A 56,903-nucleotide genomic window follows, 5' to 3' on the forward strand; every position below is an offset into this window, starting at 1 on the left:
AGCAAGGGCACGATCGAGCAGGTCGGCACCCCCGACGAGATCTACGACCATCCGGTCTCGCCCTTCGTCTTCGGCTTCATCGGCCAGTCGAACTGCCTCTCGGTCACGCTCTCGAACGGCGAGATCTGGTTCGAGGACCGGCCGATCGGACTCAGGGCCCCGGCCGAGCCGGACGGTCCGGCCAACCTGCACTTCCGCCCGCATGACATCGAGCTGATCGACGGCTGCGGCGGCTGTCTCGCCGGCCTCGTCGCCGYCAGCCGTCGTGTCGCCGGCACCCGCCATCTCGAACTCGACCTCGGCCGCAATCATCCGCATGTCGAGATCGAACTCTCCCCCGAACGCGCCGCTGCCGGCGACCACAGCCGCATCGCCTTCAGACCCACAAAGTGGAAACTCTTCAGGGATAAGAGGCAGGAGACGGCAGAGGCAAAGACGGAACAGCAAGAGGCCGAGGAATCCGGAGAAACGGAAGCCTTCGAACTCGCGCGCACGGGCACCTGATCTCATCGACCTGTCACAGGCTGGCGAAGGGCGCTTGAGCCTCGCCCGCCGATTTCGATTTGCTTCGAGATGCGCTAAGCAGGGACGCCCGCTGCCGACCAAGGCCGCGGAAACGGGAGATGCGCATGACGATCGTCGACGACCTGAAACAAGCCCTCGGCGATATCGTGCTCACCGGAGCCGAGATCGGCGAACGCCATCGCAGCGACGCCAGCCTGACCGGCCGCGAACTGCCGAAGGCTGTGATCCGGCCGACAAGCAGCGAAGAGATCGCCACAACCCTCCGGCTCTGCAACGGGACCAACCAGAGCATCGTCGTTCAGGGCGGGCTGACCGGACTTGCCGGCGGCGCCAATGCCGGCAGTGACGCAGTGGTGATTTCGCTCGAACGGTTCACCGGCGTAGAAGAGATCGACCCGCAAGCCGGGACCATGACGGTGCGCGCCGGTACGCCGCTCGAAGTGGCGCAACGCGCCGCCGAAGACGCCGGTTTCCTGCTGCCGATCGATCTTGGCGCCCGCGGCACCTGCCAGATCGGCGGCAATCTCGCCACCAATGCCGGCGGTATCCGCGTGCTGCGCTATGGCGTGACGCGCGACAATGTGCTCGGCCTCGAAGTCGCGCTCGCCGATGGGACCGTGATCTCGTCGCTCAACAAGATGATCAAGAACAACACCGGCTACGATCTCAGGCAGTATTTCATCGGTTCCGAGGGAACACTTGGGGTGATTACCCGCGCGGTCCTGCGTCTGCGGCCGCTGCCGGCCGGCCGACTGACGGCGCTCTGCGCGCTGGACAGCTACGACAATGTGGTTGCCTTCCTGACGCGATGCCAGCGCCGCCTGCCAGGGCTCTCGGCCTTCGAGGCCATGTGGCAGAACTACTTCCGCTTCAACGCCGAGGCGGACAAACAGAAGCTTTTTGATGACGTTCCGCCCTTCGCCGTCATCGTCGAGCAGGACCGGCTGGGGGATGACAGCGAGCGCGATGCATTCGAAGCCTTTCTCGGAGAGGCGCTCGAAGACAGCATCATCTTCGATGCGCTGATTGCCCAGTCGGAGAAAGAAAGCCGCGCCTTCTGGAGCGTTCGCGAGGGCCACGCGATGGACCAGCTACTGCCAGCCCTGGTCAACCTCGACATCAGCCTGCCGATCGGCGAGATCGGCCGCTTCGCCGAAGAATGCGGCGAGGCTCTTTCCGCCCGTTTCCCGGCCGCCCATGTCTCCTTCTTCGGCCATGTCGCCGACAGCAATCTGCACATCGCCTTCTCGGAACCCGACAGCGACGCGGAAACGCCGCATGTCGTCGACGAAATCGTCTATGAGATCGTGCGGCGCTACAAAGGTTCGATTTCGGCCGAACACGGCATCGGCACGCTGAAGCGGGATTTCCTCGACCATTCGCGCAGCCCCGCCGAGCTTGAGCTGATGCGCCGGATCAAGCAGGCGCTCGACCCGAACGGCATCCTCAATCCGGGCAAGGTGATCTGAGCCAGCGAGGGAAAGCTGTGACACAGTTTTCTATCGCTGGAATGAGGTTTCAAAGCCAGGAAGCCGGCGTCTTCGGCAGGCGCCCATCCGGGTCGATCACCTTCAACTCTGCCCCCTCGCCGTCGTTCCAGCGCCAGAGCGCGACGCAGGTACCGCCGGGCGACATGAAGGACGGATAGATTAGCCCGTCGAAGCCGCGCGCGCCGAGCTCCACCTGCAGCCGATGTGTCTCCGGCACCAGATCGCGATCGAGCACATCGCGCCATTCGCATCGATGGATCTCTTCGGTGAGCCCAAGATCGGACAGCGTATCCGCCGCCGTCAGATCAGCAAGGCGCGCATAGCGCAGTTCAAGCTGGGCGATCAGCGCCGGGTGCTGGACGAAACCCTGATTGTATTCGGCCCAGGCGGTCGAGAGTTCGCGGGCAGCGTAGATCGCGGGTATTCCAACAGGATTCCAGCGCCCGCCGAAGCGCGCGGCGCCCTCACCGGAGAGCGGCGCATGCGCCCAGCGCGGGACATAGGCGCGCCAGAGGCGCACCGGCTCGCTTCCCGCCATCAGGCGTAGACACCGGAACGTACGGCTTCGAGGTAGGCGAGCACCTTGTCGGCCTTGCCTTCGCCGACGAGGTCATAGGCGGTTTTGCCGGCCCAGCCGGGGATCGGCTGGTGCTTGAACCAGATGACGGCGCGGCTGTCGTCTCCTGCCATTTCACCGGCCATCGCGAGGATGCGCACGACGACGCTCAAAGCCGCATCGACCTTGCGGACACTCGACTTCGCCGTCAGCGTGTTGCGGGCGACACCGATCAGCCTCGCCAGTTCGGCAAGCGTGACGCCGAGGCGATCGGCGACCAGCCGGGCGGAGAGAAAGGACGATTGGCTCTCGCCGTAGTCGGCGGCGGAGACATTGAAACCGACGGCAGCCATGGCACGATCCGAGCTTGCTTTGATCATCATGCGATCAAAATAAGCTCAAATAGCGCCCAGTTCAAGGAAGCCTATTGCCGCCAGGAAGGCTCACGCTTGTCGAAGAAGGCGCCGACACCCTCACGAGCCTCGTCGGACTCCCAGCAATCGGCAAGCTGCTCGATCGTCGCGGCAATGGTTTGTTCGGTGATCGGGGCGCCGAGTGAACGCGCAAGCCGCTTGGCCCGGCCGGTGGCTTCCGGCGCGACCGCGAGATAGGGCTCGATCTCCGCTTCGACCGCTGCGTCCAGCGCGTCGGCCGCGACAACGGTCGTGGCGAGCCCCAGGGAGCGTGCCTCCTCCGCACTGAACAGCCGAGCGGACATGAACAGTGGCCGCGCCTTGCCCTCGCCGATACGGGCGACGACATAGGGGCTGATGGTGGCCGGGATCAGGCCGAGACGCGTCTCGGTCAGACCGAACTTGGCGCCGGCCGCGGCAACCGCCGCGTCGCAGATGCTCATAAGGCCGACACCGCCACCGAAGGCATTGCCATGCAGGCGACCGACCACCGGCTTGGCGATCTCGTTCAGCGCCTTGAACATCAAGGCCAGCCGCGTCGCCTCGGCAATGCGGGTCGCCCGATCCGCGTCGAACTGTTCGCGCATCCAGCCAAGATCGCCACCGGCGCAGAAGCTGCGGCCTTCGCCCTCCAGGATAACCGCGCGGACCGAGCGATCGACCGAAAGCAGGTGCGCCGCCTCAGTCAACTCTCTGATCATCCGCGCCGAAAGCGCATTGTGCTTCTGCGGAAGTGCCAAGGTCAGTCGCGCGACGCCGCGTGCGTCGGTGGCAATCCGGATCGTTTCGAAGGTCATGATCGTGTCCTCAAGGTCCGCGCGAAAGCGGCCGCCTGATCGAGCTTCGCCGCGTCGAGGCCGGTCGAAAAGCCCTTGGCCGTTACGAAGGCGTTGACCGCGAGCGTATCGACGTTGCCGGCAGCACCCGGCGCATAGGGGCAGCCGCCGAGACCGCCTGCCGACGCATCGAAGACCCTGAGTCCGCGATCGAGCGCAACGGCAATGTTGTCGAGCGCGCGGCCGGATGTATCGTGAAAATGCCCAGCGAGCCTATCGGCCGGGATGATGTCGAGCACCGCAGCCAGCATCGCGTCTACCGCCTCCGGTGTACCGCGGCCGATCGTATCGCCAAGGCTGATCTCGTAGCAGCCGAGTTCATCAAGCAGGCCGGCGACATGGGTGGCGCTGGCCGGCCCGATCGCACCCTCATAGGGGCATTCGACGACGCAACTGACATAGCCGCGGAGCGGAAGTCCCTTCTCTCGGCACACCTCTGCAACCGGCCGGAAGCGCTCGATGCTTTCGGCAATCGAACAATTGATGTTCTTCTGCGAGAAGGTCTCGGAAGCGGAAGCGAAAATCGCGACCTCGTCGGCACCCGCGTCAAGTGCCGCCTCAAGCCCGCGCATGTTGGGCGTCAGCACCGCGTAACGTGTACCGGAGCGCCTTTGAATGCCGGCCATCACCTCGGCGGCGTCGGCCATCTGCGGCACCCATTTCGGACTGACGAAGCTCGTCACCTCGATCCGCTGGTAGCCGCAGTCGGACAGAATGTCGACCAGGCGGATCTTGTCGGCGGTTGGGACGAGCCCGCTTTCGTTCTGCAGCCCGTCGCGCGGCGCCATCTCGACGATCGTCACATACCCAGGCGACGCTCCGCTCATTCCGCGCCCTCCGGCCGGAGCATCACCAGAACGGCGCCAGCAGTCACCTGCTCGCCTTCGCTGACCAAGACGCTCTCGACGACGCCGGCGCGCGAGGCCGACAGTGTGAGCTCCATCTTCATCGCCTCCATGACGGCGAGCGCCTGTCCCTTTTCGACCGCGTCACCGGGGCGGACCCGGATGAGCTTGACGATGCCGGGCATCGGCGCCGACACCTCGTCATCGGCCACCTCGCTGGAATGACCGGCCCCTAGCGCATCGGGCAGACGCAGGACATAGCTCTCACCGTTGAGGAACAGGGTGATCTGCTCGCCTTCGCGCAGGAAGCGGAACTCATGCTGCGCACCCGAGATTTCCGCACGGGCCCCATCGGCGAAGCGGTCGAGGATCACCACGGGCAGTGCCGCGGTTCCTGTGTGAACCGCGAACTGGTCGCGACCGCGAGCGGCGAGCGTCACTGTCGATCGCCCGCCCGTGTGCTCGATCGTGACGTTCCGGCTGGCATCGCTCCAGATCTGCCAGTGGCCGAGCGAAGACCACGGATCGGGAGATCCATCGGGCAGCAGCGCTCCGGTAGAGACGATCGCCGCCAGTGCCAGTGCCGCATCGCTCGGCGCCATCGTTGCCGTGAGATGATCGATCGAACGGTCGATCAGGCCGGTATCGGGATGTCCGGCGCGGAAATCCGGTTCCGCAGCAAGGCGCGCCAGAAAATCGAGATTTGTGATGGTGCCACCGATGCGGCACGCCCTCAGCGCATTTTCAAGTTTCGCAAGCGCGGCCGAACGGTTCGGGCCGTGAACGATCAGCTTGGCGATCAGCGGATCATAGAAAGGCGTGATCCGGTCGCCCTGCCGTACACCGGCGTCGACACGTACGCCATCCTCCGGGAAGCTCATCGTCGTCAGCCGCCCCGTCGCCGGAAGGAAGCCGCGAGATGGGTCTTCCGCATAGATGCGGGCTTCGAACGACCAGCCGTCGATGCCGATCTCGCTCTGACGTTTGGGCAGCGCTTCGCCGGCCGCCGCCCGCAGCTGCCATTCGACGAGATCTATGCCGGTGATCGCCTCGGTCACCGGATGCTCGACCTGAAGCCGGGTGTTCATTTCCATGAAATAGAACTGATCCGGCCAAAGCCCGTTCGTCACGTCGGCGATGAATTCGACGGTGCCGGCGCCGACATAGCCGATCGCTTGGGCAGCCCGAACCGCTGCATCGCCCATGGCTTGCCGCACTTCCGCGGTCATGCCGGGGGCCGGCGCTTCCTCGATCACTTTCTGGTGGCGGCGTTGCAGCGAGCAGTCACGCTCGAAAAGGTGCAGAATATTACCGTGCCGGTCGCCGAAGACCTGCACCTCGATATGCCGCGGCTTCGTCAGATATTTCTCGATCAGCACCGAGCCGTCGCCGAAGGCGGCCTCCGCCTCGCGCCGCGCCGCTTCGAGTGCGGCCAAAAACTCGGGAGCGCTGTCGACGCGCCGCATGCCCTTGCCGCCGCCGCCGGCACGCGCCTTGATCAGCACCGGATAGCCGACAGTCGCCGCCTCTTCCGCAAGGAATTCGGCTTCCTGCCGCTCGCCGTGGTAACCGGGGACCACCGGCACGCCGGACAGTTCCATCAGTGCCTTGGCTGCATCCTTCAAACCCATCGCACGGATCGCGCGCGCCGAAGGCCCGACGAAGGTGATGCCCGCCGCTTCGACAGCTTCGGCGAAATCCGCATTCTCCGAGAGAAAGCCATAGCCTGGATGGATCGCATCGGCGCCGACCGAGCGCGCGGCGGCGATGATGCGTTCGGCCGAAAGATAACTTTCGAGCGCCGGCGGCGGACCGATGCGGATCGCCTCATCGGCGAGCGCCACATGCAGTGCTCCCACATCGGCGTCGGAGTAAACCGCGACCGTGCGAATGCCGAGGCGCTTGGCGGTGCGCATCACCCGGCAGGCGATCTCACCGCGATTGGCAATCAGGAGTTTGGAAAACATCGGCATCCCCAGGCCCTATTGCGCTGCGATCACATCGATTTCGAGCAGCCAGCCGGCATCGAAAATCCCGGCGATCGCTACCGTCATGGCGGGCGCGAGTGCACCCAGATATTCCTGCCGGGCCGCGCGGTTGGCCATCGCGTGCTGCCGGTCGGCAAGCAGGACCGTCACCTTGACGATATCCGCCTTGCTCATGCCCGCTGCGCGCAATTGCGCATCGATATTCGACCAGACCTGACGCGCCTGCGCCTCGAACCCTTCCGGCAGGACGTCTTCGGCGCTGAGCGGCACCTGACCGCTGACGAACAAAAGGCGCTGGAAATCTTCGAGCCGTACGGCCTGCGAATAGCCTCCGCGCGGTTGCGGCGCATCGCCGGCATTGATGTTTTCGCGTTTCATCCGGATCTCCCTACATCCTGAAGAGGCCGAAGCGCGTGTCTTCGATCGGCGCGTTGAGCGCTGCCGAAAGCGACAGGCCGAGCACATCGCGGGTCTTGCGCGGATCGACGACGCCATCGTCCCAAAGTCTTGCCGAGGCATAGAGCGGGTGGCTCTGGCGCTCGAAGAGATCGAGGATCGGCTGGCGAAAACGCGCCTCCTCCTCGTCGCTCCAGGGCGTGCCCGCCCGCTTCAGCGCCTCGCTGCGCACCGTCGTCAACACGCCGGCCGCCTGTTCGCCGCCCATGACGGAGATGCGGCTGTTCGGCCAGGTCCACAGGAAGCGCGGCGAGAAGGCGCGGCCGCACATGCCGTAATTGCCGGCGCCAAAGGAACCGCCGACGAGCATCGTCACCTTCGGCACCCGCGCCGTCGCCACCGCGGTCACCAGCTTTGCACCGTGCTTGGCGATGCCCTCGGTCTCGTATTTCCGCCCGACCATGAAGCCGGTGATATTCTGCAGGAACACGAGCGGGATCTTGCGCTGGGCGCAGAGTTCTACGAAATGCGCGCCCTTCAGTGCCGATTCCGAGAATAGCACGCCATTGTTGGCGATGATGCCGACCGGGATGCCGTGGACATGGGCAAAGCCGCAGACGAGCGTCGTACCATAACGCGCCTTGAATTCGTCGAAGCGAGAACCGTCGACGACGCGGGCGATGACCTCGCGGATATCGTAGGGCGTGCGCAGGTCGGCGGGCACGATGCCGGCGATCTCTTGCGGATCGTAGAGCGGCGGCTCGGGCGTCGCCAGTTCGACCGACAGCGGCTTCCGGCGATTGAGCGCGGCAACGGCGCGGCGGGCGAGCGCCAGCGCATGGGCGTCGTCCCGCGCCAGGTGATCGGCTACGCCGGAAAGGCGGGTATGCACGTCGGCGCCACCGAGATCTTCGGCGGAGACCACCTCGCCGGTCGCGGCACGCACGAGCGGCGGTCCAGCCAGGAAGATCGTGCCCTGCCCCTCGACGATGATCGTCTCGTCCGACATGGCAGGCACATAGGCTCCGCCAGCCGTGCACGAGCCCATGACAACGGCGATCTGCGGAATGCCGGCGGCCGACATGTTGGCCTGGTTGTAGAAGATCCGGCCGAAGTGATCGCGGTCCGGAAAGACCTCGTCCTGGTTCGGCAGGTTGGCGCCGCCGGAATCGACGAGGTAGATGCAGGGCAGATTGTTTTCCGCGGCAATCTCCTGCGCGCGCAGGTGCTTCTTCACCGTCAGCGGATAGTAGGTGCCGCCTTTGACCGTCGGATCGTTGCAGACGATCATGCATTCGCGGCCCGAGACCCGACCGATGCCGGTGATCAACCCGGCCGCCGGTGCATCGCCATTGTACATGCCGTGCGCAGCCGTCATTCCGACTTCGAGAAAGGGCGTTGCCGGATCGATGAGGTTGGCGACGCGATCGCGCGGCAGTAGCTTGCCGCGGCTGACATGGCGCTCGCGCGCGGCATCGCCCCCACCGCCGGCCGCAAGCTTCACGGCCTCCTCGACCGTCGAGATCGCCTCGGCCATGGCCGCCTGATTGGCCCTGAACGTTTCGGAGGACGGCGAGATGTGAGATTTCAGAACGGTCATGAGGTCCTCATTGGATCGAGTTCGGCCGCTTTCGTCTCACCCTGCCTAGCTCGTCTCGGTGAACAGCTCCCGGCCGATCAGCATGCGGCGAATTTCGCTGGTACCGGCACCGATCTCGTAGAGCTTGGCATCGCGCAGCAGGCGGCCCGCCGGGTAGTCGTTCGTGTAGCCGTTGCCGCCGAGCGCCTGGATTGCCTCGAGCGCGAGCGCCGTCGCCTTCTCGGCTGCGTAGAGAATGCAGCCGGCCGCATCCTTGCGCGTCGTCTCTCCGCGATCGCAGGCTGCCGCCACCGCATAGACATAGGCGCGCGCCGCATTCGCCGTCACATACATGTCCGCGAGCTTGCCCTGCATCAGCTGGAATTCGCCGATCGGCTGACCGAACTGCTTGCGCTCATGCAGATAGGGGACGACGACATCAAGGCAAGCGGCCATGATGCCGAGGGGACCTGCCGAAAGCACCACGCGCTCGTAGTCGAGCCCGGACATCAGCACGCGAACGCCGCCGCCAACCATGCCGAGCACGTTTTCTTCGGGTACTTCACAGTCTTTGAAGATCAGCTCGCAGGTGTTGGAGCCACGCATGCCGAGCTTGTCGAGCTTCTGGCCGGTGGAAAACCCGGCATAGCCCTTCTCGACGAGAAAGGCGGTGATGCCGCGCGGGCCGGCCGCAGGATCGGTCTTGGCATAGACCACGAGCACGTCGGCGTCCGGACCATTGGTGATCCACATCTTGTTGCCGTTGAGAACATAGCGGTCGCCGCGCTTGTCGGCCCTGAGCGTCATCGAGACGACATCGGATCCGGCGCCGGGCTCCGACATTGCGAGCGCGCCGACATATTCGCCGGAGATCAGCTTCGGCAGGTAACGCGCCTTCTGGTCGGCATTGCCGTTACGATTGATCTGGTTGACGCAGAGATTGGAATGGGCGCCGTAGCTGAGGCCGATCGAGGCAGATGCGCGGCTGATTTCTTCCATCGCCACGCAATGGGCGAGATAGCCCATGCCGGCACCACCGTGCTCTTCGCCGGCTGTAATGCCGAGCAGGCCGAGTTCGCCCATCTCGCGCCAAAGCTGCATTGGAAATGCGTTGTCTCGATCGGTCTGATCCGCCAATGGCGCTATGCGGTCCGTTGCAAAGCGCTGCACGGTCTCTCGCAATGCGTCAATGTCCTCGCCAAGCGCGAAGTTCAACCCGCCCTGAAACATGTCTATCCTCCCATCGTGCCGGCCAGCGCGGTCTCCTCCCACAGCGGCCGGACGATAACGCTTCATCCTCTACGCGCAACGCKGCGATTGCAACGATATCAATGCCGCGACATGGCCGGACGATAGCACCGCGTTTCGCTAATTTCCTTCCAAAGAGGGGCGAAGCCAAGCACGATATGAAAATCCCGAGGTGCCTATCGATTGCATCCTGTGCGTGAAGCGATCGCCGGGCGCGCGACCGCAACAGGTGCAGATCGCCCACACGGAAATCGTAGAGATTCTACGGCTGGTTCGAAGAGCGCAGAGGTTCAATTCTTGTTCGGCCAGATTTCCTGGCTATCGCCAACGGCCGCCAGGCCCTGCATGGCGTCGCGATTGCCCGTGGCAGCGAGCGCCCCGAATATCCGCCGGGCTTCCTCAAAGCGATTGAGGTTCATATAGGCATAACCGCGCAGCACCATCAGGTCCTGGCGCCGGCTTGAAATCTGTCCGAGCTGGTCCAGAAACAGGATCGCCTCGCGATAGCGCTTGGCATCGAAGGCCGCAATGGCGCGATCGGCCAGAATGGCCGTCTGCAACTCGTCAACTCGCCCTTGGCTCTGCCGCGACTTGGTTGCGGAAACCGCGGCCTTGTTGGTCAGGCCGGCGCGCAAGTACGCGAGGCTCTGGCCGTAGGCGGCGTCTTCTCGGATCTGCGATGCCGGGGCCTGAAGCGCGACTTCGAAAGCTTCGGCCGCCTCCAGCGGACGGTTGAGGTCCATCAGGCACCAGCCGCGGTTGAGCGCCGCCTGCGGCGCCAGTCCGGCTGGGTTGATCGTCGTTCTGCAGCCAGCTCCGCTGCGCACGACTTTTTGGGTGGTGCCGGCGACCCGTGGCCTTTGGGCAACCGGCTGCTCGACCGTCTCCATCACAACGGTCGTGCGCGTAGAAGCCTCTGGAGAGCTCCTCTGCGTCTCGGCAGTCGGGACCCGCGCACGGTTGACGTCGGCAAGCTGTTCTTTGACTTCGCCGAGGCTGGCGATGCGTTCAGAACGACCCGACCACAGTCGCTGGATCTCGACGACCCCGTCCTTGTCGCCCAACTGGTCGCGGCTGAGCGCAAGGCCGTAGGCCGAAGGTTCGTCGTCCGGCTTCCAGCGGAGCGCCGTCGCGAACCATTGCGCAGCGGTCGCCGGCTGATTGAGGGCGCGCGCGTACCAGCCGAACTGCTGTGCCGTTGCCGGCTCACGGGCCTTGGTGGTTTCCGCGGCGATCCGCGCCAACACGGCCGCATCCAGGGTCATCGGCGGATCGATCGCGAGCAGGTTGGCCGTGGCCGCAAAGTACGTTGCGAGTGCGTCGGGCGAACTGTCCCGCCACGGATAGAGAACCGCTTCCGCCTCCGCAGGCACCTTGCGGGCAACCAGCGTCAAAGCCAACCCCTGCGAGGCCGAAGCGGAATCTTCCTTGTCGTGCGCACGCCGGAACCATTGCTCGGCAGCACTCTTGTTGTCGCGCCGCAACTGGTACCAGCCGAGCAGCAGCGCATCGCTCGCCGTGCCACCGGCCTCGGCCAAGCGCTCGACGCGCTGGACATATTTCGGGTCGACCGTGAGCGCCTTGTCCGTGTCACCTTCGGCGACGAAACGCCGGGCGAGGTCGTCGCGGATGCTCTCGAATTCCGCGACACCTTCGGGAGAACTGCGCTCGAGCGCGAGGAGGCCCTGCATCGTTGCGTAAGGTAGCGTCGCAGCGGCCTTCTGCACGGTGGCGAGCCGTTCCGGAGCGTTCTCGCAGTTGTTCAAGACGTAAAGATAGGCATCGCGCGCCCGCTCGGGGCGCTTGGTCTCGGCAAAGGCCTGGGCGACATGCCAGAGGACATCCACCTCCGAGCAGGTGAGAAGGCTCGGCGTGCTGGCGGCGACCGAGATCACGGTCTCATACTGCTTGAGTTCGGAGGCGTTCACGAGCCGGGCCCGCGCCTCGGCGACGTTCAGGCGCTCCAGAAGATCCGACGGCGGCTGCCATGCGGCATCCTTCGCCTGACGCTCGGCGATCGCCTTGCGGACTTCAGCGTAGCGGCCTTCCGAATAGCCCTTCCACATGGTTTCGAGCGCGACGTCATTGTTCCGTGGCACGGCCAACGGGTCGGACGGCGGCACCCAATCCGGATAGAGGGAACGCAAGCGCGAAATTTCGGCCTGAAGTCGACCAGTATCGCCTTTTGCCGCGAAGTAGCGAAGCGCCGATTCGTCGACGACGGGAGGCGTCTTTCTCTGGCTCGCCCTTTCTTCGGAAGGTTTATCGGCCTGTGCAACCTCGGTGAACTGTGGAGCCGGGCTTCGCGAGGCCTTGTCCGTCAGGCTGGCAATAGCTGTGGTCGTCTCCGGCGATGGGTCAGGCAACTCCGGGAGCTTATTGCTGTTTGGCCGCAGGAAGCCGCCATCGGTCAGTCCGGCAACCCCGATCACCGTAGTCATCACAGCGGCAATGGCAACGATTGAGGATTTCATAGACACTCCGGACGCTTCTCCTTCACGTAAGACAGCCCCAGCAGGTGCAGCGTGGAAGGATAATATTGCGTCGGGCTGAACACCTTGACGCTGTCGGGTATCGGAACCCGGTCCAAGACACAGGCCAGAATATGGTTAACAAATCGATAACCAGGATCCGTCAGGCTGGCCTTCACGGACCCGGTCGCGACATCGCTGAGGACCAGCGCGTCGTCGCTGCCGGCCATGCCTTCCCGCAATCTGGCCAACAGATCCGGGCCACCGAGACCCGCCCGAACCAGGTAGAGCGGGATGCGCAGTGCGTTGTAGCCAAACTCGGCCGGGAACCCCTGGGCCGGCTTAGGAACCGTGCGCAGGCTGACCCAATCGGCCGGCAGTTTTCGCGGACCGGATTGGGCCGTATTCAGCAATCGCAGTCCATCGTCCGAGAGCTCCTTCCAGCGCGGAGACGGCGCCACGCGGTTGAGCGCCGGAAAGGCCTCGAAGATCCAGTAGGACGGATTGACGACAGGACCATCGGCCCGATCGGTCGTGCCGAAGCCTGAAACGCCCGGCAGCAGCAGTGTTCGTCCGCCATGGTCGAGCAGCGTGTTGTCGAGGATGGCCTTGGCGATCCGGGCCGCGGCCTGCAAATAGTCCTCTCGTTTCCAGCGTTCACCGGCGAGCACAAGCGCGTAGGCAATCAGGATGTCGCCGTCGGTCGCGTTGTTGATGTCGATGATATGAGGCGTTTCGGCGGAGCTCCATTTCCAGGCAGCCAAACCGTCGTCCCTCAAAAGCAGTTCGCGCCGCGTGAACGACCAGATCAGCGCGAAGTCGGCCGGATTATCCGCAAGCACGGCCAAAAGCAGGCCGTAGCCCTGCCCTTCGCTGTGGCTGACATTACCATTGGCATCGTCGATGATCCGGCCGCCGGGATCGAGAAAACGGCTCTTGTACTGCGCCCAATCCTCGGCGCTGACCGAACCGCCATCTTCGGCCGCTCCGGCTGCCATCGGCATCATCAAAGCGAACAGGCCCGCCAGGAGTGCAGTTCGCCACCTCATTTGYGTCGCCCCAGTCGAGTGAGCATTGAGGAAGTCGCCAGCCCCAGGAGCACCGACAGAACGATCAGCAAAAGCGCATAGACCATGATGTTGGTGGACAACCAGTTCGCAAAGATCAGGCGGTAGTTGGTCAACGACGCCGGCTGCGTCTGGACGAAATCGAAGCCTGCGACCGGTGTAACCTCGATCTTGTCGGTGGCCGGCTCATAGGCGGAGACGCGGCCGGAAATCTGCTGCCAGCGCGTGGCATCTGCGATTGCCGACGCCCCCTCGCGCAACTGCTTGGCTGTCGGCGCCGTCAGCAAGGTCCAGGTCGCATCATCGGTCGGGTTGGCGCCCTGTGCGAGAACCAGGCTCGAGGTCTCCGACGGAGAGAACTCGGCTTGCGTTTCGGGCACGATGCGCAGCGAACTCAAAGAAATGTCGAACTCCTGCTTCACCCAGGTCTGGAATGCCGTGACCTGGTTCCGCCATGCACCGCCGCTGAGACGGGTGCGCCACGCGTCCATGGCTTGCTGTGTCTCGTTGCCCGCACCGGCAACCACGGCATTGCCCCAGGACATCTGTCGGGCGGAATCGATGCCGACCTGGGTCAGCACCGATTTCGGCAATTGCGGCATAGCACCGATGAAAAGCGCGTTTCGGTTGCCGGCCGCAAGTGGTGACGTAACCATTTCGACCGCAAGCGGTCTGCCGCCGGCAACGGCCAAACGGGCAAGAAACGTGGCTGCGGCCGACAGTGTGTCCTCGTCCGCACGGTCGAGATAAAGCGGGATGGCGGCCGTGTCGCTGCGATAGGGTGCTGCCGCTCCGGAAATCGCCGCAAGGTTCGGCCGCCGGCCGATCCGCGCGAAACTCGGCATGCGCAGCTCCGAGGTGTCGAAGAGCGCAAAGCGTGGATCGTTGGAAGCGGGCGTTCCCGGCGCACAGGCCTTGTCGGGTTCGGCCGTCAGCACCGCCTCGACCTCGATCAGGTTGGGACCGGGCTTGAAGTGCCGCATCGTCACATTGATCGGCAGGTGCCGCAGAATGTCGCCGTTCACCGAGTTTAACTGGATCGTCGACGCAATATTGCCGTTGACGTAGATGTCGATGTGGCTGCCGGGCTGCACCGTTTCGGTGTAGGCCGCGTCGAGCAGCAGCGTCGCATCGCCATAGGCATCCGCATAGAAGTCCGAGGGCACGGCAACGGAGAAGCGCGTGCGGAATCGCCGGCCGGTGAACTCGCTGGTCTCCACCCCGAGCTCCGAGAAGCGCAAGCGCGTGCTCGAAACCACCAGCGGCGTCTCCGGCAGCAGCCAGCGCCCGGTGGCGATCACGTCGCGCGGCACGTTGCTCGGGCGGTCCATCGGCTGGGTGACCCCTTCGATCGCCTCCTGCACTGCCGACCAATCCGGCCCACTGATGACCAGGACCGATGCCTCCGTCCTGCTGTCGCGCACGAACATGGCAACGGGCCCGCTCGAAGCGCCGTCCGGCAGCCGCTCGAGCAGGGGCGCCACTTCCTCGGCGGTGCCGACGAGGGCGGTGATCTGGCCAGGCTTCCCGAGTTCGGGCATGGTTTCGCTAAGGGAGACCTCCTGCGCCGGCATCTGGCCGCGCAGCGCCAACCCTTGCGAAAGCCGCATCAGGGCCGCGGTACGGCTCGGCTGCTGGAGACCGGGCACGACCAGATTGAACTGCGTGCGGCCGCGCTCGTCGAGCCCCACCGCGCGCACGTCGTCGAGGCTCGAAAGCATCGCGCTGTCGCCGGGAGCAAAACGGATGAAGGCCGAATCCGGCGCGATCTCCGTCCAGAGCTCATAGGTCGATTCGACCGTGCAGTCCGTGCGATGGCGCTGACGCACCTTGAACCGGATGTCGTTGGCACCGGCGCGCAGCAGCCCCGGCTTCAGGTTGTAGCTCAGCGGCTCCGCCGCTTCGGCCGACCCGACTGCACCCCCGCCGGCGAGTTCGCCGTTGACGAAAACCTGCAGCATCGACGCCTCGGGGGCGACGACGATCGCATTTTGGTAGGCAAAATTCAGGCTCGTTGCTGCCTGTGCCTGGGCCGCCGTCAGGTAGACGGACCAGGTGCGCTCGTCGACCTCGCCCGTCAACGACAGCGCGCTGAAGGGAATGATGAAGCGCTTGAAATCGTCCTGCCCTTTGGCGGCAACCGGCGGCTCAACCGCAGTCCCGTTGCCCTCACCCGCAGCCGCCGACGGTAGCTGCAGAATGGGCGCATCTGCAGGCCGTTCGCCGGACATGTCGAAGGGCGAGGGTTGCGCAACCGCTCCGGCCGTGGTGATGGCCAACAGGGCGAAGGCAAGAGCGATGTGCCTGATCATCAAGCACCGCCCTTCTGCGCCTCGGCGCCGCGCAGGCTGCGAAGGAAATAGATCATGCCGCGGCTCGTCTGATAGAGCGCCATCCAAAGGAACCAGAGCGTACCGCGCACCAGGCCCGGATTACCGCGCCGCGCGCTTTGAAACTCGCTCCATTGCCGTGAATTGGCGAAAATCAGGTCCGCGACGAGGCTGTGATGGCGCGCGACCTGCGGCAGATATCGGCAGCCGATGATGGTGATATCCCCGGCGATCTCCTTGTTCCGGATGGCGATAGGCAGAGATTCCGGCCCGCCGCTGCCGCTATAGGGCTCGAAGCGGATCACGCCCTCGGTATCGGTCGGCAGGGACGATGCGTCGATGCCGAAGACCTGAACCCGCGCGCCATGGGCGGAAACATCCTCGATGGTTGCCGGATACCATTGACCGGCAACGCCGAACTCGCACCGGCGGCTGACCTTGACGCGACGCGAGGCCGCGCGTTCGCCGCGTTCGGACACAACGCCGAGCACGCAGCCGGCCATGATCAGGTTCAGCAGGTTCCAGCCGCCGACGACGAGCGTCACGTCGGCCTTATAGGGCTCGGTATAGACCCGGTAGACCGTCATCGCGAGGGCGATCAGCAGCACCGCGAAGATGACGAAGAATGGCCGGGCGATTTCGGACAGGCGGCTTTCCTGGATCGATTCATCCTTCGCCGTCACCTTGAAGGTCGGCCGGCTCGGCCGCAACAGAACCGAAATGACGGCCGGCAACAGATGCACCGTCTGCGCGAACTCATAGAGCTCGGATATCCACGGCCAGCGGAACGATCCGTAGAGATAGTTCTGCATCATTAGGTTCACGAGCATGTAGGCAAGCGTATAGGCGAGGAACTCGCCGCCGGACGCCGTGAAGATCTCGAGATCGAAGAACAGGTAGAAGAGCGGCGCGAAGAGAAAGATCGTCCGCGGGATCGGGAACAGCCAGAACAGTGTCGAGGACATGTAGCAAAGCCGCTGCGGGATCGACAGGCCACCCTTGAACAGCGGGAAGCGGAAGATCAGGATCTGCATCATGCCCTGCGCCCAGCGGCTGCGCTGGCCGATGAAGCTCGCAAAGGTCGCCGGCTGCAGACCCGCGATCAGCGGGCGGTCGACATAGATGCTGTTCCAGCCGCGCCCGTGAAGTGCAAGTGCCGTTTCGCAGTCCTCGGTGATGCTCATGCCGCTGAAGCCTTCGGTATCCTCCAGCGCCTTGCGGCGGAGAACGGCAGCCGAGCCGCAGAAGAAGGCGGCATTCCACTTGTCGAGGCCGCGCTGGATGATGCCGTAGAACATCTCGTTCTCGCTCGGCATCTTCTCGAAGGTACGCAAATTGCGCTCAAGTGGGTCCGGGTTGAGGAAGAAGTGCGGCGTCTGGACCAGGAACAGCTTCGGGTCCTGCTCGAAATAGCCGACGGTCTCCAAAAGGAAGTCGCGCGCCGGCGCGTGGTCCGCATCGAAGACGGCGATCAGCTCGCCATCCGAATGCAGCATGCCGTTGTTGAGGTTGCCGGCCTTGGCGTGTTCGTTGCGCTCGCGCGTGAGGTAGCGCACACCGAGATCGTCGCACAGCGCCTGCAGTTCGGCATTGCGAGCGGACGCGCGCTGCGCTTCGACGAGGTTTGCCGAGTTGCGCTTCTGCAGCGTGCCGCCGTCGTCGAGCAGCCAGACCGTCAGCTTGTCGGCGGGATAGTCCATCGCCTTGGCTGCCGCGAGCGTGTTGGCCAGCAGCCCTGCGTCTTCGTTGTAGGAGGGCACGAAGACATCGACCTTCGGGAACTTGCCGGGAGAGATGGAACTCGCCTTGCGCGGCGGCAGCGGCATCGCCACCACGAACAGGCTCAGCGACAGCATCATCACGCTGTACATTTCGGCGAGGTAGAGCAGGAAGCCGGGAATGAAGTTTTCGGGCTGGTTAAGCGGCGGCAAGGTGCTCGTCGTGCGCCAATAGACGTAACGCAGCACCACGGCCGTACCAAAGGCAAGCGCGATCAACCGCCAGCGGCCGCCGGCATTGGCGAGCTTGAGCACGGCCATGAACGTGACGATGAGAACGCTGACGATGAGCTGGGTCTGTAGATTGACCGGCAATGTGATGACGGCAATGACGCAAAGCGAAAAGAACGCCCAAGCGGCTACGGATCCGACCTTGCTCATACATTTGCCTTCCAGCGTTCGGCGTCATGCCACTGGTATTGCTCAACCTACCTTCGACCGAGTTTCCTCAATCTACACTAGCCCTTAGCAACCGATGGTTAGCAGTCGATTAAGGGCACGCTCCTCCGGACTGCTGCGCATCGCATGCCGGCGCGGGCACGATCACGGACGGCACCGTCTTTGCGGCACGCTGAGGTAGTGCTGCCGTGCCGTCCGGCCCCGGCAGCGGGATGGATGCGCCTGCCGTTGAAGAGACGACCGGCTTTTCCTGTTGCGTTGCGGGCGCGACACGAACCTCGCGGCGGACGACCGGCGGTGCCTGGCGCGTCGTGACGATCACCGGCGCGGTTTCGCTCGGTGCCTGCTCCTTGCGGTAGATCGGGTTGCCGGTACGGCCGAGCCCGGCCTCCACCGGCGGTGGCGCTCCATAGGGGTTCCAGGCCGGATCGCCGAAGGTTCCGGTGATCGTGTAGCCATAGACCGGCGCCAGTAGTTCCGCCTCGCTCGCCCCGGCGGCGCAATAGCGCAACCGGATCTGGATGGTGCCGTAGCCCTTGAGCGGAGAACGGTGATTCTCCTGCTGGCGGATCTGCTGCCAGGCGAAAATGCAGGCATCGTCGGCCCGACCCTGGCCGTAGGCGTAGCCGAACGGGCCGTAATTGTTCTGGAGGAAATAGGGATTGAGCGCCAAGGGAACGCCGGGCAGCGCCCGACGCGCCTCGGCCATCATCCTGTTGTCCTGAATGCCGGCATAGCGGCTGGTATTCTGCTGATCGAAGCGCGCGTTCATCGGGCCGAAAAACTTGGCACGCAGCACGTTCTGTCCCGGCGTCGCCGCCGAGGTGTAGAGGTAGATGTCCTGCTCGATGGCATTGGTGCGGCGTCGCTCGACAACGTTCAAGACCGCCGGACCGCCGGGCGGCGGCAGGATCAGTGCATTTTCCGCGAGAACCATCACGCTGCCGGTCGGCGTTCCGACATCCTGGCGCGTCGTGCAACCGGATATCGCCGCCGTTGCAGCCAGCAAAGCTGCCACCGCGAAGGGAGCATGCCAGCCTTTCGAAAGGCGCGGCCGCTCTTCAGGCAGGCCGAATCTCCGAATCAGATATCCTTGCGTCATGGGCTGAGCATTAGTTGATTCACCCCATTTCGAAAACCCGAGAAGAATAGGGGCACCGACGCAACGAGCCCGCGGCTCGCAGCTTTATCGATTTGCAGGATCAGTTTTTTTGAGGAACCGCCTGAAGGCCGGCGCTAGCCGCCGCTCGCGACGCCCAGTCCCACAAGCTCGGCAAGTGCCGCATGGATCACGTCCGGCCGCGGCGGAGCGATGTCCACGGTCACGGTCAAAGGCTCGCCGGCCGGGTCTTCCAACGTCGCGAGTTGCGTGTCGAGCAGCGAAGCGGGCATGAAATGTCCGGTCCGGCGCTGCATCCGCCCAATGAGAACATCGCGTTCGCCGTGCAGGTAGACGAAAGCGACTGGTCCACCGGCGCAATCGCGCAGCAGATCGCGATAGCTGCGCTTCAGTGCCGAGCAGGAGACGACGAGCGGCGCTTCACCGGCCGCGAGCTGCCGGCCGATCTCCTTCAGCCACGGCAAGCGGTCCGCGTCGGTGAGCGGAATGCCCGCCGACATCTTGCGGATGTTTTCCTCGGGATGCAGCGCATCACCTTCGACGAAACGGTAGCCGCAGGCGGCGGCAATGGCCTCGCCGACCGAGGTCTTGCCGGTACCCGACACACCCATCACGACAATGGAGCCGGGAAATGCCAGGCGGATGCCAGCCTCGGACGCGTGATCGTTCGACATGGGCTGCACCTCGCTCCTTGCATCCGCCGCACTGATCCCTCCTGATACCTTTGCGACAGCGGACGAACAAGGCTCCTGAGCAGATACGGCCGGATGCGCCCTAGACGGCAGCGCGGGGACGGGCCACGTCGTTGACGCCCTCGCCATCCGGCGCCTGGCCGTAGCTCATGCGGCGCATCTGGGCGATGACCCGCTCCATCTCGTCGTCCGGCAGAACCGGCGGCTCGCCGAGCGTCAGCGCCTGGACATACATGCGCGACAGGGTTTCGATCTCGATCGCCAGCCACAGGGCGGATTCTAGCGTCTTGCCGAGCGAGATCTGGCCGTGCTGGCCGAGCAGGCAGGCGGTACGGTCCTCGAGCGCCACCAGCGCGTTGTCGGAAAGCGCCTGGGTACCGAAGGTCGCATATTCGGCGCAGCGGATCGTCGTGCCGCCGGCAATGCCGGTCATGTAGTGGAAACTTGGAATGGTCTTGTGATGGCAGGCAAGCGTCGTCGCATAGACCGAATGGCAATGGAGCACGACGTTGATATCCGTCCGCTCCCGCAGGATATCACGGTGGAACCGCCATTCGGACGACGGGCGAAGGCCGGCATAGGTACCGTCGAAATCCATTTCGACAAGGTCGTCGGGCTGCATCGTCTCATAGGGCAGCGACGATGGCGTGATCAGGAAACCGGTATCGGTGCGCACCGAAATGTTGCCCGCGGTGCCCTGATTGATGCCGCTCGAATTCATCCGGCAGCAGATGTCCACCATCTCGCGGCGGAGCGAGAGTATGTCGGTCTTGGTCATCGATATGTCCTTTCGAAGTCGCGAATGAAACCATTGTTGTGCCCGGCGCGCGCACGGGCCCGCCATTGCGACGCGTAAACGGCGACCGCTGGCGATAGATGCGAGATGTCACCGGGATCGGCGAGCGAGAGCGGCGCCGGCCCCTTGCGCCGGCCCTCCCCTGCAAGCAGTGCGGCACCGGAAGCCACGCCGTAGGCGTCGAGATTGAAGCGCACCCGCCGGCTCGGCATGAGCGCCGCGACGAGACGGGCATAGAGGGGATCGCGCAGGAAGCTTCCGTCGAGCACGACCAGCGGCCCCGGCCCCAATGCCTCGACGCATTCCACCGTCAGCAAGGCACAATAAAGCAGCGCCAGCGCCTTGCGTTCGACCGGTGTCTCTGCCGGCGGCCCGCCGATACGGCCGCGTCCGGCGCTTCCCGGAAAGAGACCGTCGTCGTCGCCGAAGGACGGCAAGGCCATGGTGCGTCTGGCGATCAGCCCGAGCACCACGTCGTCCGGAACGGGTGCCGCCGAAGGTGCCGTACCCGTCACATGCGAAAATTCGCGCCCGCCCATGGTAAGCACCCCACCGAGCGGGTTGCCGAAGACATCGCTGTTCAGTGTCATGCCGCGATGCTCGTCGAGCCGGTCGAGCGGTGTCCGGCCGGAAAAGCCGACGATCCACGTACCGGTGGAAACGACAATGAAATCGCCGAGGCCGGCTGCGTGATAGCGATAGTGATTGAGGCTGCTGTCGTGGCCACCCGCCAGCACGCGCAGTTCCTCCGGTAGCCCGTAGCGGCGGGCGAGCTCCGGGCGCACGGAGCCGAGAACCTGCCAGGCATCAGCGAAATCCGGCATCAGCCGTTGCCAGCCGCGCGCACCGACGATGGGCGCAAAGCGACGTTCGGCGACGTTCCAGAGATGCGATTGCGCGCCGAGAAGGCTCGCCTCGGACGTAGCAACGCCGGACAGACGCCAGGCCCAATATTGCGGCAGGCCGAGATACCAGCGCGCGGCGGCGACTGCATCCGGCGCGTGCTCCTGCATCCAGTAGAGCTGGCGCGCCTGGTGGGTGGCGCTGTGCATCATCGCGCTGCCGCGATCGAAGAAGGACCCGGCAAGCGGCGCGTAGCCTTTTCGGATCGCCTCCGGCAGCGGCTGTTCGTAGTCGATCATCGGCAGGGCGGCACCGGCTGCTGCGTCCGGGTCATCGCCGACGAGCACGCCGCCGGACCCATGACCGGCAGCGACGAAGGTTTGCAACGGATGGCGGCTGGCGAGCGCTGCGAGACTGGAGCAGATCCATTCGCCGAGGCTATCGAGATCGTGATGCCGCCAGGGAGGCCCCGGCAGCACCGGATTGGCGACGCTCAGTGTTTCCAGAACGACGCCATCGGCCGTGACCGCGTTAAGCTTCACATTGGTCTTGCCGACATCGAGTACGGCCACCGTAGCGGTTTCGTCGTCTGCCTTGAATGACATCTCGCGAGCCTCCACTGTCAACAGAGTCAGGCGCCGAAGCACCCTTCCCTAGATCAACCCGTATTGCTTCGCCTTGTTGCGCAGGAACGGCAGGCCGTTGCCCATGACTTCCTCCTCGTCCTTGGCGACCGGCCGCCAGACGGCAAGGCCATAGGCCACTTCCGGCGGCATGTTGATGAAGCTCTCCATCGCCAGACCGCCCTTGAAGCCGATCGCCGCCAACGTCGCGAAGATTTCGTCCCAGGCGCAGTTACCGTAGCCCGGCGTGCCGCGATCGCTTTCGGACAGGTGGATGTATTTGATGAAATCGCGCGCATCGAGGATGCCGGTGCCGATGCCTTTTTCCTCGATGTTCATGTGGTAGGTATCGAGATGCACGAAGACATTGTCGGCACCAACCCGCTTGATCATGTCGACCGCCTGCCAGCCGGTGTTGATCAGGTGGTTCTCGTAGCGGTTGACCGCCTCGACACCAAGCTCGATGCCGCGCGATTTCGCATGCTTGGCTGCCGCCTGCAGCACGCGGGCGATGTTGTCGTACTCGGCTTCGGTCGGCGGTACGCCGGTGCGCTCGCCGATGCCGCCATAGATGACGCCGGAAAGCGCCTCGCCGCCGAGGTCGGCCGTCTTGTCGATCGCCACCTTCAGATGCTCGATCGCCGCATCGGGACGGACGGATGCCCAGGCGCGCTCCGGCAGGCCGAGCGAGCATACGGCGCGCAGCTTGTGCTTCTCGAGCAGCGCCTTGGTATGGGCGGTATCGACTGCCGGCGGATTGAGCATCGGGATCTCGATGAAATCGACCCCATACTTTACCGCCGCAGCCACAGCGCGTTCGGCACCGGGACGATCCCAATTCATGGTCCACATGCTCGTATGGACGCCAAAACCCTGCATGGTCATGTTTCCTTTCTGACAAATGAAATCTTGAACTTGGTGGCGACGAAGCGCAGCACCATGACGCCGGCGAGCAGCACCCCCCAGACGGCGGTCGCCAGATGCTGGTTGGCGCCGACGAGGTTGAGGCCGGAAGAAAGAAGCTGCAGCACCACCAGGGCGACGAAGACCGGAATGACCCGGCCGAAGCCGCCGAACGGATTGACGCCGCCCAAGAAGCAGGCGAGCACCGTGATCAGCAGGTAGCTTTCGCCGTGGCCGATGCGCACGGAGTTGAAGCGGGCCAGCATGATGATGCCGGCAATCGCGCACATGGCGCCCGAAAGCGCATAGACCAGCACGATCACCTTGCGGGTGTTGATGCCGGAATAGCGCGTCGCCTCGAGGTTGGAGCCGATCATATAGGTGTTGAAGCCGAGCTTCGTGCGGGTGAGCAGCACGTTCCAGGCGAGCACGCAGACGATAAAGACGATGAGCGGGATCGGCAGGCCGAGGAAGGTGCCGTGACCGAGTGGACCGAGGAAGGTCGGAAAGCCCGAGACGTCGCCGCCGCGCGTCAGGAACTCGCCGAGGCCGCGCAGGAAGATCATCATCGACAGCGACACCAGGATCGGATGCGCGCGGGTAAAGGCGATCACCAGCCCCATTACCACACCGCTCGCCGCACCGACGAGGATCGCCAGCACCGAACCGAGCAGGAAGGCGCCGGGGCTGGCATCCACCCCGCCATTTGCCTGCAGCACCCAGGCGAGCGTCAGCCCGGCAATGTTGGCCGTGAAGGTGATCGCGAGATTGAGCCCACCGGTGAGGATCGGCAATAGCATCGCCAGCGTCAGCAGGCCGAGTTCCGGAAGCTGGAAAGCGACCGAGCCGAAGGTGGCGGCGCTCAGGAATTGCGGCGAGGCGATGCCGAAAACCAGCATCACTGCGAGGAAAGCCAACCCCGGCCCGGCCATTTCCGGCCCGATAAGGGTCTTCACGCGGTCGACAATCGCGCTCATCGTCCGGCTCCTTTCTGGCTGACGAAAGGCAAAAGCCTTTCGATGCGGGTGTTGGAGAGCGTGATCGCCACGAGGATGATGGCGCCGATGATCATCTTGAAGGCGAAGGGCGAGACGCCCATCAGGTTGAGGCCGTTCTGGGTGATCGAGATCAGGAGCACGCCGAGCACGCAGCCGAGCACCGAGCCCTTGCCGCCGCCAAGCCGCGCGCCGCCAAGGACGACCGCCGCCAGCACGTCGAGCTCGCGTCCATAGAGCGCGTTCGGCACCACCTCCTGCGCATAGTGCGCCTGGATGAGGCCGCCGATTCCGGCCATCAGGCCGAGCCAGCCGAAGGCAATGAACTGCATGGCGCCGATGTTGATGCCGAAGCGGCGCGCACCTTCCGGATTGTCGCCGAAGGCATAGAGCTGGCGACCGGTCGTGGTGCGGGTGATCAGAACCCAGGTGGCGATGACGCAAAGCACCATGACCAGAACGGGCAGCGTGATTTCGACCCAGGTTCCGTCGGCCATCTCATGCTCGAACAGGATGACGCGATCCGTCAGCCAGTCCGGCAGGTCGTAGATCGACACGCCCTTGGTGAAAAACATCAAGAGGCCGAAGTAGATATTGAAGGTCGAGATCGTCGCAACGATCGAGATCACCCGGAAGCGGTGGATCAGGAAGGCGTTGATCGCACCGAGCAGGATGCCAAGCGAGCCGGCGATCAAAAGCCCCGAGATCCAGCCTCCGCCGCCGATCCAGTCGAGCGCGATCGCCGTGCCGTACTGGACGACGGACGCAGCGACGGCGAAGGAGATATCGATACCGCCGGCGATCAGCACCACCAGCAATCCGACGGCGAAGATGATGTTGACCGAACTGATGTTGAGCAGGTCGAAGGCGTTGCCGAGCGAGAAAAAGTTCGCGGTCGAAACCGAGAGTACGGCGCTGATGGCGATGATGACGGCAAGCAGCGACACTTCCGTCGCGTGGGTGCGGACGAATCTACGCATAGACCGCTCCTTCGATCTCGGCGAGCGAAGCGCTGCGCGGGTCATAACTGCCGACGATGCGGCCCTGCGCCATGTGCAGCACCCGGTCGGCGTTGAAATAGACTTCCGGCACTTCGTCGGAGATGAGGATGATCGCAAGGCCGGTCTCGGCAAGCCGCGCGACGATGTCGAAGATGCCGGCGCGTGCGCCGACGTCGACGCCGACGGTCGGCGCGTCGAGGATCAAAAGCTTCGGATCGGTCGCCAGCCACTTGGCGATCGCCACCCGCTGCTGGTTACCGCCGGAAAGCGTGGAGATCGCATCCTGCTGCAGGCCGATCTTGACGCCGAGATCGGCGATCCAGCGGCCGACAAGGCTGCGCTTGCGCTCCTCGGAAAGCAGGCCACCGGAGAGGATCTTGTCGAGCGAGCTGATCACCAGATTGTCGGCAATCGACTGCGGCTGGATGAGGCCGAGTGACAGCCGGTCCTCCGACAGATAAGCGACGCCCGCCGCGATCGCATCGCGGTTGGAAGAAAAGCGGACCGGCTTGCCATCGAGCGCAATGGTGCCGGATGCCGGCTTCAGCATACCGAAAAGCGTTAGCGCCAGCTCCGTGCGTCCTGCGCCGAGCAGTCCGGTAATTCCCAGCGTTTCGCCGCGGCGCACGGTGAGCGAGATATCTTCGAACTGCCCAGGGCGGGAAAGGCCCTTTACATCGAGCACCACCGGCTGCCCATCGCGGGGTTTCGCCCTCACCTGCTGGTCGAAGGTCTTGCCGGTCATCAGTTCGGTGATGCGCGATTGCGTCATGCCGGCGGCGGGATAGACGCCGACCAAGGCACCGTCGCGCAAGACAGTGATGCGGCTTGAAATCTCCAGCACCTCGGCAAGCCGATGGCTGACGAAGACGACGGCCACGCCGGAGGCGGAAAGGCCGCGAACGATATCGAGCAGGTGATCGGTTTCCGATTGGGTCAGCGATGCTGTCGGCTCGTCCATGAACACGAGCCTCGCTTCACCCACCAGAGCGCGCGCAATCGCTACGATCTGGCGTTGGGCAATCGCATATTCCTTGAGCGGCAGATCGACATCGAGCGTCACGCCGAGGCGGGCGAGCGCATCGGTCGCGATCTGGCGCATGCGACCATAGTCGACGAATTTCGGCCAGCGGCCGAGCACTGTCTGAAACGCGATGTTTTCGGCGACGCTCATCTCGGGGAAGAGCGCCAGATCCTGCCAGATGACCTGGATGCCGCGGTCCTGTGCGGTCACCGGCGACATGTGGGAATAGCTTTCGCCATCATATTCGATAGCGGCGCCATCGGCGGGGCGGTAGACACCGGTGATGATCTTGATCAGCGTGCTCTTGCCGCAGCCATTTTCGCCGGCCAGGCAATGAACCTCGCCGGGGCGAACGTCGAAGCTCACATTCTTGAGCGCACGGACGCCACCGAAGGTCATGTTGATGTCGCGCAGGGACAGAAGCGGCTTTTCGCCTCCTCCCGCGGTCGCAAGCTTATGCATGGGTCTGCGCCCCCAAATCACGTTAGGTTGGAGCGGGATGCGGACGAAAACCGCAAACACGTGTCCTCATCCCGCCCAGTACCCTTGAAGGGACTTGCCAGGCCGGCCGTAGCCGGCCCAGCAGCCGGGAGAACCCTTAAATTCTAGGCGTCAGAGGCCCATGGCCGCGAGATCCGCAACCGTGTCCTTGTTGATCGGCACGAGCTGGTCGACGATGATGTTGCGGTTTTCGAAGTCCGGCTTGACCTTGCCGAGACCTTCGATCTCGTCACCGTCCTTGACCTCCTCGCCCTTCATCAGCTTGTCGGCGAGCGTGACGAAGACTTCACCGGCCTGTTTCGGATTCCACATAAAGCCGCCGGAGATCGCGTCAGACTTCACCAGCTTCTGGCCCTGGCCCGGCGAGAAGGGGCCGAGCACAAAGATCTCGCCGACCTTGCGGCGCTCTTCGACGGCGCGGCCGGCACCGATCGGGCCCTGGCTGCCGAAGGCAAGGAAACCTTTCAGGTTCGGATGGGCAGAGATCAGGTCAAGTGCGGTCGACCGGCTCTTGTCGACGTCTTCGGCAACACCGTAGCGGTCGCCGACCAGCGTCATGTCCGGATGGTTCTTCTTGATGTAGGCGATTGCCGCATCGGCCCAGGCATTGTGCAGCGGCACGGTCAGCGAGCCGACGAAGACAGCATATTCGCCCTTGCCGTCCATCTTCTCGGCGAGCAGCTTGCCATGCGCCTCACCGAAACCGGTGGAGGATGCGAGTTCGAAGTCCCAGTCGGCACCCTTCTGGCTCGGCGACTCATGGGTGATGACGATGATGCCCTTTTCCTTGGCCTTGGTCAGAACCGGCTCAAGCACCTTGGCATCGTTCGGCACCACGCCAATGACCTTAACGCCTTGGGCGATAAGATCTTCGATGGCGCGCACCTGCAGCGCCGGGTCGGCGCTGGTCGGGCCGACCATGAAGGCGTCGATACCAAGCTTCTGGCCGCGCTCCTTGATGCCGGCTTCCATGGCGTTGAACCACGGAATGCCGCCGATCTTGACGACAACGCCGACCTTGCCGGCATCCTGTGCGAAGGCGGCTGCAGAGCTGGCAAGCGCCAGCGATGTCGCCAGGGCGGCGACGAGAAATTTCCTGATCATGTCTCTCCTCCACTCGCTCCCAAAGGGGGAACGCGCCCGGTCGCTTGGCGCCGGCCTCCAGTTTCAAACCATCACTGGCGAAGTGTTCCCTCGCCTCCCTGATCGCCGCCTCCTCAGACGACACCATCAAATTTGCACAATCGATATTTCTTGTTTGCACAATCGATGGTGCAAGAACTATTGTGCAGACTTAATCTTTCGTCAAGGGGAAATCGGCACTAAAACGATCAGGGGAGAATACGATGGCCAGCAGCAGCAAAAAGAAAGCGACGATCTACGACCTGTCGGTGTTGTCAGGGAGTTCTCCCTCAACCGTAAGTGCGGTCCTGAACGGCACCTGGCAGAAACGCCGGATCAAGGAAAGCACGGCGGAGTTGATCCGCAGCCTGGCCGAAACCCACCAGTATACGGCCAACCGCCAGGCGCGCGGGTTGCGCAGTTCCCGCTCCGGCCTCATCGGCCTGCTGCTGCCGATCCACGACAACCGCTATTTCTCGTCGATGGCGCAGACCTTCGAGGCGCATGTCCGAAGCAAGGGGCAATGCCCGATCGTCGTCAGCGCCAGCCGCGATCCGGAAGAGGAGCGCAAGACCGCCGAGACGCTGATCTCCTATTCGATCGACGAGCTGTTCATCTGCGGCGCCACCGACCCGGATGGCGTGCACGAGGTTTGTGAGGCGGCCGGTCTCAAGCACGTCAACATCGACCTGCCCGGCACCAAGGTGCCCTCCGTCATCAGCGACAACTACGAGGGCGGGCGGATGCTGACGGAGGCGATCATCCGCCACTTCCAGGCATCGGGTCCCCTCGAGCCGCATGAACTCTACCTCTTCGGCGGCCGAAACGACCATGCCAGCCGCGAACGTATCCGCGGGTTCCGCGCCGTGAAAAGCGAACTGCTCGGCGCCGATCCGGACGAATGCATCCATCCGACAGGCTACGCACCGAACAATGCCAGGCTCGCCTTCGAGGCCTTCTACGAGAAGCATGGCAAGCTGCCGCGCGGCCTCTTCGTCAACTCGTCGATCAACTTCGAGGGGCTGCTGCGTTTCATGGCGGGGCATCCGCACGAGAACTTCGCCGACCTCGTGGTCGGCTGCTACGATTACGATCCCTTCGCGTCCTTCCTGCCCTTCCCCGTCATCATGATCCGGCAGGATGTCGAAGGCATGATCACCAAAGCCTTCGAGGTCATCGACGAGGCTCGGCCGCAGCCGCGTATCCACCTTATCCAGCCCGAACTGGTGCAGCCGCGAACGGCGCTGACGGGCCCGCTCGACGCCTTGAAGGATATCGAATAGCCAGACGCTGCCATCGTTTCCTTGGCGCGCGCAATACATAACAGAAAATTCCTCTGTACATTCTATCGTATTCAGCGTATTAATTGGATATGGATGACGTTGACAGAAAAATCATCGAAATTCTCGCTGACGATGCGAGGCGGTCGCTGACCGATATCGGCGCTGCGGTGGAATTGTCACCGTCGGCCGTCAACGAACGCATTCGCCGGCTCGTCGCCAATGGCGTGATCCGAAATTTCACCGTCGAGGTCGATCATCGCGCGCTCGGCCTCGACGTCCTGGCCTTTGTCTGGGTGGGCCTCGCCCCGGATGCGGACGAGGCAGCGTTTCGGACATTCATGGCCGGCCATCCGGCCGTGGCGGAATGCCACCACGTGACCGGCGCCTGGTCCTACTGCGTCAAGGTCCGGATGCCGTCGCTCGGCGACCTCGAACCGTTCCTTGCGGAAATGAAGCAAAGGCGGTTCCTGGCGCGAAGCGAAACGGTGATCGCGCTGTCGACCGTCCGGGAAAGCCTGACGACGACGGCACAGCGCGCCTGACGGACGCGCCTGCGTAAGCCCTCAGATCGATATCGATGTGGAGGCAAATTTATGCGGCGCCTTGAAGTGTCACAGCGACCCGAGCGCGTCTTTTAAGACGCGCGGCGCTGTCAGTCTGCTGCAACTTTTCTCGAATTGCTGCGCGTGCCCCATCGGCTGGCGAGCATGCTGCAGCCTGGAGCCCTATGCCATGTCTACATTGCTGTTTGGAAAAAGCCTCTTGCTCGGCCTCGCGATCGCGGCCCCGCTCGGCCCGATCGGAGCGCTCTGCATCAACCGCACCCTGGAGCGCGGCTTCTGGGCGGGCGTCGCCGGTGGGTTGGGTACCGCCGCCGCCGATGCCACCTATGCGGCCCTTGCGGCGATCGGCTTTGCCGCCTTTGCGGCAATGCTCGCGATCATCGCGATGCCGCTCAGCGTCGCTGGCGGCCTGTTCATGATCTGGCTCGGCTGGAGTGGATTGCGGCCAAAACCGGTGACGGCCGCGGCCGATGTCGGCGGACGCGACCTCATCCGCACGACCGTCTCGACCTTTCTGCTGACGATGACCAATCCGGCGACGATCCTCTCTTTCGCCGCGATCTTCGCGGGTCTGGGCCTGGCCGGGGCCGGGGATGCACTGAGTGCCGCCATCGTCGTTATCGGCGTCTTCCTCGGCTCGCTCGGCTGGTGGTTTTTCCTAAGCGGCGGCGTGGCAATTGCCCGCAAAAAGCTGCCGGACAGTTTCGTCGCCTGGGTGTCCCGCATTTCGGGCCTGGTCCTGATCGCCTTCGGTATCATCGCCATTGGAGCCGCCGCCAAGGGGCTGTTTTAGCACCGTCGCAACCGGTTGGGCCAGTTCTCCGCGCCTCTCAAATCTCTACGGCTTGACCGCTTCCACGTGCCACCATTTGGGCCGCGTGGAGCGGAAGCTGTGGCTGGTGGGGATCAATTCGGCGGCGTTCGTTTTGTCGAAGATACCGAGCAGCAACGCGACCACGGGGGCATCGTCGATCGCACCGATGCTGCTGCCGCAGGCGGGGCAGAAGGCGCGGCTGGAATAGTCAGACGTGCGATAGACCGCGGGCGCTCCGCCCGGCCCGGTCCACGCGACAACATCCCGCGGGAATTCAACCCAGGCCACAGTCAGCGCGCCCGAGTGGCGCTGACACATCTTGCACGAACACGTGTGCGGCTTGCCGGCCGCTGCCCTTGCCTCGAAGCGGATTGAGCCACAAAGGCATCCTCCGGTAAACAGCGCTTTCTTCTTGCCGGCAGCTGTGGTCGCCATGGCTCAATCTCCAAAATATACTTGATTCGAAAGACGCCACCCTACGTTGCGACCGTTGCCGTGGAAAGCTGGCGCATGCCCCGCGGGCACGCAGTTAGCATCAGTAGAACCATGCGCCGATATCGCGAAACGCCCTCTTGCTCTGGTCGCGCCGGTTGCCCTCGGGCGCGGCCTTGCCGTCTGCAATCGGGAGACAGAAGCCGAAGGGCTCGGACGGCACCCCGCCGCGATCGCACCAATAGCTGTCGAGATCGGCCCTCATCATTTTGCGCCGTTTGAGGCGACGACGATTGATCACGTGCTTTTCGTTCGAAACGGCATGGATAAGGGCCGCGTGCCCCTCCGCCACCAGCCCCTGGAGAACGAGCAGTGCCGCATCCTTGGGGCGCAGACCGCCGAGATCGCGCGTTGCGGTGATCAGCGCTCGTTTCGCATCTTCGCCCTTCGGCCCCTGCATGCCGCCAATCGCAAGGCTGTAGGTATCCTCACCGCTACGCACGAAGATGAAGCCGACCGTGCAGAGCGCATAGTCGTCGCTCTGACGGCGAAGCCTGATCGCGAAGGCGCCCTCGTGGCGGGCACCGCAATGGTCTGCCAACTGCAGTTGGATGCGATAGTTCTCGCTGCGACCGGAAACCGTTCCCATCTCCAGTGTGCCCCCGTGCCAGAGCGCCATCAGCGAGCGGCGCGACAAGACCTCGCTCGCCACATCGAAATGATTGAGCAGCAGATCGAGCCGCTGCCCCGAAGACGCGCCGTGCAGGAAGAAGGTGGGGATCGATTTGCGCACGAGATCATCATGCGGCAGCCCCAGGCGATAGCGCTCACCGAACTCGCCGAGAAAGGCGATCCAGCGTGTCGTAAGCGCGGGGTGGCGCACAAACCGCATCGAAAAGACGATGGCCCGTTTCAGGCTCACCCTGAGGCCGAGCTTCAGGACGTGGCTCCGGATCGATACTTTGGCGCGCGGCCGCTCTCTGACGATCGTTCCGGGGAGCGAGCGCCCCGGAGACGATAGCGGCTCGCCGCCGAAGGTCGTGCTGTCCTGAGCGGGCAACCGCAGATCCGCGCTGTATTCCTGCCTGATTTCCAGGGACATGGTGCAATCCTTGAGAGCAAACTCGCCGACTGGTTCGGCCAGCCTGGGTTTGCCCGGGGACTGTCAAGGATTTGCGGAGAAGCAGTCGGCAATTGAGCGCAGAACCTGCGAGCCTGACGCAGCCTCCGCAGAAGCCGGCGCGCTTTCGCTCACGGCACCAAGAAACAGCCTGCCACGCCGGCCCTCAAGCCGGAATGGCGCGCGGCAGGACGATGGTGATCACGGCACCGCCACCGGCCCGGGATGTGAATTCCAGCCGTCCGCCATGCGCCTTGGCGATCGCCTGAACGACGGAAAGGCCGAGGCCGGTACCGCCTGTCGCCCGCGAGCGCGAGGCATCGCCACGCCAGAAAAGATCGATCGAGTGGGTCGAGACATCGTCCGGCAGCCCGGGACCGCGATCCAGCAATCGGATGAAGGCTTCATCCGTGCCGCGGCGTCCAGTCTCACACCGCAGCACGCCGCCACTTGCAGCGTAGCGTGTGGCGTTCTCGATCAGCGCCAGCAGCGCCTGACGCAGGCGCTGCGAATCTCCGGAGACCCGCACCGGCTCCAGCGCCGTCTCGACCGACATGCCGGCGGATCCGAGCAAGGTGCAGGACGCTCCGAGAACCTGGGTAGCCTCGGCAGCGAGATCGACCGATTGACACTGCGTGACCAGTTTCTGGCCCGCAGCGAGCGACAGGGTCCGCAAGTCCTCGACCAAGGCCGAAAGCCCCTCAACCTGCAACAACAGTTGCTGCACCCTCTGCTGTTCCAGGGGAAAGACGCCGTCGGCCATCCCCTGAAGATTGCCCTGCAGGATCGTCAGCGGCGTGCGCAACTCGTGGGCCACCGCCATCGTGTTGAAACGCAACCTGTTCTCCATGTTCTCAAGCTCGGCCGCCAGTTCGTCAAAGGTCTTCACGAGCGTTGCCACCTCCTTGGCACCCTTGCGGATCGATCCGACACGCACGGCGAAATCGCCCGCCCTAAGGTTCTGCGTCGCCTGCGCCAGCACCTCGAGCGGACGGCTGATCTTGCGCGCCAGCCAATAGCCGACGAGCCCGCAAAAGGTCACCGCAGTCATTCCGAAGCCGAGAATGATCTTGTCCACCTCCCAGTTGGCCCACTCCTCGAGTTCCGGCATGGTCGAGAGCAATTTCTGCAGCGATTCCTGGCTCGGCAGCTTGCCGGCATTGAAATCGGTATAGGCCTGGGCCGCCTCGGGCGGCATCCGCTCCAGCAGTCTCGCCTCCAGACGCGGCTCCATGTAGTCGACGCCGGCATAGATGATGAACACGCTGATGATGAGCAGGACGATCGTCACCAGGGCCGTGAGGATGCCGAGCGGCAGGCGCGAGAGGCTGATCTTCATCTTGGCTCCACGAAGCGATAGCCGACACCGCGAACAGCACTGAAGAAACCGCTGGCGCCGAGATCCTCAAGCTTGCGCCTGAGATTGGCGATGTGGGTATCGACCGTGCGAGCCAGCGCGTCGCTGTCCGGCAGGCAGGCGTCGAGGATATCGGCGCGGTCGAAGGCATGTGTCGGCCGGCGGATCATGTGGGCGAGGATGCGGAATTCGCTGAGCGTCAGCGGGACCGAATGGCGGCGACCGCTTTTCTCGACAAAGGCGACGTGGGCGTCGAGATCGACCTCCACGTTTTCGAAGCGCAGCACCGTCGCGCCGGCGCCGTTGCGGGTGCGCCGAAGCACGGCGTTGACGCGCGCCACCACCTCCTGCGGGTTGAACGGCTTGACCACATAGTCGTCGGCCCCGAGCCTCAGGCCGGCCAGCCGGTCGAGGTCCTCGGCGAGCGCCGTAACCATGATAACCGGCGTGTTGCCTTCGCGGCGCAGGCGGGCAAGGACCTCGAAGCCGTCGAGCTTTGGCATACGCACGTCGAGCAGGACCAGGTCTGGCGACAGCACCGCATGATGCGTCAGTGCCGTTTCACCGTCGGCGGCGCGCACCGTCCGGAAGCCATCCCGCACGAGATAGGCGTCCAGGATCTGCGCTATCTCCGGCTCGTCCTCCGCCAGAAGGATGAGACCCTTGTCGACCATAAACCAACTCCCTGGCCCGATGTTGTGATCAGCAGCTTATGGGACGAATGGAACAGACATGCAATTCGTCCGGGCAGCGCCGTGGCCGCTTCGGCGGCCTTCCGGATAGAGCCCCCGACAAATCTCCGCCGTTTCTTGACAATCGGCACCGGAGTGCAAGGGATGCCCATCGGCATGCACGGTACAAGGTCAACCAAAAGGTGTATTTGACAACCCTTTTGCCCTGCGCGCCAAGAGCTCCCCGATCCTCCGCTTACCCTTGACAAAGCAAAGCAAACGTCCGGCCCGCACACACCGTCAAACTGCGAGACACCGGCATGCCCAGCCTTTTTCAATCCACGGCAATATCTGCAAACGGCATCCGACGGTTGCGCGCCAGCCCGGGTCTATGGGCCGGGCGGGCCCGTGCCCGCATGGAGGATCAGCCGATCGCCGTTGCCGGCGCGCTGACCATTTGTGCGGCTTTCGTTTTCATGGCCTTTCCCGGCATGGACCTCGTCGTCTCGCGCTGGGCGGCCTCCGCAGCGGGTGACTTTCCGCTTTCCCGCGAGCCCGCGCTACGCGCACTTCGCGACTTCAATCGCATCCTGCCGTATTTCATCCTGCCGTGCGTCCTGTTCCTATTGGTCGTTCAGGCAGTCACACTGCGCCCGAGGTTATTGCGGCCGCACAAGGCACTGTTCTTCCTTACGTTCTATGCTTTCGGTCCCGGCCTCCTGATCCAGGCCTTGAAACGACTGGTCGGCCGCGCCCGCCCCTACGACATCACGGATTTCGGCGGCAGCCTGCCGTTCACGCCCGCCTGGCAGGTCTCAAGCGCCTGCTCGCGCAGCTGCTCCTTTGCTTCTGGCGAGTCCGCAACGGCGATCGCCCTCGTAGCGCTTGCCCTGCTCCTGCCCGTTCATTGGCGCCGCGCGACCATCATCGCAGTCATCCCGTTGATCCTCGCCTTCTCGCTCAACCGCATCGTGTTTGGCGCACACTTCCTCTCCGACGTCGTGCTCGCCTGGCTGATGATGCTATGGTTGATGACCTGGCTCTGGCCGATCTTCACCGACAATGGCGAGCGCATCGATGCCGCCGTCCAGCGGCTCGGGCGGCGGCGAACTCGATAGGCTGCAAGTCGACCCTTGGCACCCGTTTCAGCTCGGAAACACCAGTTCGACGGTCGTTCCTCTCCCCGGCTGGGATAGGATACGGGCGTCGCCTCCGCTTTGCCGAACGAAGCCGTAGACGACCGCGAGGCCGAGGCCGACCCCACCCTCCCCCTCACGCGTGGTAAAATAGGGTTCGAACGCCTTGTCCGCCGCTTCCGGCGACATGCCGATGCCATCGTCGGTGACGGAGACGACGACATCTGCGTCCGCGCGGACGGCGCGGATGAGGATCGTGCCGCCGAGAGGCATGGCGGCGGCGGCATTGAGGCAGAGATTGAGGATCGCCTGCTCGAACAGCGCGGCATCGAGGTGCACATTGGGCAGGTCGTCGGCGATCTGGAAGGTTAGGCGGCATTTCTCGCCGACGGCAATTTCCAGCACGTCGGCCATCCCACGCAACACCGCGCCAACCTCCAGTGCGCCCGGCTGGATCGGGTGCTGGCTGCCGATGGACAACATGCTAGAGGCAAGCGAACGGCCACGATCGGCCGCCTTGCGGATGCGGGCGATGTGGCGCTTCTGCCTATCGTTGAAACCGGTATCCCGCTCCAAGAGCCCCAGACTGCCGGTAATGATGCCGATCATGTTGCCAACTTCGTGGCTCACCTGATGCGTCATGCGCATGATGCCATCGAGGCGCTGGGCCTTGGCCGCTTCGGCCTCCTGCCGATCCATGTCGGTGACATCCCGCGCCAGCAACACGATGCCACGATCCGGCTGCCGCGACAGCGAGACCTCCGTCACACGGCCGGCGTCGGAGCGATGCCTGAGCACGAGCCGGTCACCGAGTGTGCCCGCATCGCGATCGGCAGGCAGCAGCGCCGGATCGATCTCGGGCATCGGGCTCACGAAGTTGCGCAGCGGCAGCTTCCGCGCCGAGCCCGGCCAACCGACGAGCTCCATGACCCGCCGGTTCATCGTGATCGGCCTGCCGGTCGGATCGAAGAGTGCGATGCCCTCGTTCATGTTGCGGAAGGTGGAGCGAATGGTGCGCGCCGCCGCCTCCGCCGTACGGCGAAGCCGCGACACGCGCTCGACGCTTTCGCGGAACGCGCTGAAGGCCTCCAGCAGCTGGACGAACTCCGTTTCCGATCCCTTGTAGGTCGGCGGGTCGACGTCCCGGCGCCCCTCCGCCAGCGCGTTCATGCCGTTGGACAGCGAGACGATGCCGCGCGACACGCGCATGACCGAACGAATGGAGAAGATCGCCATGATCAGCACGAGAAGTGCGGCAACGGCGACGATGACGAGCAGGCGGCTAAGCGCGTCGGAGGTGGAAACGAGATCGTCGTTGAGGGCGCGGGCAACGGCCTCGCTCTGTGTTTCCGTCGCATGCGAGAGGTCACGCGAGACGGTGTGCAACTGCGCGACGGCGGCGCGAATGGCAAACATTTCCAGGAGATAGCGGGTCTGCGCCTCGAACACGCGTTCATAGGGCGCAATCTCCGCGGCGGAAATGCGGATGTCAGGCGCGGCATGTTCGAGGCGCGGCGAGGTCTCGGCAACGTAGCGCCGGCGCAACTCGCCGAGCTGAAACAGGCTGTCGGAATTGGATGCCGATTGCACGATCGCATTGAGCCGGCGACGGAAGTCGGCATCAGCCACGCCGCTGCCTGTCGCGATCTCGCCCAGCGCCGCGGCCGCATCAGCCTTGTGCTGCTGGGCCGACTCCGCGTCGCCGGCAAGCGTCATCGTCTGCGTGCGGATGGTCTCCAGAAGCTCTACGATATGTCCGCTGGCAAAACCCTTGACGGCCGCATTGCCGTTCTGCGGCGCCATGGCGCGCAACAGCGCATCGACCTGGGCAACCACCGAACGGCTCTCGCTCGAAACCCGATAGGGCGAAGTGGCGTTCATCAGGAACGGCGCGCTCGACACCAGGTCCGATACCTGGCGCGACACGAGCGAAGCCCGGGCAAGGCTGGAAAACGCCTGCAGCCCATAGGCCGCCATCTCGTCTCGCGCCCGCTGCAGGCCGAAGACCGCGACGGTCGCAAGGCCGAAAACGAGCACGCAGATGAAAACGATCGCGAAAGGCAGCCGGAAGGCAATCGACGAGAGAAACGGGCGAATGATCACTGCTTCGGCTCGCCGTCGTCGGTATCGAGCACGTAGCCTTTGCCGCGCCGTGTCTTTATGTGGCGCGGCAGATCCGGGTTACGCTCGATCTTCCGCCGGAGCCGCAGCACGAGCACATCGACGTTCCGGTCGATGTAGCGGTCGCTTTCGGCGCCGAGACGGTCGAGGATCTGCGCGCGGCCAACCGGCATGTTCGGCGTCTCCGCCAGGATTTCGAGGAGCGCAAACTCGGCGCTCGTCAGCGACCTCGAGGGATCGGTCAGGCAAACCGCCCGGCGGCTCCTGAGGTCGATCGACCAGTCACCGAGTTTCAGCGATGCCGGCTCGTGTTCGCGTTCGCTTTCCCGTTCCGGCTTGAGCGACGGATAGGTCCGCCGGAGAACGGCCTTGATGCGTGCCGTCAATTCGATCGGCTCGAACGGCTTGACGACATAGTCGTCCGCCGCCGTCTCCAGTCCCAGCACCCGGTCGGCAGCACTGCCTGCCGCCGTCACCATGACGATGCCGATATTGGCTCGGGCCCGCAGCCGCTGCGCAAAAGTACGGCCTGAAGTGCCCGGCAGGTTATGGTCGACAAGCACGAGATGCACCGCCTCGCGCGCCAGGACATTGGCTGCCGCCTCTGCCGATGGCGCGGTCAGCGGCTGCCAGCCCTCCGCTTCCACCAGATCGGAAATGAGCTCCGCCATGTCCGGATCGTCCTCGACGATCAGAATCCGTATCCTCTCACTCAGCATGCACGTCCTCCCGCCCCCATCATAGGCGGGGCCGTTCCAATGTTCAAAGCAGCTCACATTATGTGATTTGTCATATTTGTAATCTTTGTAATTTTGAAACGGCGCGGAGCACCCGAGGCTGTAAGAACGGTAACCATTCTCCGATTGCGACAGGCGGGGAATATCGACATCCTGACTGCGGAGATTGGGACGGGAGCGTTCCAAATGGGAGGACATCGTGAGAGGCATTACCGCTATCGGTGCGGGCGTGGCCCTGTGGCTGTGCACCGCCACCACAGGCCYGACGGCGCCGGCACTCACCGTGTTGTGCGGTGTCGACGAGGCGTGGTGCGCCACGATGAAGACGGCGTTCGAAACGAAGTCCGGCCTCGAAATCTCGATGACGCGCAGGAGCACAGGCGACATTCTCAACCAGTTGCGCGCCGAGAAAGATGCACCGACCGTCGATGTCTGGTGGGGCGGCACGGGCGACACCCATCTGCAGGCCGGATCCGAAAACCTGCTTCAACCCTACCAGCCGGCGCATGAACACGACATGCTGCCCTGGGCTCAGAACTTCTTCGCCATATCCGGCGGCCGATCGGCGGGCATCTACGCCGGAGCGCTCGGTTTCGCCTATAACGCCGATCTTCTGCACGCACTGAAGCTGCCGGCGCCGACCTGCTGGAAGGACCTCGCCGACAAGGCGTATCGCGGTCGCATCCGCAGCGGCAACCCGAACTCCTCCGGCACCGCCTTTACCACGCTTGCGACACTGGTTCAGCTCTTCGGCGAAGATGAAGCCTTCCGCTTCCTCGTGGCGCTCAATCGCAACATCGACCAGTACACGACCGCCGGTTCTGCGCCTGTGAAAGCGGCAGCGCGCGGAGAAACGCTGATCGGCATTTCGTTCATGCACGATGCCGTCACCCAGAAACAGGCAGGCTCACCGCTCGTCATCGTCGCCCCCTGCGAGGGGACCGGCTATGAGATCGGCGCCGTCAGCATCGTCAAGGGCGCGCGTCATCTGGAGGCGGCGAAAAGCTTCGTCGACTTCGCGCTCAGTCCGGAAGGCCAGGGCACGGGTGCTGCCTCCGGCCAGAACCAGGTGCCGTCCAATGCGCGCTCGAGCCTGCCGCTCGCCGCACCTGATATCTCGATGATCAAAATGGTGGACTACGACTTCGCCACCTTCGGCTCGCCGGAAGAGCGAAGTCGCTTGCTCAAAAGGTTCGACGCGGAGATCGCCGCGACGAACTGACCGCCGAATAAACCGGAGCGGGACGCAGGCGAAGGATCGCGCAGATCTTCCCCCTATCCCGCTCTGGCAAAACCACAAAACCGAAATCGTGAACGTGCCGCCCGGTGGGCAGGCCGATGGCCGCGCCGTGTCTCGTTCAGACCAGTTTCAAAACAGGCAACAGGAGGATGCCCCAATGAAAACGACAACCCTTTCCCTCATGCTCTTCGCCGGAACGGCGCTAACCGCCCTGCCGGCCCAGGCTGCCGGCAGCCTCAACCTCATCTGCTCCGCGGACGTGGTGATCTGCGAGCAGATGACCGGCGACTTCCAGAAGGAAACCGGCATCAAGGTCAACATGGTTCGCCTGTCTTCGGGCGAGACCTATGCCAAGATCCGTGCGGAGGCGCGCAACCCGAAGACCGATATCTGGTGGGCCGGCACCGGCGACCCGCATCTGCAGGCGGCCTCCGACGGCCTGACGCTCGAATACAAGTCGCCGATGCTGGACCAGCTCCAGGATTGGGCGAAGAAGCAGGCTGAAGGCTCCGGCTATCGCACCGTCGGTGTTTATGCCGGAGCGCTCGGCTGGGGCTACAACACCGAGATCTTCACGAAGAAAGGCCTGAAAGAGCCGAAATGCTGGGCCGACCTGCTCGACGCCTCGCTGAAGGGTGAGATCCAGATGGCCAACCCGAATTCTTCCGGCACCGCCTATACCGCGCTTGCCTCGCTGGTGCAGATCATGGGCGAGGACCAGGCCTTCGATTATCTGAAGAAGCTCAACGGCAACATCGCGCAGTATACCAAGTCCGGCTCGGCGCCGGTGAAGGCGGCCGCACGCGGCGAAGCCGGCCTCGGCATCGTCTTCATGCACGACGCGGTGGCGCAGACTGCCGAAGGCTTCCCGGTCAAGTCGATCGCGCCTTGCGAAGGCACCGGCTACGAGATCGGCTCGATGTCGATCATCCGCGGCGCCAAGAACCTGGACAATGCCAAGGCCTGGTACGACTGGGCGCTGAAGCCCGAGGTCCAGTCGCGCATGAAGGACGCCAAGTCCTTCCAGTTGCCGTCCAACAAGTCGGCCGAAGTGCCGAAGGAAGCACCGAAGTTCGAGGACATCAAGCTGATCGACTACGACTTCGCCACCTTCGGCGACGCCGAGAAGCGCAAGGCTCTGCTTGAGCGTTGGGATCGCGAAGTCGGCGCTACCGCCAACTGATAGCGACCTGAACGGCGCGGCCGGATGATCGATCCGGCCGCGCCGCCCAACGGTCCCAACCGTCGTTCATCGCTTCCGGCAGGCGCCGCGGCGATGCGATGCCACATCATCTTTCATTTCAAATTGCGCGAGGACCGTCATGGAACATCGCAACCGCAGGCTCGACCTCACGCTCGGGCTCGGACTGGCCGCATTCTTGGCGGTCCCCTGGTATCGCATCGAAGGCGGCTTCTTCGGCCTCGGCTGGCTTGCCGATTTCCCAGGAGATCCGGCCGTTGCCCCCGGCCTGATGCAGATCTTCGCCCATGGTAAGCCGTGGCTGATCGCGGCGCTGGTGCTGCTCGGCATCTGCGCTGCAGCACGCTTTGTCCGCGATCCCGCCCACCGCGGGCTTCTGCTTGCCATCGCTGGCGCAACCGGCGTCCTCTATCTCGCCCTCCAGGGGCTCGCGATCGGCTTCACCGGCTGGACCTGGACGTTCAGCGAGACCCTGTTCGGGCCACTTTCGGACGGTCAGCCGTCGATGGGCGCGGGTTCCGTGCTTCTGGCACTTGCCTTCATTCTGATGTTCGCCTTCGGACTTGCCGAGCGCGGCGTGCTGAAGGGCGACGCCTTCATCGTGGCGGCGATTTCCCTGCTCGTTGCCCTCGCGATCGTCTTCGTCTTCTACCCGGTCGGCAGCATGTTTGCAGCGTCCGTCCAGGATTTCGATGGTTCGTTCAAGCCGGACGGGTTCATCCGCAACATCCAGGACGCCTCGATCTGGAGTTTGAGCTGCGTCGTCGGCGAGGGCCGCTGCGGCGTCGCCTGGCGAACCCTGTGGCTGGCGCTGATGACCGCATCCGGCTCGACGCTGCTCGGCCTTGCCTTCGCGCTTGTCGCCACCCGCACCCGCTTTCCCTTCAAGAAGGGCATGCGACTTCTGACGGTGCTGCCGATCATCACGCCGCCCTTCGTCATCGGCCTCGCGCTGACCCTGCTCTTCGGCCGCGCCGGCGTCGTCACCGAGTTTCTCTCGGACGCCTTTGGTATCGAGCCCGGCCGCTGGCTCTATGGCCTCACCGGCATCTGGATCGCCCAGGTCCTTTCCTTCACTCCCATCTCGTTCCTCGTGCTGATCGGCGTCGTGGAAGGCGTCAGCCCCTCCATGGAAGAAGCGTCGCAGACGCTGCGCGCCGATCGTTGGCGCACCTTCTGGACCGTCTCGCTGCCGTTGATGAAGCCTGGCCTCGCCAACGCCTTCCTTATCGGCTTCATCGAAAGCATGGCCGATTTCGGCAATCCGCTGGTGCTCGGCGGCAGCCATGGCGTGCTCTCGACCGAAATCTTCTTTGCCGTCGTCGGCGCGCAGAACGACCCGTCCCGCGCGGCCGTGCTCGCCATCATCCTTCTCTGCTTCACGCTCACGGCCTTCGTCGCGCAACGCTACTGGCTTGCCGGCAAGAACTATTCGACCGTGACCGGCAAGGGTGACTCCGGTGCCCACAGCGCACTACCACGCTCCATCTCGATCGGCGTCCACGCGATCGTCATCCCCTGGATGATCTTCACCGTCGTCGTCTACGGCATGATCCTCTTCGGCGGCTTCGTGAAAACCTGGGGCCTCGACAATTCGCTGACGCTCGATCACTACGCCAAGGCCTTCTCGATCTCGTTTGCCGACGGCGCGATCGCCTGGACCGGCGTTGCCTGGAACTCCTTCTGGACGACCATGGAGATCTCGCTGATCGCAGCTCCGTTGACGGCGCTGGTGGGGCTGCTCACGGCCTATCTCATCGTGCGCCAGCGCTTTGCCGGCCGCGACGTCTTCGAGTTCGCACTGATGCTGAGCTTTGCCATTCCCGGCACGGTCATCGGCATCAGCTACATCATCGCCTTCAACCTGCCGCCGCTCGAAATGACCGGCACGGCGCTGATCCTCGTCGCCTGCTTTGTCTTCCGCAACATGCCGGTCGGCGTACGCGGCGGGATTGCGGCGATGAGCCAGCTCGACAAGAGCCTCGATGAGGCATCGCTGACCCTTCGGGCAACGAGCTTCCGCACGCTGCGCAAGGTCATCCTGCCGCTTTTGAGGCCGGCCATCGTCGCTGCCCTCGTCTATTCCTTCGTCCGGGCGATCACCTCGATCAGCGCCGTCGTCTTCCTCGTCAGCGCCGAATACAACATGGCAACCGCCTACATCGTCGGCCTTGTCGAAAACGGCGAGTTCGGCGTGGCGATCGCCTACTCCTCGGCCCTCATCCTGGTGATGATCACCGTCATCACCGGCCTGCAACTCCTCGTCGGCGAACGCAAGCTGAGGCGCGAAAACCGCGTCCTCGGCGCCGCTCCGGCCCGTTCGTCCAACACCATCTCCCAGGAGAAAACTGCATGAGCACCTCCATGAACACCCCGCGCACCGGCTCGGTCGTCTTCCAGAACGTGCGCAAGCAGTTCGGCAGCTTCACCGCCATCCACGACCTGTCGCTCACCATCGAGCCGGGCACGCTGGTGACCCTGCTCGGCCCCTCCGGCTGTGGCAAGACGACGACGCTGCGCATGCTGGCCGGCCTCGAACACCCGTCCGCCGGCCGGATCCTGATCGGCGGCAAGGACGTGACCATGCTGCCGGCCAACGAACGCGACGTGTCGATGGTCTTCCAGTCGTATGCGCTGTTCCCGCACATGTCCGCGCTCGACAATGTCGCTTACGGGCTGGAATCCTCGGGGATCAAGAAGAAGGAAGCCCGCGAGCGTGCAGAGGAAGGCCTGCAGCTCGTCGGCCTCGGCGGTCTCGGCCAGCGGCTCCCGGCCGAACTTTCGGGCGGTCAGCAGCAGCGCGTCGCTGTTGCCCGCGCACTCGTGCTCGAACCGCAGGTGCTGCTGCTCGACGAACCGCTGTCCAACCTCGACGCGCGTCTGCGCCGCAAGGTGCGCACGGAAATCCGCGAGTTGCAGCAGCGCCTCGGCTTCACCGCCGTCTACGTCACCCACGACCAGGACGAGGCACTTGCGGTTTCCGATCGCATCATCGTCATGAAGGATGGCGCGATCGCACAGCAAGGCGCGCCGCGCGACCTCTATGAGGCGCCCGCCTCCACCTTCATCGCCGACTTCATGGGCGAGGCCAACGTGCTGCCCTGCGAAGTGACCGCGGCTGACGCCGGCCAGGCGACGATCCGCATCGGCGGATTTGAGCACCGCCTGCCCTCCAAGGGCGCCCGGCCGGGTCCGTCGAAACTCGCCGTAAGGCCGAACGCGGTGACGCTGACGCCGGCCAAGGGTGCTGCCCTTTCCGGCACGATCAGCAGCGCCGCCTATCTCGGCGGCCACGTCGAATACGAGGTCGAAACGCCGGCGGGTCTGCTCTTTGTTGTCGATCAGGCGGTGGAGGAAATGCTATCTCCGGCAACGGAGGTCGCCATCGGTTTCCGCAACCGCGGCCTGGCTTTGATTGACGCATGACTTTTCACAACTGGATACGAGAAGGACACTTGCATGACCGCTGATATTGCCGGCCTCGACGCCCGGTTCGCGCTTGCCAAATCCATGGCCGAAGAGGCTGGCCGGCTCGCCTACGACTATTTCCTGAAGCGCGAAACGCTCGTCATCGAGACCAAGCGCGACGCGCACGACGTCGTGTCGATCGCCGACCGCAACGTCGAGACGCTGATCCGCGACAAGATCGCCGCCGCGTTTCCTGACGATGGCGTGCTCGGAGAGGAGCATGGTCTTCTCGACGGCACATCCGGCTTCACCTGGGTGCTCGACCCGATCGACGGCACCACGCCCTTCGTCAACGGCATGCCTAACTGGTGCGTCTCGATCGCCGTCGTGTATGCGGAAAAGCCCGTGATCGGCGTGATCCATTCACCCTGCCATCAGGAACTCTACGCCGCCGCAGCGGGCAAGGGCGCAACGCTGAACGGCAAGCCGCTTCGTCTCGATGGCACACGCACGATCCGCAACGCCGTCACCGGGCTTGGCGCAAACGATCAGGTGAAACCTGGCGAGATGGGCGCCATCGTCGAGCGCTTGCTCTCGAACGGCGGCAACTTCATGCGCAACGGTTCCGGCGCACTGATGATCGCCTATGTGGCGGCAGGTCGCCTCGTCGGTTACTACGAACCCTACATGCATGCCTGGGACTGCCTTGGCGGCTATTGCCTGGTGACGGAAGCCGGCGGCTGGACGCTGCCCTTCCCGACGCGCGGCGAGGCGCTGACGCATTGGGCACCGGTGTTGGCGGCAGCTCCTGGTGCCGTCGACGACCTGCTGAAGGTCGCCCAGCTTGACCGGGCAGCAGCCTGATCACCCCTGGGTCGAGCCGGTCGGCTTGTCGGGTTTGAAGCCCAGCAGACCGCCGAGCTCCATCGGGAACGGGAAGATGACGGTCGAGTTCTTCTCGCCGGCAATGACGTTCAACGTGCTCAGGTAGCGCAACTGCATGGCCTGAGGCTGCCGCGACAGAATCTCGGCGGCCTCGAGCAGCTTGGTAGCCGCCTGCTGCTCGCCCTCGGCATTGATCACCTTGGCGCGCCGTTCCCGTTCCGCTTCGGCCTGGCGGGCAATCGCCCGGACCATACTCTCATTGATATCGACATGCTTGATTTCCACGGTCGCCACCTTGATGCCCCACGCATCCGTCTGGCTGTCGAGGATCTTTTGAATATCGTCGTTCAACCGGTCGCGCTCGGCCAGCATCTCGTCGAGATCATGTTTGCCGAGCACGGAACGCAGGGTGGTCTGCGCCAACTGGCTGGTCGCCATCATGAAATCCTCGACCTGGATCGTCGATTTCTCGGCGTCGATCACCCGAAAATAGATTACGGCGCTGACACGGACCGAAACGTTGTCATGGGAAATGACGTCCTGGCTCGGCACGTCCAGCACCCGGGTCCTGAGATCGACCCGCACCATCTGCTGCACATAGGGCACCAACAGTATCAAGCCCGGCCCCTTGACGCCGGTGAACCGGCCAAGAGTGAAAACCACGCCGCGCTCGTATTCGCGCAGGATCCGGATCGAATAGGCGATGACGAGAATGATAAGCACCAGCAACGCGGCAAAAGGAGCAAGGCTCCCGAACATGTCCATGACCATTCCTCCATTCCGGGCGCTTTAACCGGGGCCCTCACCGGATCCGCGGTGCTATGCCTTTTGCCCGTCGCGGATCACTTCGAGCGTCAGTCCGTTCCGCCCGATGACCTTCACATTCTCGCCTCTCGACAGCGTTTCCGTGCTGACGGCCTGCCAGCGCTCGCCGTGGGCGTAGACGTAGCCGCCGGCCCCCGTCCAGCTATCGACCGTACCGGCGAGGCCGATCATCTGTTCGCCGCCGGTCACCACCGCATGACGGCGCGAGCTGAAAGCGAGCCGAGCGACCAAAAGACTGAAGCCGAGGCTTGCAACCGCAAGCGCTGCCAGCACGGACCAGGAGACCGCGAAACCCGGCGTATCCGTGTCGAAGAGGATGGCCGCGCCCAGGACCAGTGCGAAACTGCCGCCGGCGCCGAGCACGCCGAAGGAAGGCGAATGCGCCTCGGCGACCATCAATCCGATCCCGAGCAGGATCAGCCCGATGCCGGCAAAGCTGACAGGAAGCACCGAGAGCGCGTAGAGCCCGAGCAGCAGACTGATACCGCCGATCGTGCCCGGCGCCACCGACCCCGGAGACAGGAACTCGAAGATCAGACCATAGATGCCGATCATCATCAGAATGACCGCGATATTGGGATCGGTGATCACCGTAAGCAGCCGGGTGCGCCAGTCGGGCACGAAGTCTTCGGTTGCAAGTCCCGCCGTATCGAGCACGATCTCCCGCTGACCCGCATGCACGGTCCTGCCGTTTGCCTGTTTCAAGAGATCGGCGATCGTGGTGGCGGTAAAATCGACGACCTTCTCCCGAACAGCCGCTTCGGCTGAGAGGCTCGCAGCCTCGCGCACCGCCTTTTCGGCCCAATCGACATTGCGCCCCCGCAACTCCGCCAGCCCGCGGATATAGGCCACGGCATCATTGACCATCTTCGCCTCGGCAGCGCTCTGCGCCGGCCGCTGTTTGTCGCCGTCCTTGCCGGTATCGCCGTCCTTACCCTGACCGAACATGTCGCCGCCGATCGCAATTGGCGTCGCAGCGCCGAGGTTCGTACCCGGCGCCATGGCTGCGATATGGCTGGCATAGAGGATATAGGTGCCGGCGCTCGCTGCGCGCGCGCCGCTCGGCGCCACGTAGCTCGCCACGGGCACCGGGGAAGAGAGGATCGCGCGGATGATCTCACGCATCGAGATGTCGAGACCGCCAGGCGTATCCATCTGCAGAACCACCAGCGGAAGGCGACGCTCTTCTGCCTTCGTCAGCCCGCGCCTGACATACTCGGCCGTCGCAGGGCCAATGGCGCCGTTGACATGTAGCACCAAGGCGACCCGATCGTTTTCGGCCCGCGACGAAGCTGGAAACGCGAAGGACGAGATCAGAACAAACAACAGCGTGAGGATTCGCAACATCCGTCGTCAAAACCTCGCATGCCCGACGCCTCCGAGGAGGACGCCCATGCAAGCATCATAGCACAACACAAGGTTAGGACGAAGCGAGGTTGCTACTGCATCGGCGGGCTCCGCAGAGCAACGAAGTCAGCCCGCTTTGTCGCTGCGACGTGATGACAAGTCCGGTGATCGGGGTTATCTGCTAGTCTCCTTCACAACGACGTTTCACTGCTTGAGCCTCCCCGATTTCGACAAGAACAGGATTCCCGGGTTTGGAGACGACCCTCTATCAGCCGATCAAGACCTTCCTCGAAACCCGCGGCTACAGCGTCAAGGGCGAGATCGGCGGCTGCGATATGGTTGCGCTCAGCGATGACGAGCCGCCGCTCGTCGTCATCTGCGAGCTCAAGCTGAGCTTCAATCTCGAGTTGATCTTGCAGGCCGTAGACCGCGCCACTGCCGGCGACGAGGTGTGGATCGCCGCCCGCGTGTCGGCCAAGGGGAAGGGGCGCGAAAGCGATCGCCGCTTCCGCGATCTTTGCCGCAGGCTTGGGTTCGGCATGCTATCGGTTGCCGACAACGGCATGGTCGACGTCATTCTTGCGGCCTCCGCAATATTGCCACGCAAGAACAACCGGAAGCGGTCGCGCCTGATCAGCGAGCACCGCCGCCGCAAGGGTGATCCGACCGCCGGCGGCGCCACGCGCTCACCGATCATGACCGCCTATCGGCAGCAGGCCCTGGCCTGTGCAGCGGCCCTGCAGAACGGTGAGCTACGCCCACGCGACCTTCGTGCCGTGGCGCCCGATGCCGCCAAGATCCTGCTCAGCAACGTCTATGGCTGGTTCGAGCGGATCGACCGTGGCATCTACGCCCTGACGGAGGTGGGGGCCGAGGCGCTTCGCCGCTGGCCGCCGGGTGAAACGTCCACGACGGCGTCGGTCGAGACTTCCGAAGCATGACGCTCACCGGAGCCAGCGCATGAATCCCGCCCTTCGCATCCTCTGTCTTTGCCTGGCGTGGCTGATGGTTGGGCTGGGTGTCGTCGGGGCTTTTCTACCCGTCCTGCCGACGACCCCGTTCCTGCTTCTGGCGGCAGGGCTCTTCGCCCGCGCATCGCCGCGATTGGAGCAATGGCTGCTCAACCATCGCGTCTTCGGGACTTCGCTGCGGCTCTGGCGCGAAAGGGGAGCAATCTCCAAACGCGCGAAAACCGGAGCGGTGGGCCTGATGGCCGCAAGCTTCGGCCTCTTCTTTTTTCTCGGCAATCCCAGCCTGACGCTGGCCGTCGTCGTTGCGGCGGCGATGGCGCTTCCCGCGCTGTTCATTCTGACGCGTCCCGCAGAATAGCCATGCAGGCGACAAGCAGGAAAACGATACTTTTCTTCTCAAGAAATACTTGGTCACGCTCGAAATTGGAGCATTCTTCTTAAGCGTACACTTTATGAGCGCATGAATATCGATACTTAGTGTTTTTGTAAATCAAGATATATTTCGAACAACTCAAGAACAAAGTTGTACAAACGTGCAATTTCGAGGGGCGACACGCTCTGCTCTCTCTTCCAGCCGCCTCTCTTCCACCGCCGCCGCCGCGGCCACACAACCGAGAGAGACCGGATTTCGCCCCCATTGCCGCGGTCTCCGGGGCGCTTCATCAGCCGATGTCTGAGGGCGCAAAAAGAAGATAGCGCCCCGAATCTGACGATTGGCGATTGACAAGCCGGGCGGGTTGGCTCCATCTATTGCATTACAAAGGCAGCAATTCCTTAATAAGGGAATATGTGGAGGAGCATATGCCTGACATGCTGGTGAGCTTGTATTCGCCGATCCTCGGTGAACTCAAGCGCGGAACCGAAACCGACAAGGTGACGATCCGTCCCGCCTTGCCGCCGGAAATGGGCCTGGTCGTCGACTGGGTGCGCGCGAATTTCAGCGAAAACTGGGCAAGTGAGGTGACTGTCGCCTTCACACGCCGACCGGTCGCCTGCCTCATCGCGGTCGATGACGGCAAGCTCGTCGGCTTTGCCTGCTATGACACGACGGCGCCAGGCTTCTTCGGCCCGACGGGCGTCGATCCCGTAGCCCGGGGCAAGGGCATCGGCGTCGCCCTGCTATCCGGCTGCCTCGACACCATGAAGACGCTCGGCCACGCCTATGCCTTCATCGGCGACGCGGGCCCCGTCGATTTCTACGCAAAGACCGTCGGCGCCGTGCCGATCCCCGCCCCCGACAAGGGGATCTACCAGGGCATGCTGCGTCGCCCTTCCAAGTAATTTCCATTTATCGGAGCCTCCCAATGTCCTCGACCCCGCTTGCCCTCTTCGTCGGCCTTCCGAACCCCACGCTGTCGGACGACGAATTCGCGCTGTTCCGCGAAACCAACCCGCTCGGCCTCTTCGTCGGCCGCCGCAACCTGCGCGAACCCGGCCAGGTGAAGGTGCTGATCGAGCGTTTCCGCGAAGCGGTCGGCCGCGAAGACGCACCCGTCTTCACCGACCAGGAAGGTGGCCGCGTTCAGCATCTCGACGCCGGTCCCTGGCCGCTGTTCCGTTCTTTCGGCGAATTCGCCGAACTTGCCCGCCACGATTTTGCCCTCGGCAAGAAGGCGCTACGCCTTTCGAGCCAGGCCATGGGCACGATGATGAGCGAGCTTGGCCTGACGAGCGGCTGCTCACCGGTGCTCGACCTCGTCTTCTCAACGACGAGCTCCGTCATCGGCGCCCGTGCCTTCGGCGCCGACCCGGACTTCATTGCAGCACTCGGCCGTGAAGTGGTCGACGGCCTGCTCGAGACCGGCAACATGCCGATCATGAAGCACATTCCCGGCCACGGCCGCGCGACGCTCGATTCACACAAGGAGCGCCCGGTCGTCGACGCCTCGCGCGAATTGCTGACATCCACCGACTTCAAGCCCTTCGTTGCCCTGCGCGACACGCCTTGGGCGATGGTCGCCCACGTCGTCTACTCGGCCTTCGACAAGGAACTGCCGGCGTCGATCTCGCCGATCATGCACGACGTCATCCGCAACAACATGGGCTATGACGGCGTCCTCATCTCCGATTGCATCTTCATGGAATCGCTGCGCGGCACCCTGCCGGAGCGCGTTCGCCAGGTGCTCGATGCCGGCTTCGACATCGCGCTCCACAGCCACGGCGATCTCGCTGAAAGCGAAGCGGCAGCCAAGGCCGCGAGCCCGCTGACCGCCGCCGCCCAGAAACGCATCGGCGCCGGAAAAGCCCGCCTGGGCACGCTGAAGGTCGACGTGCGGGCCGTGCATGCGGAAGTCGAGGACATGTTCAACAGCGCCCTCGTCGCCTGACCGAAAAAAGAAATCCCAGCGATCTAAAAGGGGAACTACCGTGAAAAAATCGCTTCTCGGCGCAGCCACAGCGCTCGCCCTCATCGCCGGCCCGGCCGCGGCACAGACCGTGCTGACGGCCAATATCGAGCCGGCGACCACCTGGGTTCGCAACTTCAACCCGTTCAACCAGACGTCGGCGCGCCAGAGCACGCTCGATTTCATCTATGAGCCGCTCGTCGTCTTCAATCGCTTCGACGACAATAAACCGGTCTTCCGCTTGGCCGAGAGCTTCAAGCTCTCGGACGACCTGAAGTCGATCGAGTTCAAGCTGCGGCCGAACCTGAAGTGGTCGGATGGCAAGCCTCTGACGGCGACCGACGTCAAGTTCACCTACGACTACCTGAAGAAGTTCCCGGCGCTCGATTTCGTCAGCATCTGGACCTTCATCACCGGCGTCGAAGCGGTCGATGCCCAGACCGTGCGGTTCACCCTCGCCAATCCGAGCTCGCTCGCCGCCGAACAGCTGGCGCAGCTGCCGATCGTTCCCGAGCACGTCTGGAAGGATATCGCCGAGCCGGTGACCTTCGCCAACGAAACGCCTGTCGGCAGCGGTCCGCTGACCGAGATCCCGCGCTTCACAGGCCAGACCTACGACCAGTGCCGCAACCCGCATTACTGGGACGCCGCAACGCTGAAGATCGATTGCGTGCGCTTCCCGCAGCTCGCCGACAACAACCAGATCCTGACGGCGACCGCGTCGGGCACTCTCGACTGGGGCGTCTCCTTCATTCCGGATATCGAGAACGTCTACGTCGCCAAGGATCCGGAGCACTTCCACTTCTGGTATTCGCCAAGCAGCATGGTCGCCTTCCTGTTCAACCAGGAAACCGCGAACGAAAACAACCGCAAGGCCTTCAACGACGTGAAGTTCCGCCGCGCCGCCTCGATGGCGCTCGACCGCGGCACCATGGTTGATGTCGCGGGCTACGGCTACCCGACGCTCAACGAAGACCCGGCCGGCATGGGCGAGCTCTACAAGAGCTGGGCCGATCCGTCGATTGCGGCCGACTTCGGCAAGTACGGCAAATACGATGCCGATGCCGCCAAGGCGCTGCTCGACGAAGCCGGATATGCCGACAAGGACGGCGACGGCTTCCGCGACAATCCTGATGGCAGCAAGATCTCTTTCTCGATCATCGTCCCGAGTTCCTGGACCGACTGGATCGATACCGTGACGATCGCCGTCGAGGGCCTGCAGGCCGTCGGCCTCGACGCCAAGATCGAGACGCCGGAAGAGGCCGTCTGGACCGGCAACCTGATCAACGGCACCTTCGACGCCGCGATCAACAGCCTGCCGGCGTCTGCCTCGCCCTACTACCCCTACAAGCGCGCCTTCAGCTCGAGCGACAAGGGCAAGACGCGCTTCACCTCGCAACGCTGGTTCAATCCGGAAGTCGAGGCGCTCTTGACCGAGTTCACCCAGACGGCTGACCCGGCCAAGCAGAAGGAAGCGATGAACAAGGCACAGCGGATCGTGGCCGAGAACATGCCCATGATGCCCGTGTTCAACAACCCGAACTGGTACCAGTACAACACCAAGCGCTTCAAGGGCTGGGCAACGGCGGAAAACCCCTTCGTCAACCCGTCGATCACCCGCAACAACCCGGCGCGTCTCCTGCACCTGCTGGCACTCGAGCCGGTGAAGTAACCCGAATCTGAGGCGTGGCGTTCTCTCCATTTAGCGGGAGTGCGCCACGCCCGGATCCGGCATCCCCGGCGGGCGATGATCGCCCGCCTTGGTTCGTCCGGTCTCCAACCCGGAACGGACCGCGACAAGAAGACAGCCCTGCCGCCTGACGCCCTCTTGCGGCAGCCGCAGTCGATGGAGTTCCCGATGGCCTTTCTGCTTCGCCGCTTCTGCTTCTATCTGGCGGCCTTCGTTGCGGCGGCGACGATCAATTTCTTTCTGCCGCGGCTGATGCCCGGTGATCCGGTGCAGATCATGTTTTCGAGCGCTGGCGCCGAATTGCCGCCCGAAAGCCTGCAGGCCCTGAAACTCACTTTCGGCTTCGTCGACGGCCCGCTCTGGCAGCAATACCTCACCTATCTCGGCAGCATCTTCAGCGGCGACCTCGGCCGCTCCATCAAGTATTTCCCGCTGCCGGTGACGACGGTGCTCGGCAATGCGCTGATCTGGACCGTCGGCCTGATGGGCACGGCGACGCTCGTCAGCTTCGCGCTCGGCACCTTCCTCGGCATCCTTGCCGCCTGGCGGCGCGGCAGCCTGTTCGACGTCATCGTCTCCGTCGGCGCGATCTTCGCGACCTCGGTTCCGGCCGTCGTCACCTCGCTGATCGTCGTTTTCACCTTCGGCTTCACGCTCGGCTGGTTCCCGACCGGCTATGCCGCCGACCCGGCGCTCGATCCGGCCTTCACGCTCGAATATATCGGCAGCCTGCTCTATCACGGCATCCTGCCGATGCTGACGCTCTGTGCCGTTCTGACCGGCGGCTTTGCCGTAACCATGCGCAACAACATGATCAATCTGCTCGGCGAAGACTATATCGTCATGGCCCGCGCCAAGGGGCTCTCCGATACCCGTGTGATGCTCTGGTATGCCGCGCGCAATGCCCTGCTGCCGACCGTGTCGAGCCTTGCGATCGCCATCGGCACGGTGCTTGGCGGTTCGCTGGTGACCGAGGTGGTGTTCAACTATCCGGGCCTCGGCAACATCCTCTACCAGGCGATCCTCGCCCGCGATTACCCCGTCATCCAAGGACAGCTCTTGATCATGACCGCCACCATGCTCGTCGCCAACTTCGTCGTCGATGTCAGCTATGTGCTGCTCGACCCGCGTCTGAAGAGGGCCTGAGATGAAGACCTCCTCCTTCCCGCTCATTCATAACCGCAAGGCCTTGGTCGGAGTGCTGATTGTCGCCTTCATCTTGGCTGTCGCGATCGCCGCTCCCTTGCTGACCTCCTACGACCCGAGCGCCCGCGTCGGCCGCCCGCACCAGGCGCCATCACTTCAGCATTGGCTCGGCACCACGCGCATCGGCCAGGACGTCTTCACCCGTCTCCTCTACGGCGCACGCACCTCGCTTGCCGTCGGCTTCGGCGCCGGGCTTCTGATCACAGCCGTCGGCACCGCGCTCGGCATTATCGCCGGCTATCGCGGCGGCAAGACCGACGAGGTCATCAGCTTCTTCACCAACATGGTTCTCGTCGTCCCGAACCTGCCTCTTCTCCTGGTCCTTGCTGCCTTCATCGGCCAGGCGAGCCCGTGGGTCATCGCACTCATTCTCGGCTGCACCTCCTGGGCCTGGGGCGCCCGCGTCACCCGCGCCGAGACACTCTCCGTCAAGCAGAAGGACTATGTGAAATCCGCCGAGATGATGGGCGAGCCACGCTGGCGCATCATGAGCTTCGAGATCTTCCCCAACCTCATCTCGATCGTCGGCATCAACTTCATCGGCAGCGTGATCTTCGCGATCATCACTCAGGCGACGCTGGAATTCCTTGGCCTCGGCGATCCCAAGGTCGTTTCCTGGGGCACGATGCTCTATGGCGCGCAGAAGGCATCCGCCCTTTCGGTCGGCGCCTGGTGGGACATCCTGACGCCCTGCTTCGCGCTTGCCTTCCTCGGCATCGGCCTGTCGCTGCTCAACTTCGCTGTCGACGAGATCGCCAATCCGCGGCTTCGCACCGGCAACCGGCTCGGCCGCTGGTCCGCACTCATCCGCTCCGGGGAGGGCCGCCTGTGACCGCACCTTTGCTTTCGGTCAAAAACCTGACCATTGACTACATTGGCGAGACCAACGACTTCCGCGCCGTCGACGACGTCAGCTTCGACGTTGCCCCCGGCGAAGTCTTCGGCCTTGCCGGCGAATCCGGCTGCGGCAAGAGCACGATCGCGTTTGCCATCAGCCGCCTGCACAAACCGCCGGCACTGATCCGCAAGGAAAGCGCCATCCTGCTCGACGGCCGCAACGTGCTCGATCTCGACCAGAAGGACCTGGCCGACTTTCGCTGGCGCGAAGTGGCGATGGTGTTCCAGAGCGCAATGAACTCGCTGAACCCGGTGTTGCGCATCGAGCAGCAGTTCTACGACGTGCTGAGGACGCACAAGCGCATCACCCGCGCGCAAGCGCGCGAACGCACCGCCGAGATGCTCAAGCTTGTCGATATTTCACCCGACCGGATGCGCGACTATCCGCATCAGTTTTCCGGCGGCATGCGCCAGCGCATCGTCATTGCCATCTGCCTGGCGCTCAATCCGCGCCTTATCGTTATGGACGAGCCGACGACGGCGCTCGACGTCGTGGTGCAGCGCGAAATCCTGCAGCGGATCAACGAACTCCGGCGCAAGCTTGGCTTTGCCGTGCTCTTCATCACCCACGACCTCGGGCTGATGGTGCAGTTCTGCGACCGCATCGGCATCATGCTCGGTGGCAAACTGGTCGAACAGGGAACCGCCGACGCCATCTACCGGACACCGGAGCACGACTATACCAAGAAGCTCTGGGCCTCCTTCCCCTCGCTGCACGGAGGCGTTCTCAGATGACCGGCCTATCCGCACCCATCCTGACCCTCGACAAGGTCAGCAAGACCTTCGGCAACGGCCCGTCTGCCGTGCGCGCCGCGCGGTCCATATCGTTTTCGCTGCATGCGGGAAGGGCGCTCGCCGTCGTCGGTGAATCCGGCAGCGGCAAGACCACCTGCGCCCGCATCGCCATGCGCGAATACGAGCCGAGCGAAGGACGGCTGCTCTACAAGGGCAAGCCCGTCGACGCGGCCGGATCCAAAGAAATCGCCGACTATCGCCGTTCGGTGCAGATGATCTTCCAGGATCCCTTCGCTTCGCTCAATCCAGCCCACACCATCGCCTACCACCTGAAGCGACCGCTGATGCTGCACCGTCCCGACATCAGGGGGGCTGCGGTCGACGAAGAGATCAAGGCGCTGCTTCGGCAAGTGAAGCTCGATCCTGACATCGTCGCGCCGAAGTACCCGCACGAACTTTCCGGCGGCCAGCGCCAGCGCGTCAACATCGCCAGGGCGCTCGCGGCCAAGCCCGAGGTCATCGTCGCGGACGAGCCGACCTCGATGCTCGACGTTTCCGTGCGGCTCGGCGTGCTCAATCTCCTGAGCGAAATGAAACGCGAGATGAACCTCGGCCTGCTCTACATCACCCACGACATCGCGACCGCACGTTACGTCGCCGAGGATATCGCGGTGATGTATGCTGGCCAGATCGTCGAATGGGGCAATACCGGCAAGGTCATCGACAACCCGGCCCATCCCTATACGAAGCTGCTGCTGTCGGCGGTGCCCGACCCGGATGTCCGCTTCGACGATCCGAATGCGCAGGTCAGTTCCGCCCAAGCAGACGAAACGCGCCGCCGCTCGGCGGCAGATCAGGCGACGATCCGCGAGGTCGAACCGGATCATTTCGTGCGCGCGGCCTGAGCCGCCTGCCGACTGGCAAAAACAAAAACGCCCCGCAGCTTGCGGGGCGTTTTTGTTTGGGCGCGAAAAGCGCAACCCCGTCGATTTGTGGCCCGGCGCCCTCGTGTGCGCCGGGCCACAAAATCAGGCGGCTTCGCGCTTTTCGACGTCGGTCGGAACGGTGGAGATCGTCTTCAGGATCTGCGAAGCGATCTGGTAGGGGTCGCCCTTGGAGTTCGGACGGCGGTCTTCCAGGTAACCACGGTAGCCGTTGTTGACGAAGCTGTGCGGAACGCGGATCGACGCGCCACGGTCAGCAACGCCATAGCTGAACTGGTGGATCGAAGCGGTTTCGTGCTTGCCGGTCAGGCGCATGTGGTTATCAGGACCGTAGACGGCGATGTGGTCGGCACGCGCTTCGCCAAAGGCTTCCATCAGGCTCTCGAAATACTCCTTGCCGCCGACTTCACGCATGTATTCGGTCGAGAAGTTGGCGTGCATGCCCGAGCCGTTCCAGTCGGTGTCGCCGAGCGGCTTGCAGTGGTATTCGACATCGATGCCGTACTTTTCCGTCAGGCGCTGCAGCAGGTAGCGGGCGAGCCAGATTTCGTCGGCAGCCTTGCGCGAGCCCTTGCCGAACACTTGGAATTCCCACTGGCCCTTGGCGACTTCTGCATTGATGCCTTCATGGTTGATGCCGGCAGCCAGGCAGATGTCGAGGTGCTCTTCGACGATCTTGCGGGCCACGTCGCCAACGTTGCTGAAGCCGACGCCGCAGTAATAGGGGCCCTGCGGCGCCGGGAAGCCGGCGTCCGGGAAACCGAGTGGGCGACCGCCCTGGTAGAAGAAGTACTCCTGCTCGAAGCCGAACCAGGCGCCGTCGTCCTCGAGGACCGTAGCGCGGGTGTTGGACGGATGTGGCGTCTTGGCATCCGGCATCATGACTTCGCAGAGGACGAGAACGCCGTTCTTGCGCTCCGGATCCGGATAGACGGCGGCCGGCTTCAGCACGCAGTCCGAGCTGCTGCCTTCGGCCTGCATCGTGGAGGAACCGTCGAAGCCCCAGAAGGGAAGCTGCTCAAGCGTCGGGAAAGCGTCGAATTCCTTGATCAGGGTCTTGCCGCGCAGGTTCGGGGTGGGCTTGTAACCGTCGAGCCAGATGTATTCGAGCTTAAACTTTGTCATTTCGTTCTCTCATATGACGCCAGGAATGGCTGGGTTCCGAAGCGGCTGGGCAATCCAGATCGGCTTGCCCGACGACCGATGCCTGTTAAGAAGCATTAATCGTGCCAACTCGGACTCAGTCGAAGAATCTGGAGAAAAGAGCCGCTAGCGGCACGAGTGATTGCCAGCGCGCCAATGCAACAGCGCAAGGAAGAAGCGAATTGCGCAAAAAATAGGCAAAACCTGCCCGACTCCGCGGCAAATCGCGACGGCGAGGTTGAGATCAGCGGCCCATCCCCAAATAGCGCCGGCGATTGCCTTCAAAACGTG

At 63.8% G+C, this 56,903-nt stretch carries 50 protein-coding genes; 20 read left to right on the forward strand and 30 right to left on the reverse strand.

Annotated features, from left to right (window positions below; genetic code table 11):
* On the forward strand, window positions 1-504 hold a 504-nt coding region (locus AB4Z53_RS18600), incomplete at its 5' end, for a TOBE-like domain-containing protein (RefSeq protein WP_441597019.1).
* A 125-nt stretch (window positions 505-629) separates the two neighbouring features.
* A complete protein-coding gene (locus AB4Z53_RS18605; protein WP_441597021.1) occupies window positions 630-1,994 on the forward strand; it encodes an FAD-binding oxidoreductase in 1,365 nt (454 codons plus the stop codon).
* A 49-nt stretch (window positions 1,995-2,043) separates the two neighbouring features.
* Here AB4Z53_RS18605 and AB4Z53_RS18610 read toward each other — a convergent pair whose 3' ends face one another.
* From AB4Z53_RS18610 to AB4Z53_RS18710, 21 genes are all read right to left on the reverse strand, one after another.
* Window positions 2,044-2,553: an RES family NAD+ phosphorylase gene (locus tag AB4Z53_RS18610; RefSeq protein WP_441597023.1), complete on the reverse strand. Its 510-nt coding sequence runs from the start codon at window positions 2,551-2,553 to the stop codon at window positions 2,044-2,046.
* Window positions 2,553-2,924: an MbcA/ParS/Xre antitoxin family protein gene (locus AB4Z53_RS18615; protein ID WP_113538587.1), complete on the reverse strand. Its 372-nt coding sequence runs from the start codon at window positions 2,922-2,924 to the stop codon at window positions 2,553-2,555. Before AB4Z53_RS18615 ends, AB4Z53_RS18610 begins: the two co-directional genes overlap by 1 nt.
* A 71-nt stretch (window positions 2,925-2,995) precedes the next feature.
* The gene (locus tag AB4Z53_RS18620; RefSeq protein ID WP_441597025.1) at window positions 2,996-3,781 is read right to left on the reverse strand and encodes a crotonase/enoyl-CoA hydratase family protein; all 786 of its coding nucleotides are present in this window, start codon (window positions 3,779-3,781) and stop codon (window positions 2,996-2,998) included.
* Window positions 3,778-4,647 (reverse strand): hydroxymethylglutaryl-CoA lyase, encoded by an 870-nt coding sequence (locus AB4Z53_RS18625; protein ID WP_441597027.1) that lies wholly within the window; start codon window positions 4,645-4,647, stop codon window positions 3,778-3,780. Before AB4Z53_RS18625 ends, AB4Z53_RS18620 begins: the two co-directional genes overlap by 4 nt.
* Complete coding sequence (locus AB4Z53_RS18630; RefSeq protein WP_441597029.1) at window positions 4,644-6,632, reverse strand: acetyl/propionyl/methylcrotonyl-CoA carboxylase subunit alpha; 1,989 nt, start codon at window positions 6,630-6,632, stop codon at window positions 4,644-4,646. The genes AB4Z53_RS18625 and AB4Z53_RS18630 overlap by 4 nt, the downstream gene beginning before the upstream one ends.
* Before the next feature lie 15 nt (window positions 6,633-6,647).
* Window positions 6,648-7,031 carry a RidA family protein gene (locus AB4Z53_RS18635; protein WP_113538584.1) on the reverse strand — a complete coding sequence of 128 codons (384 nt, stop codon included), beginning with the start codon at window positions 7,029-7,031 and terminating at the stop codon, window positions 6,648-6,650.
* A 10-nt stretch (window positions 7,032-7,041) separates the two neighbouring features.
* Window positions 7,042-8,649, reverse strand: coding sequence for a carboxyl transferase domain-containing protein (locus AB4Z53_RS18640; protein WP_113538583.1), 1,608 nt, complete (start codon window positions 8,647-8,649; stop codon window positions 7,042-7,044).
* Window positions 8,650-8,694: 45 nt separating this feature from the next.
* Window positions 8,695-9,858: an isovaleryl-CoA dehydrogenase gene (locus AB4Z53_RS18645; protein ID WP_113538582.1), complete on the reverse strand. Its 1,164-nt coding sequence runs from the start codon at window positions 9,856-9,858 to the stop codon at window positions 8,695-8,697.
* A 308-nt stretch (window positions 9,859-10,166) separates the two neighbouring features.
* Window positions 10,167-12,350, reverse strand: coding sequence for a tetratricopeptide repeat protein (locus AB4Z53_RS18650; protein ID WP_441597032.1), 2,184 nt, complete (start codon window positions 12,348-12,350; stop codon window positions 10,167-10,169).
* Entirely contained in the window at window positions 12,347-13,396 is a 1,050-nt protein-coding gene (locus AB4Z53_RS18655; protein ID WP_441597033.1) for a glycosyl hydrolase family 8, read from the reverse strand. The genes AB4Z53_RS18650 and AB4Z53_RS18655 overlap by 4 nt, the downstream gene beginning before the upstream one ends.
* Window positions 13,393-15,726 (reverse strand): cellulose biosynthesis cyclic di-GMP-binding regulatory protein BcsB, encoded by a 2,334-nt coding sequence (locus AB4Z53_RS18660; protein WP_441597035.1) that lies wholly within the window; start codon window positions 15,724-15,726, stop codon window positions 13,393-13,395. The genes AB4Z53_RS18655 and AB4Z53_RS18660 overlap by 4 nt, the downstream gene beginning before the upstream one ends.
* Entirely contained in the window at window positions 15,726-17,903 is a 2,178-nt protein-coding gene (gene bcsA, locus AB4Z53_RS18665) for a UDP-forming cellulose synthase catalytic subunit (RefSeq protein ID WP_441597037.1), read from the reverse strand. Before bcsA ends, AB4Z53_RS18660 begins: the two co-directional genes overlap by 1 nt.
* 109 nt (window positions 17,904-18,012) lie before the next feature.
* Window positions 18,013-18,939, reverse strand: coding sequence for a cellulose biosynthesis protein BcsN (gene bcsN / locus AB4Z53_RS18670; protein ID WP_441597039.1), 927 nt, complete (start codon window positions 18,937-18,939; stop codon window positions 18,013-18,015).
* Window positions 18,940-19,157: 218 nt separating this feature from the next.
* Window positions 19,158-19,715, reverse strand: coding sequence for a gluconokinase (locus tag AB4Z53_RS18675; protein ID WP_441597041.1), 558 nt, complete (start codon window positions 19,713-19,715; stop codon window positions 19,158-19,160).
* Window positions 19,716-19,815: 100 nt separating this feature from the next.
* Window positions 19,816-20,511: a class II aldolase/adducin family protein gene (locus AB4Z53_RS18680; RefSeq protein WP_441597043.1), complete on the reverse strand. Its 696-nt coding sequence runs from the start codon at window positions 20,509-20,511 to the stop codon at window positions 19,816-19,818.
* On the reverse strand, window positions 20,508-21,977 hold the full coding sequence (locus tag AB4Z53_RS18685; protein WP_441597045.1) for an FGGY family carbohydrate kinase: 1,470 nt from the start codon (window positions 21,975-21,977) through the stop codon (window positions 20,508-20,510). Before AB4Z53_RS18685 ends, AB4Z53_RS18680 begins: the two co-directional genes overlap by 4 nt.
* Window positions 21,978-22,025: 48 nt before the next feature.
* The gene (locus tag AB4Z53_RS18690; protein WP_113538573.1) at window positions 22,026-22,874 is read right to left on the reverse strand and encodes a sugar phosphate isomerase/epimerase family protein; all 849 of its coding nucleotides are present in this window, start codon (window positions 22,872-22,874) and stop codon (window positions 22,026-22,028) included.
* 2 nt (window positions 22,875-22,876) lie between these two features.
* Window positions 22,877-23,875, reverse strand: a complete 999-nt coding sequence (locus AB4Z53_RS18695) for an ABC transporter permease (protein WP_441597047.1) — start codon at window positions 23,873-23,875, stop codon at window positions 22,877-22,879.
* Window positions 23,872-24,873, reverse strand: coding sequence for an ABC transporter permease (locus AB4Z53_RS18700; protein ID WP_441597049.1), 1,002 nt, complete (start codon window positions 24,871-24,873; stop codon window positions 23,872-23,874). Before AB4Z53_RS18700 ends, AB4Z53_RS18695 begins: the two co-directional genes overlap by 4 nt.
* Window positions 24,866-26,380, reverse strand: coding sequence for a sugar ABC transporter ATP-binding protein (locus tag AB4Z53_RS18705; protein WP_113538570.1), 1,515 nt, complete (start codon window positions 26,378-26,380; stop codon window positions 24,866-24,868). The genes AB4Z53_RS18700 and AB4Z53_RS18705 overlap by 8 nt, the downstream gene beginning before the upstream one ends.
* 150 nt (window positions 26,381-26,530) lie before the next feature.
* A complete protein-coding gene (locus AB4Z53_RS18710; protein WP_441597051.1) occupies window positions 26,531-27,523 on the reverse strand; it encodes an autoinducer 2 ABC transporter substrate-binding protein in 993 nt (330 codons plus the stop codon).
* Between the two features lie 242 nt (window positions 27,524-27,765).
* Here AB4Z53_RS18710 and AB4Z53_RS18715 point away from each other — a divergent pair, with 242 nt between their 5' ends.
* From AB4Z53_RS18715 to AB4Z53_RS18725, 3 genes are all read left to right on the forward strand, one after another.
* Window positions 27,766-28,824, forward strand: a complete 1,059-nt coding sequence (locus AB4Z53_RS18715; protein ID WP_441597052.1) for a LacI family DNA-binding transcriptional regulator — start codon at window positions 27,766-27,768, stop codon at window positions 28,822-28,824.
* Window positions 28,825-28,913: 89 nt separating this feature from the next.
* Complete coding sequence (locus AB4Z53_RS18720; RefSeq protein WP_441597054.1) at window positions 28,914-29,366, forward strand: Lrp/AsnC family transcriptional regulator; 453 nt, start codon at window positions 28,914-28,916, stop codon at window positions 29,364-29,366.
* Between the two features lie 190 nt (window positions 29,367-29,556).
* A complete protein-coding gene (locus AB4Z53_RS18725; protein WP_441597056.1) occupies window positions 29,557-30,180 on the forward strand; it encodes a LysE family translocator in 624 nt (207 codons plus the stop codon).
* 45 nt (window positions 30,181-30,225) lie between these two features.
* On the opposite strand, the gene AB4Z53_RS18730 is transcribed toward AB4Z53_RS18725, so the two are convergent.
* The 4 genes from AB4Z53_RS18730 to AB4Z53_RS18745 all read right to left on the reverse strand — a co-directional run bounded on the left by AB4Z53_RS18730 (window position 30,226) and on the right by AB4Z53_RS18745 (window position 33,784).
* Window positions 30,226-30,636 carry a GFA family protein gene (locus AB4Z53_RS18730; RefSeq protein WP_441597058.1) on the reverse strand — a complete coding sequence of 137 codons (411 nt, stop codon included), beginning with the start codon at window positions 30,634-30,636 and terminating at the stop codon, window positions 30,226-30,228.
* A 100-nt stretch (window positions 30,637-30,736) separates the two neighbouring features.
* Window positions 30,737-31,735: a DUF535 family protein gene (locus AB4Z53_RS18735; protein WP_441597060.1), complete on the reverse strand. Its 999-nt coding sequence runs from the start codon at window positions 31,733-31,735 to the stop codon at window positions 30,737-30,739.
* A 184-nt stretch (window positions 31,736-31,919) separates the two neighbouring features.
* Window positions 31,920-33,092 carry an ATP-binding protein gene (locus tag AB4Z53_RS18740; RefSeq protein ID WP_441597062.1) on the reverse strand — a complete coding sequence of 391 codons (1,173 nt, stop codon included), beginning with the start codon at window positions 33,090-33,092 and terminating at the stop codon, window positions 31,920-31,922.
* Window positions 33,089-33,784 carry a response regulator gene (locus tag AB4Z53_RS18745; protein ID WP_113538562.1) on the reverse strand — a complete coding sequence of 232 codons (696 nt, stop codon included), beginning with the start codon at window positions 33,782-33,784 and terminating at the stop codon, window positions 33,089-33,091. The genes AB4Z53_RS18740 and AB4Z53_RS18745 overlap by 4 nt, the downstream gene beginning before the upstream one ends.
* A gap of 317 nt (window positions 33,785-34,101) precedes the next feature.
* On the opposite strand from AB4Z53_RS18745, the gene AB4Z53_RS18750 reads away from it, so the two are divergent.
* Window positions 34,102-34,899 (forward strand): phosphatase PAP2 family protein, encoded by a 798-nt coding sequence (locus AB4Z53_RS18750; protein WP_441597064.1) that lies wholly within the window; start codon window positions 34,102-34,104, stop codon window positions 34,897-34,899.
* 27 nt (window positions 34,900-34,926) lie between these two features.
* Here the strand turns inward: AB4Z53_RS18750 and AB4Z53_RS18755 are convergent, their stop codons facing one another.
* Window positions 34,927-37,020 carry an ATP-binding protein gene (locus tag AB4Z53_RS18755; protein WP_441597066.1) on the reverse strand — a complete coding sequence of 698 codons (2,094 nt, stop codon included), beginning with the start codon at window positions 37,018-37,020 and terminating at the stop codon, window positions 34,927-34,929.
* Window positions 37,017-37,757, reverse strand: a complete 741-nt coding sequence (locus tag AB4Z53_RS18760) for a response regulator transcription factor (RefSeq protein WP_223728532.1) — start codon at window positions 37,755-37,757, stop codon at window positions 37,017-37,019. The genes AB4Z53_RS18755 and AB4Z53_RS18760 overlap by 4 nt, the downstream gene beginning before the upstream one ends.
* Window positions 37,758-37,974: 217 nt before the next feature.
* Here AB4Z53_RS18760 and AB4Z53_RS18765 point away from each other — a divergent pair, with 217 nt between their 5' ends.
* The 5 genes from AB4Z53_RS18765 to AB4Z53_RS18785 all read left to right on the forward strand — a co-directional run bounded on the left by AB4Z53_RS18765 (window position 37,975) and on the right by AB4Z53_RS18785 (window position 44,488).
* A complete protein-coding gene (locus AB4Z53_RS18765) occupies window positions 37,975-38,997 on the forward strand; it encodes an ABC transporter substrate-binding protein (protein WP_441597069.1) in 1,023 nt (340 codons plus the stop codon).
* Window positions 38,998-39,172: 175 nt separating this feature from the next.
* Window positions 39,173-40,198 (forward strand): ABC transporter substrate-binding protein, encoded by a 1,026-nt coding sequence (locus tag AB4Z53_RS18770; RefSeq protein ID WP_113538557.1) that lies wholly within the window; start codon window positions 39,173-39,175, stop codon window positions 40,196-40,198.
* A gap of 139 nt (window positions 40,199-40,337) precedes the next feature.
* A complete protein-coding gene (locus AB4Z53_RS18775) occupies window positions 40,338-42,572 on the forward strand; it encodes an ABC transporter permease (RefSeq protein ID WP_441597071.1) in 2,235 nt (744 codons plus the stop codon).
* Between the two features lie 8 nt (window positions 42,573-42,580).
* A complete protein-coding gene (locus AB4Z53_RS18780) occupies window positions 42,581-43,642 on the forward strand; it encodes an ABC transporter ATP-binding protein (protein ID WP_043622955.1) in 1,062 nt (353 codons plus the stop codon).
* A gap of 33 nt (window positions 43,643-43,675) precedes the next feature.
* The gene (locus tag AB4Z53_RS18785; RefSeq protein WP_441597073.1) at window positions 43,676-44,488 is read left to right on the forward strand and encodes an inositol monophosphatase family protein; all 813 of its coding nucleotides are present in this window, start codon (window positions 43,676-43,678) and stop codon (window positions 44,486-44,488) included.
* Here the strand turns inward: AB4Z53_RS18785 and AB4Z53_RS18790 are convergent, their stop codons facing one another.
* Both AB4Z53_RS18790 and AB4Z53_RS18795 read right to left on the reverse strand, forming a co-directional pair.
* Entirely contained in the window at window positions 44,489-45,274 is a 786-nt protein-coding gene (locus AB4Z53_RS18790) for a slipin family protein (protein WP_113538554.1), read from the reverse strand. It lies immediately after the preceding gene.
* Window positions 45,275-45,328: 54 nt separating this feature from the next.
* On the reverse strand, window positions 45,329-46,681 hold the full coding sequence (locus tag AB4Z53_RS18795) for an NfeD family protein (protein WP_441597076.1): 1,353 nt from the start codon (window positions 46,679-46,681) through the stop codon (window positions 45,329-45,331).
* Between the two features lie 251 nt (window positions 46,682-46,932).
* On the opposite strand from AB4Z53_RS18795, the gene AB4Z53_RS18800 reads away from it, so the two are divergent.
* From AB4Z53_RS18800 to AB4Z53_RS18840, 9 genes are all read left to right on the forward strand, one after another.
* On the forward strand, window positions 46,933-47,622 hold the full coding sequence (locus AB4Z53_RS18800) for a DUF2161 domain-containing phosphodiesterase (protein WP_441597078.1): 690 nt from the start codon (window positions 46,933-46,935) through the stop codon (window positions 47,620-47,622).
* Window positions 47,623-47,641: 19 nt separating this feature from the next.
* The gene (locus AB4Z53_RS18805; protein ID WP_441597080.1) at window positions 47,642-48,010 is read left to right on the forward strand and encodes a YbaN family protein; all 369 of its coding nucleotides are present in this window, start codon (window positions 47,642-47,644) and stop codon (window positions 48,008-48,010) included.
* A gap of 443 nt (window positions 48,011-48,453) precedes the next feature.
* Window positions 48,454-48,933, forward strand: a complete 480-nt coding sequence (locus tag AB4Z53_RS18810; RefSeq protein WP_113538550.1) for a GNAT family N-acetyltransferase — start codon at window positions 48,454-48,456, stop codon at window positions 48,931-48,933.
* A gap of 23 nt (window positions 48,934-48,956) precedes the next feature.
* A complete protein-coding gene (locus AB4Z53_RS18815; RefSeq protein WP_441597082.1) occupies window positions 48,957-49,979 on the forward strand; it encodes a glycoside hydrolase family 3 N-terminal domain-containing protein in 1,023 nt (340 codons plus the stop codon).
* Window positions 49,980-50,019: 40 nt separating this feature from the next.
* On the forward strand, window positions 50,020-51,669 hold the full coding sequence (locus AB4Z53_RS18820) for an ABC transporter substrate-binding protein (protein ID WP_441597084.1): 1,650 nt from the start codon (window positions 50,020-50,022) through the stop codon (window positions 51,667-51,669).
* Window positions 51,670-51,855: 186 nt separating this feature from the next.
* Entirely contained in the window at window positions 51,856-52,833 is a 978-nt protein-coding gene (locus AB4Z53_RS18825; protein WP_441597316.1) for an ABC transporter permease, read from the forward strand.
* Window position 52,834: 1 nt separating this feature from the next.
* Window positions 52,835-53,725, forward strand: coding sequence for an ABC transporter permease (locus AB4Z53_RS18830; protein WP_113538547.1), 891 nt, complete (start codon window positions 52,835-52,837; stop codon window positions 53,723-53,725).
* On the forward strand, window positions 53,722-54,525 hold the full coding sequence (locus AB4Z53_RS18835) for an ABC transporter ATP-binding protein (RefSeq protein WP_113538546.1): 804 nt from the start codon (window positions 53,722-53,724) through the stop codon (window positions 54,523-54,525). Before AB4Z53_RS18830 ends, AB4Z53_RS18835 begins: the two co-directional genes overlap by 4 nt.
* The gene (locus AB4Z53_RS18840) at window positions 54,522-55,430 is read left to right on the forward strand and encodes an ABC transporter ATP-binding protein (protein WP_441597087.1); all 909 of its coding nucleotides are present in this window, start codon (window positions 54,522-54,524) and stop codon (window positions 55,428-55,430) included. The genes AB4Z53_RS18835 and AB4Z53_RS18840 overlap by 4 nt, the downstream gene beginning before the upstream one ends.
* Window positions 55,431-55,553: 123 nt before the next feature.
* Here AB4Z53_RS18840 and AB4Z53_RS18845 read toward each other — a convergent pair whose 3' ends face one another.
* On the reverse strand, window positions 55,554-56,594 hold the full coding sequence (locus AB4Z53_RS18845) for a glutamine synthetase beta-grasp domain-containing protein (RefSeq protein WP_291158101.1): 1,041 nt from the start codon (window positions 56,592-56,594) through the stop codon (window positions 55,554-55,556).
* Window positions 56,595-56,903 lie beyond the last annotated feature (309 nt).

Origin of the sequence: Ensifer sp. 2TAB8, from assembly GCF_052115125.1 — a bacterium.
Lineage (GTDB): Bacteria > Pseudomonadota > Alphaproteobacteria > Rhizobiales > Rhizobiaceae > Ensifer.

What these genes read in the sequence shown, in the direction of transcription:
- AB4Z53_RS18605 (WP_441597021.1), top strand. Translation starts at nt 630, where the DNA reads ATGACGATCGTCGACGACCTGAAACAAGCCCTCGGCGATATCGTGCTC.
- AB4Z53_RS18610 (WP_441597023.1), bottom strand. Translation starts at nt 2,553, where the DNA reads ATGGCGGGAAGCGAGCCGGTGCGCCTCTGGCGCGCCTATGTCCCGCGC.
- AB4Z53_RS18615 (WP_113538587.1), bottom strand. Translation starts at nt 2,924, where the DNA reads ATGGCTGCCGTCGGTTTCAATGTCTCCGCCGCCGACTACGGCGAGAGC.
- AB4Z53_RS18620 (WP_441597025.1), bottom strand. Translation starts at nt 3,781, where the DNA reads ATGACCTTCGAAACGATCCGGATTGCCACCGACGCACGCGGCGTCGCG.
- AB4Z53_RS18625 (WP_441597027.1), bottom strand. Translation starts at nt 4,647, where the DNA reads ATGAGCGGAGCGTCGCCTGGGTATGTGACGATCGTCGAGATGGCGCCG.
- AB4Z53_RS18630 (WP_441597029.1), bottom strand. Translation starts at nt 6,632, where the DNA reads ATGTTTTCCAAACTCCTGATTGCCAATCGCGGTGAGATCGCCTGCCGG.
- AB4Z53_RS18635 (WP_113538584.1), bottom strand. Translation starts at nt 7,031, where the DNA reads ATGAAACGCGAAAACATCAATGCCGGCGATGCGCCGCAACCGCGCGGA.
- AB4Z53_RS18640 (WP_113538583.1), bottom strand. Translation starts at nt 8,649, where the DNA reads ATGACCGTTCTGAAATCTCACATCTCGCCGTCCTCCGAAACGTTCAGG.
- AB4Z53_RS18645 (WP_113538582.1), bottom strand. Translation starts at nt 9,858, where the DNA reads ATGTTTCAGGGCGGGTTGAACTTCGCGCTTGGCGAGGACATTGACGCA.
- AB4Z53_RS18650 (WP_441597032.1), bottom strand. Translation starts at nt 12,350, where the DNA reads ATGAAATCCTCAATCGTTGCCATTGCCGCTGTGATGACTACGGTGATC.
- AB4Z53_RS18655 (WP_441597033.1), bottom strand. Translation starts at nt 13,396, where the DNA reads ATGAGGTGGCGAACTGCACTCCTGGCGGGCCTGTTCGCTTTGATGATG.
- bcsA (WP_441597037.1), bottom strand. Translation starts at nt 17,903, where the DNA reads ATGAGCAAGGTCGGATCCGTAGCCGCTTGGGCGTTCTTTTCGCTTTGC.
- AB4Z53_RS18675 (WP_441597041.1), bottom strand. Translation starts at nt 19,715, where the DNA reads ATGTCGAACGATCACGCGTCCGAGGCTGGCATCCGCCTGGCATTTCCC.
- AB4Z53_RS18680 (WP_441597043.1), bottom strand. Translation starts at nt 20,511, where the DNA reads ATGACCAAGACCGACATACTCTCGCTCCGCCGCGAGATGGTGGACATC.
- AB4Z53_RS18685 (WP_441597045.1), bottom strand. Translation starts at nt 21,977, where the DNA reads ATGTCATTCAAGGCAGACGACGAAACCGCTACGGTGGCCGTACTCGAT.
- AB4Z53_RS18690 (WP_113538573.1), bottom strand. Translation starts at nt 22,874, where the DNA reads ATGCAGGGTTTTGGCGTCCATACGAGCATGTGGACCATGAATTGGGAT.
- AB4Z53_RS18695 (WP_441597047.1), bottom strand. Translation starts at nt 23,875, where the DNA reads ATGAGCGCGATTGTCGACCGCGTGAAGACCCTTATCGGGCCGGAAATG.
- AB4Z53_RS18700 (WP_441597049.1), bottom strand. Translation starts at nt 24,873, where the DNA reads ATGCGTAGATTCGTCCGCACCCACGCGACGGAAGTGTCGCTGCTTGCC.
- AB4Z53_RS18705 (WP_113538570.1), bottom strand. Translation starts at nt 26,380, where the DNA reads ATGCATAAGCTTGCGACCGCGGGAGGAGGCGAAAAGCCGCTTCTGTCC.
- AB4Z53_RS18710 (WP_441597051.1), bottom strand. Translation starts at nt 27,523, where the DNA reads ATGATCAGGAAATTTCTCGTCGCCGCCCTGGCGACATCGCTGGCGCTT.
- AB4Z53_RS18715 (WP_441597052.1), top strand. Translation starts at nt 27,766, where the DNA reads ATGGCCAGCAGCAGCAAAAAGAAAGCGACGATCTACGACCTGTCGGTG.
- AB4Z53_RS18720 (WP_441597054.1), top strand. Translation starts at nt 28,914, where the DNA reads ATGGATGACGTTGACAGAAAAATCATCGAAATTCTCGCTGACGATGCG.
- AB4Z53_RS18725 (WP_441597056.1), top strand. Translation starts at nt 29,557, where the DNA reads ATGTCTACATTGCTGTTTGGAAAAAGCCTCTTGCTCGGCCTCGCGATC.
- AB4Z53_RS18730 (WP_441597058.1), bottom strand. Translation starts at nt 30,636, where the DNA reads ATGGCGACCACAGCTGCCGGCAAGAAGAAAGCGCTGTTTACCGGAGGA.
- AB4Z53_RS18735 (WP_441597060.1), bottom strand. Translation starts at nt 31,735, where the DNA reads ATGTCCCTGGAAATCAGGCAGGAATACAGCGCGGATCTGCGGTTGCCC.
- AB4Z53_RS18740 (WP_441597062.1), bottom strand. Translation starts at nt 33,092, where the DNA reads ATGAAGATCAGCCTCTCGCGCCTGCCGCTCGGCATCCTCACGGCCCTG.
- AB4Z53_RS18745 (WP_113538562.1), bottom strand. Translation starts at nt 33,784, where the DNA reads ATGGTCGACAAGGGTCTCATCCTTCTGGCGGAGGACGAGCCGGAGATA.
- AB4Z53_RS18750 (WP_441597064.1), top strand. Translation starts at nt 34,102, where the DNA reads ATGCCCAGCCTTTTTCAATCCACGGCAATATCTGCAAACGGCATCCGA.
- AB4Z53_RS18760 (WP_223728532.1), bottom strand. Translation starts at nt 37,757, where the DNA reads ATGCTGAGTGAGAGGATACGGATTCTGATCGTCGAGGACGATCCGGAC.
- AB4Z53_RS18770 (WP_113538557.1), top strand. Translation starts at nt 39,173, where the DNA reads ATGAAAACGACAACCCTTTCCCTCATGCTCTTCGCCGGAACGGCGCTA.
- AB4Z53_RS18775 (WP_441597071.1), top strand. Translation starts at nt 40,338, where the DNA reads ATGGAACATCGCAACCGCAGGCTCGACCTCACGCTCGGGCTCGGACTG.
- AB4Z53_RS18780 (WP_043622955.1), top strand. Translation starts at nt 42,581, where the DNA reads ATGAACACCCCGCGCACCGGCTCGGTCGTCTTCCAGAACGTGCGCAAG.
- AB4Z53_RS18785 (WP_441597073.1), top strand. Translation starts at nt 43,676, where the DNA reads ATGACCGCTGATATTGCCGGCCTCGACGCCCGGTTCGCGCTTGCCAAA.
- AB4Z53_RS18790 (WP_113538554.1), bottom strand. Translation starts at nt 45,274, where the DNA reads ATGGACATGTTCGGGAGCCTTGCTCCTTTTGCCGCGTTGCTGGTGCTT.
- AB4Z53_RS18795 (WP_441597076.1), bottom strand. Translation starts at nt 46,681, where the DNA reads ATGTTGCGAATCCTCACGCTGTTGTTTGTTCTGATCTCGTCCTTCGCG.
- AB4Z53_RS18805 (WP_441597080.1), top strand. Translation starts at nt 47,642, where the DNA reads ATGAATCCCGCCCTTCGCATCCTCTGTCTTTGCCTGGCGTGGCTGATG.
- AB4Z53_RS18810 (WP_113538550.1), top strand. Translation starts at nt 48,454, where the DNA reads ATGCCTGACATGCTGGTGAGCTTGTATTCGCCGATCCTCGGTGAACTC.
- AB4Z53_RS18815 (WP_441597082.1), top strand. Translation starts at nt 48,957, where the DNA reads ATGTCCTCGACCCCGCTTGCCCTCTTCGTCGGCCTTCCGAACCCCACG.
- AB4Z53_RS18825 (WP_441597316.1), top strand. Translation starts at nt 51,856, where the DNA reads ATGGCCTTTCTGCTTCGCCGCTTCTGCTTCTATCTGGCGGCCTTCGTT.
- AB4Z53_RS18830 (WP_113538547.1), top strand. Translation starts at nt 52,835, where the DNA reads ATGAAGACCTCCTCCTTCCCGCTCATTCATAACCGCAAGGCCTTGGTC.
- AB4Z53_RS18840 (WP_441597087.1), top strand. Translation starts at nt 54,522, where the DNA reads ATGACCGGCCTATCCGCACCCATCCTGACCCTCGACAAGGTCAGCAAG.
- AB4Z53_RS18845 (WP_291158101.1), bottom strand. Translation starts at nt 56,594, where the DNA reads ATGACAAAGTTTAAGCTCGAATACATCTGGCTCGACGGTTACAAGCCC.